Source organism: Pontibacter virosus (assembly GCF_003096355.1).
GTDB classification, from domain to species: domain Bacteria; phylum Bacteroidota; class Bacteroidia; order Cytophagales; family Hymenobacteraceae; genus Pontibacter; species Pontibacter virosus.
Map to the genome: position 1 here is coordinate 115,344 of NZ_QEKI01000006.1, position 57,671 is coordinate 173,014.

Annotated in this window: 46 protein-coding genes and 1 tRNA gene (2 of these 47 cut by a window edge); 10 read left to right on the top strand and 37 right to left on the bottom strand. The window is 49.8% G+C overall.

The genetic code is table 11. The features are described from left to right. The 5 genes in view from C8E01_RS11055 to mnmA are tightly spaced (at most 57 nt apart) and all read right to left on the bottom strand, a layout consistent with a single transcriptional unit that may run on beyond the window. Nucleotides 1-1,566, bottom strand: the 5' portion of a protein-coding gene (locus C8E01_RS11055; RefSeq protein WP_116543504.1) for a TonB-dependent receptor. It extends 864 nt beyond the left edge of the window; the window shows 1,566 of its 2,430 coding nt (coding positions 1-1,566); the start codon lies at nt 1,564-1,566; its stop codon lies beyond the left edge, outside the window. Nucleotides 1,567-1,587: 21 nt separating this feature from the next. Beyond that, nucleotides 1,588-2,241 carry a ribulose-phosphate 3-epimerase gene (gene rpe / locus C8E01_RS11060; protein WP_116543505.1) on the bottom strand — a complete coding sequence of 218 codons (654 nt, stop codon included), beginning with the start codon at nt 2,239-2,241 and terminating at the stop codon, nt 1,588-1,590. A gap of 57 nt (nt 2,242-2,298) precedes the next feature. Continuing rightward, nucleotides 2,299-3,939, bottom strand: a complete 1,641-nt coding sequence (locus tag C8E01_RS11065) for a S8 family serine peptidase (RefSeq protein WP_116543506.1) — start codon at nt 3,937-3,939, stop codon at nt 2,299-2,301. A gap of 5 nt (nt 3,940-3,944) precedes the next feature. Then, complete coding sequence (locus tag C8E01_RS11070) at nt 3,945-4,679, bottom strand: hypothetical protein (RefSeq protein ID WP_116543507.1); 735 nt, start codon at nt 4,677-4,679, stop codon at nt 3,945-3,947. Continuing rightward, nucleotides 4,679-5,806, bottom strand: coding sequence for a tRNA 2-thiouridine(34) synthase MnmA (mnmA, locus tag C8E01_RS11075; RefSeq protein ID WP_116543508.1), 1,128 nt, complete (start codon nt 5,804-5,806; stop codon nt 4,679-4,681). Before mnmA ends, C8E01_RS11070 begins: the two co-directional genes overlap by 1 nt. Nucleotides 5,807-6,032: 226 nt before the next feature. Between mnmA and trpF the strand changes: the two genes are divergently transcribed. Then, nucleotides 6,033-6,656: a phosphoribosylanthranilate isomerase gene (gene trpF, locus C8E01_RS11080; RefSeq protein WP_116543509.1), complete on the top strand. Its 624-nt coding sequence runs from the start codon at nt 6,033-6,035 to the stop codon at nt 6,654-6,656. A 441-nt stretch (nt 6,657-7,097) separates the two neighbouring features. Here the strand turns inward: trpF and trmB are convergent, their stop codons facing one another. The 9 genes from trmB to holA all read right to left on the bottom strand — a co-directional run bounded on the left by trmB (nt 7,098) and on the right by holA (nt 18,273). Beyond that, nucleotides 7,098-7,751 carry a tRNA (guanosine(46)-N7)-methyltransferase TrmB gene (gene trmB, locus C8E01_RS11085; RefSeq protein WP_116543510.1) on the bottom strand — a complete coding sequence of 218 codons (654 nt, stop codon included), beginning with the start codon at nt 7,749-7,751 and terminating at the stop codon, nt 7,098-7,100. Between the two features lie 3 nt (nt 7,752-7,754). Next, the gene (locus C8E01_RS11090; protein ID WP_116543511.1) at nt 7,755-9,047 is read right to left on the bottom strand and encodes a bifunctional folylpolyglutamate synthase/dihydrofolate synthase; all 1,293 of its coding nucleotides are present in this window, start codon (nt 9,045-9,047) and stop codon (nt 7,755-7,757) included. 14 nt (nt 9,048-9,061) lie between these two features. Continuing rightward, entirely contained in the window at nt 9,062-9,982 is a 921-nt protein-coding gene (locus C8E01_RS11095; RefSeq protein WP_116543512.1) for a hypothetical protein, read from the bottom strand. A 12-nt stretch (nt 9,983-9,994) separates the two neighbouring features. After that, nucleotides 9,995-10,390: an ExbD/TolR family protein gene (locus C8E01_RS11100; protein WP_116543513.1), complete on the bottom strand. Its 396-nt coding sequence runs from the start codon at nt 10,388-10,390 to the stop codon at nt 9,995-9,997. A 2-nt stretch (nt 10,391-10,392) separates the two neighbouring features. After that, nucleotides 10,393-11,046: a MotA/TolQ/ExbB proton channel family protein gene (locus C8E01_RS11105; RefSeq protein WP_116543514.1), complete on the bottom strand. Its 654-nt coding sequence runs from the start codon at nt 11,044-11,046 to the stop codon at nt 10,393-10,395. A 52-nt stretch (nt 11,047-11,098) separates the two neighbouring features. After that, a complete protein-coding gene (locus C8E01_RS11110) occupies nt 11,099-12,223 on the bottom strand; it encodes an HU domain-containing protein (protein ID WP_165820617.1) in 1,125 nt (374 codons plus the stop codon). A 6-nt stretch (nt 12,224-12,229) separates the two neighbouring features. Further along, nucleotides 12,230-13,921, bottom strand: coding sequence for a TonB-dependent receptor (locus tag C8E01_RS11115; protein WP_243409537.1), 1,692 nt, complete (start codon nt 13,919-13,921; stop codon nt 12,230-12,232). A gap of 24 nt (nt 13,922-13,945) precedes the next feature. Further along, on the bottom strand, nt 13,946-16,993 hold the full coding sequence (locus tag C8E01_RS11120; protein ID WP_116543517.1) for a tetratricopeptide repeat protein: 3,048 nt from the start codon (nt 16,991-16,993) through the stop codon (nt 13,946-13,948). Nucleotides 16,994-17,223: 230 nt separating this feature from the next. Then, a complete protein-coding gene (holA, locus tag C8E01_RS11125) occupies nt 17,224-18,273 on the bottom strand; it encodes a DNA polymerase III subunit delta (RefSeq protein WP_116543518.1) in 1,050 nt (349 codons plus the stop codon). A 150-nt stretch (nt 18,274-18,423) separates the two neighbouring features. On the opposite strand from holA, the gene C8E01_RS11130 reads away from it, so the two are divergent. From C8E01_RS11130 to tyrS, 4 genes are all read left to right on the top strand, one after another. After that, nucleotides 18,424-19,143, top strand: a complete 720-nt coding sequence (locus C8E01_RS11130; RefSeq protein ID WP_133242756.1) for a 3'-5' exonuclease — start codon at nt 18,424-18,426, stop codon at nt 19,141-19,143. After that, nucleotides 19,140-21,044: a DUF294 nucleotidyltransferase-like domain-containing protein gene (locus tag C8E01_RS11135; RefSeq protein WP_116543520.1), complete on the top strand. Its 1,905-nt coding sequence runs from the start codon at nt 19,140-19,142 to the stop codon at nt 21,042-21,044. Before C8E01_RS11130 ends, C8E01_RS11135 begins: the two co-directional genes overlap by 4 nt. 26 nt (nt 21,045-21,070) lie before the next feature. Beyond that, nucleotides 21,071-23,647: a cellulase family glycosylhydrolase gene (locus C8E01_RS11140; protein ID WP_116543521.1), complete on the top strand. Its 2,577-nt coding sequence runs from the start codon at nt 21,071-21,073 to the stop codon at nt 23,645-23,647. Nucleotides 23,648-23,717: 70 nt separating this feature from the next. Next, complete coding sequence (gene tyrS, locus C8E01_RS11145) at nt 23,718-25,022, top strand: tyrosine--tRNA ligase (RefSeq protein ID WP_116543522.1); 1,305 nt, start codon at nt 23,718-23,720, stop codon at nt 25,020-25,022. A gap of 78 nt (nt 25,023-25,100) precedes the next feature. On the opposite strand, the gene C8E01_RS11150 is transcribed toward tyrS, so the two are convergent. Both C8E01_RS11150 and C8E01_RS11155 read right to left on the bottom strand, forming a co-directional pair. After that, nucleotides 25,101-25,292, bottom strand: coding sequence for a histone H1 (locus C8E01_RS11150; protein ID WP_116543523.1), 192 nt, complete (start codon nt 25,290-25,292; stop codon nt 25,101-25,103). A gap of 106 nt (nt 25,293-25,398) precedes the next feature. Then, complete coding sequence (locus tag C8E01_RS11155; RefSeq protein ID WP_116543524.1) at nt 25,399-26,637, bottom strand: aminotransferase class I/II-fold pyridoxal phosphate-dependent enzyme; 1,239 nt, start codon at nt 26,635-26,637, stop codon at nt 25,399-25,401. Between the two features lie 208 nt (nt 26,638-26,845). On the opposite strand from C8E01_RS11155, the gene accC reads away from it, so the two are divergent. Further along, nucleotides 26,846-28,348 (top strand): acetyl-CoA carboxylase biotin carboxylase subunit, encoded by a 1,503-nt coding sequence (gene accC, locus C8E01_RS11160; protein ID WP_116543525.1) that lies wholly within the window; start codon nt 26,846-26,848, stop codon nt 28,346-28,348. A 74-nt stretch (nt 28,349-28,422) separates the two neighbouring features. Here the strand turns inward: accC and bshB1 are convergent, their stop codons facing one another. From bshB1 to C8E01_RS11200, 8 genes are all read right to left on the bottom strand, one after another. Beyond that, complete coding sequence (gene bshB1 / locus C8E01_RS11165; RefSeq protein ID WP_116543526.1) at nt 28,423-29,142, bottom strand: bacillithiol biosynthesis deacetylase BshB1; 720 nt, start codon at nt 29,140-29,142, stop codon at nt 28,423-28,425. Between the two features lie 14 nt (nt 29,143-29,156). Next, the gene (locus C8E01_RS11170) at nt 29,157-30,203 is read right to left on the bottom strand and encodes a M23 family metallopeptidase (protein ID WP_116543527.1); all 1,047 of its coding nucleotides are present in this window, start codon (nt 30,201-30,203) and stop codon (nt 29,157-29,159) included. Between the two features lie 135 nt (nt 30,204-30,338). Next, the gene (gene trxB, locus C8E01_RS11175; protein ID WP_116543528.1) at nt 30,339-31,277 is read right to left on the bottom strand and encodes a thioredoxin-disulfide reductase; all 939 of its coding nucleotides are present in this window, start codon (nt 31,275-31,277) and stop codon (nt 30,339-30,341) included. Between the two features lie 171 nt (nt 31,278-31,448). Next, complete coding sequence (locus C8E01_RS11180) at nt 31,449-32,312, bottom strand: sigma-70 family RNA polymerase sigma factor (protein WP_007656436.1); 864 nt, start codon at nt 32,310-32,312, stop codon at nt 31,449-31,451. Between the two features lie 192 nt (nt 32,313-32,504). Then, nucleotides 32,505-34,643, bottom strand: coding sequence for a polyribonucleotide nucleotidyltransferase (gene pnp / locus C8E01_RS11185; RefSeq protein ID WP_116543529.1), 2,139 nt, complete (start codon nt 34,641-34,643; stop codon nt 32,505-32,507). 145 nt (nt 34,644-34,788) lie between these two features. Then, nucleotides 34,789-35,064 (bottom strand): 30S ribosomal protein S15, encoded by a 276-nt coding sequence (gene rpsO, locus C8E01_RS11190; protein ID WP_116543530.1) that lies wholly within the window; start codon nt 35,062-35,064, stop codon nt 34,789-34,791. A gap of 117 nt (nt 35,065-35,181) precedes the next feature. Beyond that, nucleotides 35,182-36,609 carry an LptF/LptG family permease gene (locus C8E01_RS11195; RefSeq protein WP_116543683.1) on the bottom strand — a complete coding sequence of 476 codons (1,428 nt, stop codon included), beginning with the start codon at nt 36,607-36,609 and terminating at the stop codon, nt 35,182-35,184. A 100-nt stretch (nt 36,610-36,709) separates the two neighbouring features. Next, nucleotides 36,710-37,111, bottom strand: a complete 402-nt coding sequence (locus C8E01_RS11200) for an START-like domain-containing protein (RefSeq protein ID WP_116543531.1) — start codon at nt 37,109-37,111, stop codon at nt 36,710-36,712. A gap of 135 nt (nt 37,112-37,246) precedes the next feature. Between C8E01_RS11200 and C8E01_RS11205 the strand changes: the two genes are divergently transcribed. Continuing rightward, a tRNA-Met gene (locus C8E01_RS11205) sits at nt 37,247-37,320 on the top strand. Nucleotides 37,321-37,362: 42 nt separating this feature from the next. On the opposite strand, the gene C8E01_RS11210 is transcribed toward C8E01_RS11205, so the two are convergent. The 9 genes from C8E01_RS11210 to C8E01_RS11250 all read right to left on the bottom strand — a co-directional run bounded on the left by C8E01_RS11210 (nt 37,363) and on the right by C8E01_RS11250 (nt 48,806). Then, nucleotides 37,363-38,634: an alginate export family protein gene (locus C8E01_RS11210; RefSeq protein WP_116543532.1), complete on the bottom strand. Its 1,272-nt coding sequence runs from the start codon at nt 38,632-38,634 to the stop codon at nt 37,363-37,365. 228 nt (nt 38,635-38,862) lie between these two features. Further along, nucleotides 38,863-39,207, bottom strand: coding sequence for a 50S ribosomal protein L20 (gene rplT / locus C8E01_RS11215; protein ID WP_007656428.1), 345 nt, complete (start codon nt 39,205-39,207; stop codon nt 38,863-38,865). Nucleotides 39,208-39,304: 97 nt separating this feature from the next. Beyond that, nucleotides 39,305-39,499, bottom strand: coding sequence for a 50S ribosomal protein L35 (gene rpmI / locus C8E01_RS11220; protein ID WP_076666337.1), 195 nt, complete (start codon nt 39,497-39,499; stop codon nt 39,305-39,307). Nucleotides 39,500-39,522: 23 nt separating this feature from the next. Continuing rightward, nucleotides 39,523-40,047, bottom strand: coding sequence for a translation initiation factor IF-3 (infC, locus tag C8E01_RS11225; protein WP_116543533.1), 525 nt, complete (start codon nt 40,045-40,047; stop codon nt 39,523-39,525). Nucleotides 40,048-40,165: 118 nt separating this feature from the next. Continuing rightward, complete coding sequence (thrS, locus tag C8E01_RS11230) at nt 40,166-42,106, bottom strand: threonine--tRNA ligase (RefSeq protein ID WP_116543534.1); 1,941 nt, start codon at nt 42,104-42,106, stop codon at nt 40,166-40,168. Between the two features lie 19 nt (nt 42,107-42,125). Then, nucleotides 42,126-43,202 carry a tetratricopeptide repeat protein gene (locus C8E01_RS11235; RefSeq protein ID WP_116543535.1) on the bottom strand — a complete coding sequence of 359 codons (1,077 nt, stop codon included), beginning with the start codon at nt 43,200-43,202 and terminating at the stop codon, nt 42,126-42,128. 148 nt (nt 43,203-43,350) lie between these two features. Continuing rightward, nucleotides 43,351-44,142, bottom strand: coding sequence for a tetratricopeptide repeat protein (locus tag C8E01_RS11240; protein WP_116543536.1), 792 nt, complete (start codon nt 44,140-44,142; stop codon nt 43,351-43,353). Nucleotides 44,143-44,203: 61 nt separating this feature from the next. Further along, the gene (locus tag C8E01_RS11245) at nt 44,204-46,951 is read right to left on the bottom strand and encodes a DNA gyrase/topoisomerase IV subunit A (protein WP_116543537.1); all 2,748 of its coding nucleotides are present in this window, start codon (nt 46,949-46,951) and stop codon (nt 44,204-44,206) included. Then, a complete protein-coding gene (locus C8E01_RS11250; protein WP_116543538.1) occupies nt 46,944-48,806 on the bottom strand; it encodes a DNA topoisomerase IV subunit B in 1,863 nt (620 codons plus the stop codon). Before C8E01_RS11250 ends, C8E01_RS11245 begins: the two co-directional genes overlap by 8 nt. 349 nt (nt 48,807-49,155) lie before the next feature. Here C8E01_RS11250 and C8E01_RS11255 point away from each other — a divergent pair, with 349 nt between their 5' ends. The 3 genes from C8E01_RS11255 (at nt 49,156) to fbaA (ending at nt 53,026) form a co-directional block, all read left to right on the top strand. Then, complete coding sequence (locus C8E01_RS11255) at nt 49,156-50,304, top strand: AI-2E family transporter (RefSeq protein WP_116543539.1); 1,149 nt, start codon at nt 49,156-49,158, stop codon at nt 50,302-50,304. A 137-nt stretch (nt 50,305-50,441) separates the two neighbouring features. Continuing rightward, nucleotides 50,442-51,851 carry an exonuclease domain-containing protein gene (locus C8E01_RS11260; RefSeq protein WP_116543540.1) on the top strand — a complete coding sequence of 470 codons (1,410 nt, stop codon included), beginning with the start codon at nt 50,442-50,444 and terminating at the stop codon, nt 51,849-51,851. A 104-nt stretch (nt 51,852-51,955) separates the two neighbouring features. Next, nucleotides 51,956-53,026, top strand: a complete 1,071-nt coding sequence (fbaA, locus tag C8E01_RS11265; RefSeq protein WP_116543541.1) for a class II fructose-bisphosphate aldolase — start codon at nt 51,956-51,958, stop codon at nt 53,024-53,026. A gap of 60 nt (nt 53,027-53,086) precedes the next feature. Here the strand turns inward: fbaA and C8E01_RS11270 are convergent, their stop codons facing one another. The 4 genes from C8E01_RS11270 to C8E01_RS11285 form a co-directional block, all read right to left on the bottom strand. Continuing rightward, nucleotides 53,087-54,025 carry a 1-phosphofructokinase family hexose kinase gene (locus tag C8E01_RS11270; protein ID WP_116543542.1) on the bottom strand — a complete coding sequence of 313 codons (939 nt, stop codon included), beginning with the start codon at nt 54,023-54,025 and terminating at the stop codon, nt 53,087-53,089. A 70-nt stretch (nt 54,026-54,095) separates the two neighbouring features. Beyond that, the gene (locus tag C8E01_RS11275; protein WP_116543543.1) at nt 54,096-56,498 is read right to left on the bottom strand and encodes a glycoside hydrolase family 65 protein; all 2,403 of its coding nucleotides are present in this window, start codon (nt 56,496-56,498) and stop codon (nt 54,096-54,098) included. Then, nucleotides 56,491-57,312, bottom strand: a complete 822-nt coding sequence (gene otsB, locus C8E01_RS11280) for a trehalose-phosphatase (protein ID WP_116543544.1) — start codon at nt 57,310-57,312, stop codon at nt 56,491-56,493. The genes C8E01_RS11275 and otsB overlap by 8 nt, the downstream gene beginning before the upstream one ends. A 32-nt stretch (nt 57,313-57,344) precedes the next feature. After that, nucleotides 57,345-57,671: the 3' portion of an HAD family hydrolase gene (locus C8E01_RS11285; RefSeq protein ID WP_116543545.1), read on the bottom strand. 420 nt of this gene lie beyond the right edge of the window; 327 of the gene's 747 nt are visible here — the last part of the coding sequence; its start codon lies off the right edge, out of view; it ends in the stop codon at nt 57,345-57,347.

Sequence of the window (57,671 nt, forward strand, 5' to 3'; positions counted from 1 at the left end):
TGTGATGGTTAGTTCGTTGTTATAGCTCCAATAGCTGGCCCGGATGCCATAGGTGATTGTCCTGAGTGAATCCAGTTCGTAGGTATGCTGCACATAGCCGTTATAGCGCTGGGTATGTAGATTCAATTCCGAATCAAGCTGATAGGCCATGGTCACGTAATCCGAAGAATCCACGAAGCCGTACTCCGCCAGGCGGTCGTTGATACGCTCCAGGCTGGCCTTGGCTCCGGCCAGCACGGTGCTGCGGGCACTAAGGCGCCAGGTGTTGCGGCTCTCAGCAGCCAGTACCAGCGCTTTCAAGGCATTGCGGGCGTGGTCAAACTGACTGCCGATGCCCCGGTCACGCAGGCATTCGCCCTTGTCGTTGCGACCAAGCGTATTCACGTCGCAGAGTCGGTATAATGCCTCTATATCCCGAAACTCTCGCTCTAGTGAATGTACGCCTGAGATTATAAATTCTGTCAATAAATCTTCCGACACCTGATGACTGAGATTGGCTCCGACCTGATACGTATCGTATTCCATGTTTTCTTGACCATCGTACTCGACCAGCAACCGAAGAGGAGCCTGTCGGGTGCCGAAGGTCGTTGTGCGGGTCTGTGGCTCTACCCGGAAATTGTTACGGGCATAGCTACCCAGCAATCCCAGCGTTGTTCGCTCCGGGTCTTTGCCTAAGTCAAAACTAAGGTATACCTGTCCGTCAGTAAAAGTAGGCCGGTACTCCCCGTCTACCTGCAGTCCCTGTAGCATGTACCTGCTATTCTTGTGGCGCAGACCCATCAGGTATGAAATCCGCTTGTTCTTGGAGGCCTCTTCCAGGTGAATCGCACCGCCGGTAAGGCTACCGGTCACAGAGCCGGCAAAGTCTGTTGGTCGCTTATATTGGATATTCAACACGGACGACAACTTATCGCCATACTTGGGCTGCCAGCCCCCGGAGGAGAACTCGACATTGGCCACCAGATCCGGATTTACGAAACTGAGCCCCTCCTGCTGCGCAGCTGAGATGAGAAAGGGACGGTAAATCTCTATGCCATTGACGTAAACCAGGTTTTCGTCGTAGTTGCCACCGCGCACGGAGTAGGTAGAGGAAAGTTCGTTGTTGCTGGTGACACCGGGCAACGTGGCCAGTATCATGTTGAAATCGCCGAAAGCGGACGGAAGGGTTTTAGTAAGCGTTGGGTCAAGACGGGTGACACTAACCTGTTCGCGGGTATCGTCTTCTCTTTTGCCCCGCACATCCACCTGCCGCAATTGCTGCGGGTCGGCTTCCAACACAAATTCGAGTACCAGTTCCTGCCCTGTCTCGAGGCGCACACGCCGCTCCTGTTGCTTGTAGCCGAGAAAACGCACCACTAGTATGAGGTCTTCAGCAACAGGTACTTTCAGACTATACCTTCCCTGGGCGTTGGTTTGAATGCCAAGGGTACGGCCCTGCACCCCAACCGTCGCCATCTCGAGTGGCTGTCGGTTTTGGTCTAGAACCGTACCCTTTATTAACCCCTGCTGTGCATAGACAACTGCTGGCAGCAGCATCAAGAGCCATACCGCAAGATATCGGTGCATAAGGGGCGTTTAGGTTTTAAATTAAGCCTGGTTTTTCAGATTGGCGATGGTCTGCAAAGGATCAGTTGAATTAAACACGAAGCTACCGGCCACCAAGGCGTCAGCACCTTTCTCAAGCAGCAAAGGTGCATTCTGCTGATTCACGCCTCCGTCAATCTCAATCAGTGCCTTGGAATTGCGGGCGATGATCAGGTTTTTCAGGGCTTCGATCTTACGGTAGGTGTTTTCGATAAATTTCTGTCCGCCAAAACCTGGGTTAACCGACATCAGACATACCAGATCCACGTCAGCGATCACATCGTCGAGCAGTTGTACGGAAGTGTGCGGGTTGAGGGCTATACCTGCCTTGGCTCCTGTTGTTTTTATCTGCTGGATTGTGCGGTGCAGGTGGTTACAGGCTTCCAGGTGCACAGAAATGATCTCGGCTCCCGCCTCTCTGAACTGCTCAATGTAAAGCTCCGGCTCCACGATCATCAGGTGCACATCCAATGGCTTTTTGGCATGCCGCTGGATGGCCTGCAGTACAGGAAATCCGAATGAAATATTCGGCACGAAGCGGCCGTCCATGATATCGATGTGGAGCCAGTCGGCCTGGCTTTCGTTCAGCATTTCTACTTCGGTTTGCAAATTGGCAAAATCAGAAGCGAGTACAGAGGGAGCAATAATTGGTTTCATGAAGCAAATATAGAAATTAAGATAGAATCCTGCGTGTGAAAAACAAAACGTGCGGCATCAGAGTCTGACAAAGCGCAGGGTAACGTTTCTGCTACTGGAGCTCACCTGGCAAAGGTATATGCCTTTTTTGAGCCGTGAAGGTCTGATGCTGAGCGTATGTACCGCTTGGTTTGCAGGCAACAACTGGGTAAGTAACAATTTACCGGAGGCATCATAGAGCCTCGCTAGGGTGTTTTCCTGCTGCCAAGTCTTGTCCATCCGCAGCACAATAGGTTCCTCCGAAACCGGATTGGTAATGCTGATGCCAGCCGCCAGTTCGTCAGCTAAGCCTGTAACGAGTCGGGTATAATTTGGAATGCCGTAGCCGATGGTGTTATTGGGGTTGTTGTAGTTGCTTCCTAGCTGACGCAACAGTTCCAGCAATTCCATGTTGGTGAGCTTAGGGCGAGCCTGCCAGATGCAGGCGACCATACCTGCCATAATCGGACCCGAGAAAGAAGTACCGCTGGAACGGCCTAAATTACCTGAAGAAGACAGCACGTATACCTGCTGTCCCATCGCCACCACATCAGGCTTTAATCTCTGGTCGGCAGTTGGCCCCACTGAACTGAAGATCGCATGTACTGACAGCGAATCGACAGCCCCGACGGTGAGCACAGAGTCGGCATCGGCGGGTGCAGAAATATAGCGCCAGGCTTTGTTGCCCTCGTTGCCAGCACTCGTTACAACCAGCATACCGGCAGCGGCAGCCAGGTCGGCGGCGCGGGTTATGATGGTTGTATTGCCATTGAGTTCGCTGTAGGAATAGCTGTAAGAAGGTGCATCGAACAAGGTATAGCCGAGCGAAGAATTGATCACGTCCACGCCTGCACTGTCAGCATATTCAGCGGCCAGCAGCCAGTTCACCTCCTCAATGTTATGCTCCGTGGCGGCGTCTTCCGTTCGGAAAAGGTAATAGTCGGCTTTGGGGGCCGTACCTACGATGCGGCCCGGTTCATAGGCAGCCATAGTAGATAGCACCGAAGTGCCATGCTGGCTGTGTCCATACACATCTGTCTTGTTGCCTACAAAATCGTAAGTGCCCTTCATTTGCCCATTCTGGAATAGATGAGAGAAAGCGCTGACACTATTCACACCAGGAAAGCCAGCGTCGAAAACGGCAATGGTGATCCCTTCGCCTTGGTAGCCAGCCGCATGCAGCTCAGGTATACCCAGCATGCTGGACTGGTGGAAGGACGGACCGAAATAAGAGGCGTCGAAAGAAGCCTTTGCAAGCTTTAAGCTGTCGTTCGACTGGGTGCCTTTTTTTCCGGATGCTGGAGCAGGCAAACGGTTGAGTTGCTGGGTCCCTTTAATGAAAGCTAGTTTTTGTAGCTCGGCCAGCTTCCCAGGTGAGCATTGCACGACTGCGGCATTGAACCAGCGAGAGGTATAGAGCACCTTTGCACCGGTGGCTTTTAGGCTACTCACATAGGATGGATTAACCGGCAGGTCACGAACCGAAAGCGCTATACCCTGCTTGCTCCGGCGTTCGATGGCCTTGGCAGAAAGGTATAGCGCTGGTTGTGCTACTGTAAAGGGAGAATTGCTCTTGTCAGTGAAGTAGATCAGGTGCTTCTGCTCTGTGTCGCCACTCCCCTGCGCCTTTGCAAAAGGCGCTAACACTAGGAGGTAGACAAACAGGGACAGAAATCGCATAAGACCTAGAGTTTACCGTGCTCGATTAAGATTTCGTGGCGTTCATGGCCGCTATCTCTCCAATCTACATACTTGGGGCACTCTTTATTATTAGACAATTCGCAATAAGTTACCTTATTATAGATGCGATACACAAGCCCAACATTTTTCGAGTATACTTCACGGCGATCATCTAATCTGCCTGCTACAAATGGTACTTCTGGTTTAACTGTAACAGTATTAGGAAACTCAGTACCATTAATAACGAAAGGCTCACCAACACTGTCGTAAACATACTGTTGCTTAATTACATAGAGCCTAGCAATTGAATCAACTACAACTCTACTGTTAAAAGCATCCATTTCCCATTTCTTACTTCCATTAACTGGAAAGACCATTTTCACATATTTTGTATTATCTTTTGTAGTCAATACCATCCGTTCCGTCTTATTGACGATCATAACAGAATCATCCAACCATTCGCTTCTGTCGTTTGGTCTAATGGAGCGAATAACTTTATAGACAAGCTGTCCTGTTTGGTCGTGAAAACTAGTATCTACTCGCTCGCGCAATTGAAAACGGATTGTGTCACCTATGTTACTAGAAAACCGGATATCCATGACATTATACACCCGGTACTGCCCTATTTCTAACGGATAATAGTCGTAGCCCATCGCTTGCGGGTCGGGGTCTTTGTATTTACTTTCGCAGCCAGCTACAAAAGCGGACAGCACAACCAAAAGCAGATGGGCTCTTCTCATTATTGCAACACGTTCAGGTTAAAGTCTGAGTTAAAGTTCGTCTCAATCCAGCCGCCGCCTACCACGTCGTTGCCTTCGTAGAATACAGCAGCCTGACCAGGAGCGATTGCATGCACACCTCTCAGGAAGTGTACCTTCATTTTATCGCCTTCCTGTTCAATAATGGCCTCCGTACCCGGGTCGTTATACCTTACCTTTGTGATGGAAGGTATAGGCTGACCGATCAGGTTTTCGTACTTCACCATGTTCAGTTTGCCTACGGTCATGGCGTTTTTTGCCAGGTCTTCATAGTTACCCAACACAACGCGGTTTGCGTCTTTTTCGATTCGCGTTACGTAGGCCGGGAAACCAAGAGCTATACCCAGGCCTTTGCGCTGGCCAATCGTATAGAAAGGGTATCCTTCGTGCTTGCCCACAACAGTACCATCTTCGAGCACAAACTCTCCTCCGGCTACCTGCTCTTCCAGCCCTTCTACACGACGCTTCAGGAAGCTGCGGTAGTCGTTGTCAGGTATAAAGCAGATCTCGTAAGACTCCGGTTTGTTTACTAGTTCAGTAAAGCCACGGTCCATGGCCATCTGGCGAATCTCAGTCTTGCGCAGACCTCCCAATGGGAATATCGTGCGGGCCAGGCTCTTTTGAGAGATACCCCACAGTGCGTAAGACTGATCCTTGCTTTCGTCCAGACCTTTAGAGATCACATAACGACCGTTTTCTTCACGGATGTTGGCATAATGCCCGGTAGCGATAAAATCGCAGCCCAACTGGTCGGCACGACGCAGCAGAGCATCCCACTTGATGTGGGTGTTACACAGCACGCATGGGTTAGGCGTACGACCGGCAATGTATTCATCCGTGAAATGGTTGATCACAAAATCACCGAACTCTTCGCGTATGTCTATAATATAGTGCGGGAAGCCAAGCTGCACCGCTATGTTACGGGCATCGTTGATCGAGTCAAGGCTGCAGCAACCGGTTTCCTTCTTGCTGGCACCACTCGATGCGTAGTCCCAGGTTTTCATGGTCATACCCACCACTTCATAACCCTGCTCATGCAACATCACAGCCGCCACGGAGCTGTCTATGCCGCCGCTCATGGCCACCAATACCCTTCCTAACTTACTCATTTATCTTTAGAATTGTAATTCGAATTGCTTTAATTTTACTACAAAGATAGTAACATCAGGGCACTAATAAAGATTCAGCCAGGCAAATATTGTAGCTACAACTGTTTGAGAAGTGATGGCGCGTTAAAAAAAACTTGAAAAAAATGGCATCGTACCCGTTTTGGGACTTACTTTGGTATTCAATTAGACAAACAGAACCGACATGGTTCTAAAAAGATAAATTGCTATGGGCTTACGGACCTCTGTAATAGTAAATGGTATTAACAATTTGAGCGATGCTCGCTACTGCGCCGGTATGGGCGTTGATATTATCAGCTTTAACCTGAAACTGGACGATAAGGAGCGCATGTCTTCTGAAACTCTGAAGGAGATTGTAGGCTGGGTATCTGGCGTGAAGCTGGCTGGCGAGTTCGAGCGTGCCAAGCCGGATATCATCAACCAGTATGCCGACGACTTTGGTCTTGACTATATTCAGTTAGATACGCCCTACCTGATCGACGAGATAGAAGAGATCAACCGCCCGGTTATTCAAAAAGTATTCATCAACAAAGACACCGTAGAAAGCGAGCTGCTAGAAATGATGGAGCTTTATAGTCCGTCTGTTGATAGCTTCCTAATCTATTCATCTGATTTTGATAACATTGACGAAACCAATACCAAGTTCCTCAAGAACCTGGCCAAGCGATTCCAGGTATACCTGGGCTTTGGGGTTCACCGCCATAATATCAACACCATATTGAAAGAGATCAAGCCTGCCGGCGTCGGCCTGCGCGGCGGTCACGAAATCAAGCCTGGCCTAAAGGATTTTGACGAACTGCAGGAGATCTTCGAAGAAATAGAAGAAAACTAGGAAGTTTAGGAGTTAGAGAGTTTAGGAGATAAAATGTAACGACGTCACAGTGTAACGTCGTTCACAGTCATATATCAATCTGAACATTCCCAATCCAGAAACCCTGAATGCTCTTTCGGATATCCATGTCCGGAAGTATTCCTGCCGGGGACATCCTTGTCCCCGTATACCTACAAAACCTACACACGGGGATTTATCAATCCCCAACAGTTTGATTCGGGATTGATAAATCCCGAAGAGCAATTTCAAAACGTAACCACCTGTAGGGACAGGTCGCGACCTGTCCGAATCATGCACCAGGCCAGAGAGGGTTTTATTCATACAAGACCGGCTATACCTTAACTTCTAACAAATATCCCTACCAAAAAATAAAGACGGTCCGCATTACCCAGGTATAGCGGACCGTCTCGTCTTGAAATGTAAGCAACTATACCTGAAGGCTTATACCTTAAACTGCAGGTATTTGATGGTAATGCCCTCGGCCAGGTAGCGTTTTTCGTAAGTGGTGTAAATGCCCATGGTATGTTCTTGCAGATCGGACTGATAGAGGTTATCGGTAAAAAGCAGGTCCTTCGGATTGCGCTCCTGCAACACTTCCAGGGTATATTCGAAAAGCATCTGGTTGTCGGTCTTTAAATGCAAAATCCCACCAGGCTTTAGAATCTTTGCATAGAGATCGAGGAAACGTGGCGAGGTAAGGCGACGCTTAATATCGCGGTCTTTCGGTCTTGGATCTGGAAAGGTAACCCAGATTTCATCCACTTCTCCTTCAGCAAAGTTATCTTCCAGGTTCTCAATAAAGGTGCGCAGGAAAGCGACATTGTGCAGATCTTCCTCTTCCGCCAGAGAACTGCCCTTCCAAATACGAGCTCCTTTGATGTCTAGCCCCAGGAAATTTTTGTCCGGGTAAAGACGGGCCATACCTACGGTATACTCGCCACGGCCACAACCGATTTCCAGGATCAGGGGATTATCATTCTCGAAAAACTCGTCCCGCCATCTGCCTTTCAGTTGGCCATAGAGTTCTCCTTCTGGTTCAATTACATTCTCACGCTCCGCTATGGCGGCAAACTTTGCTAATTTACTTCTTCCCATTTCTTATAGTTCGTCAATCTCTGCGACCACAAAGGTACTACCTCCAATAAAAATTATCTCATCCGGCTTTGCATTTCCCTTTGCCGCCGCAATAGCTTCGCTCACGGTCGCATAAGCTTCACCTCGCAATCCTATTTGCCCGGCTTTTTCCTTGAGTTCCGCTATAGGCAATGCCCGCGGTATCTGCGCCTGACAGAAATAATAGGTATAATCCATTGGCAAAAGCTGCATTATGGTCGTCACATCTTTGTCATTCACAGCCCCAAACACCATGTGTACGTGCTTTGGTTTAATGGCATGCAGTTGGGCAAGTATTTGTTTAATGCCGTCCACATTGTGACCTGTATCACAAATAGTTAAAGGGTGTGTACCTAATACCTGCCACCGACCTTTCAGCCCGGTGATGGATTTAGTGTTAGCTATACCTTGGCGAATAGAATCGTCTGTGATAGTAAAGCCTCGTTCACGGAGCAACAACAGCGATTTAAGCACACCGGGTAGGTTATACTGCTGATAAACCCCTGCCAGATCGGACTGGAGTGAAGGCAGCCACAGTTTGTTATCCAGATATACATCGTATACCTGCCCCTCCAAATGCTGATCAAGCACCTGCACACGAATGCTATCGGTGGCAAAATACAGTGGCGCCTGTTCAGCAGCGGCCTTTTGCTCGAATACCGGCATGATCTCAGCTTGCTTGGTACTGATCACGGCAGGTATATGGGACTTGACAATGCCGACCTTCTCTCCTGCTATTTCGGGCAGCGTATCGCCCAATAGTGCCTGGTGGTCTAAACCAATATTAGTGATTAGGGAAAGTTCAGGCGAAATGATGTTCGTCGAGTCTAGTCGGCCACCCAGGCCTACTTCGATCACGGCAACATCTACCTGCTCGTCCGCAAAGTACTGGAAGGCCAGCGCAACCGTCATTTCAAAAAAGGATGGCTTAACCTGTTCGAACAGGTCCTTGTGTTGCTCCACAAAAGAAACCAGGTAGTCCTGTGGCAATTCGGCACCGTCTACACGCACCCTTTCGGTAAAAGACTTTAGATGCGGAGAGGTATAGAGGCCTGTCTTATAACCTGCGCTCTGTAGCACGGCAGCCAGCATGTGAGAACTGCTGCCTTTGCCGTTAGTGCCGGCCACGTGCACCGTCTTGAATTTGTGCTGGGGTTGGCCCAGCGCATCGCAAAGGGCTATAATGTTGTCAAGGCTCTTCTTAAAAGCAACATTGCCGATGCGTTGGAACATCGGCAATTGCTGGTATAGGTAATCAAGACACTCTTGATAAGTCATGAAATCAATCGGAATTAGCGTGATCGGATCACAAAAGTAACAGTACCAGTAGCGCCTGTGGTACTTCTGCCTCCACCCGTACGGCTAAAGGTTGTTTTCTGAAGTTGCTCACGGTACCACTTCTCTACGTGCGGCGACACAGTACTTTCCAGTCGGTCGATGCCGATCAGGTTACCGTCAGCGTCGATGCGGATGCGGAACTTCACGAAACCTGTTTCATTTTCGTAAGGGTCACGCTTCGGAGAGATGTCGTAGCGCCAGCCGGCCATATCCAGACCGTCGCCCCCGCCTCCACCGCCAGGCGTACCTTCGTAGTTCTTGGCAGTCATTTGGCCACGTGGGTCACCTTTGTCACCAACTTTGTTGGCATCATCACCATTGTTGTTGCCAGTAGCCTCGCTTGACGTTCCAGCTTTTCCTGTGCCTGTGCTTTCGGTAGGCTTGCCAGGGTATAGCGTGCGTGGCTTCTCAGGTTCTGGCTTTTTAACTTCTTCCTTAGGCTGCTCAACCGGTTTTTTAACCTCTTCCACTTTTGGCTGCGGCTTCGGCTGTGGTTTTACTTCCTCTTTCACCGACACCGGCGATTCTACAGGTGCGGCCACTACTTTTGGCGTTTCTACAGGAGTAGGCGGTGTAGGAGTAGCAGCTGCAACGGGCTTAGGCTCCGGAAGAGGTTCCGGCTGCGTTGGGGCAGGCTTGCTATCCTGCACGTTCTTCGACTCGTTTGGAGTAGCCTTCGACTGCACATCGCCGCTGCCCATGGCGTCAGTGCCATAGTTTATCTCAATCCCGATCTCCTCGTCTTTTTCGCCAGGGGCGCCATTCCAGGCCAGCAGAAAAAAGAGCAGCAATAGAATGATGATGTGCAGGGTAATACTCACCCCTGCAGCTATCTTCTTATTCTTTTCCTCTTCCTGTGATAGTGCTATCTCCATGTGTAATCAATGCTACTTAGTAGGCTCAGTGGCCAGTGTTACTTTCGCTTTCAAACTGGCAGCTATACCTGCCACCTTGGCCAGGTATTCTACCGGCACAGTCTTGTCTACGTTCAACACCACCACGCCTTCTTCTGTTCCCTGCAAAAGTGCTGCCAATTGCGACTCCAGCTGTGACTCATCAATTTGCTTGCCGTTCAGGAAATACTGTAGGTCTTTCGTGATTGTGATGTTCACCTTTTCCATCACGATGTTAGACACCTTGCTGGAGGGTAAGCTAACTGGCAGGCCTGTAGGCGTCACAAAGTTTGAGGTAAGCATGAAGAAAATAAGCAACAGGAAGATGATGTCCGTCATAGAGGACATGTTGAAATCGGGGTTGATCCTGTTTTTAGAGCGTAAATTCATGCTTAAAGTTGTGGTTCTTGTAACAGATCAATGAATTCAATGGAAGAGTACTCCATGGCGTGTACGATGTTATCGATCTTCGACACCAGGTAGTTGTACCCTACATAAGCTGGCAGACCAATCATCAGACCGGCAGCCGTTGTTACCATCGCCTGGTAAATACCAGCTGAAAGCAACTGCGGGCTTACAGAACCCTCAGCCTGTGCAATCGCGATGAAGGCCTGAATCATACCTGTAACCGTACCCAGGAAGCCCAGCATTGGCGCCGCACCTGCAATAGTTGCCAGGGCTGCCAGGTTGCGCTCCAGACGGCTGATCTCGATCTTGCCCACGTTCTCAATAGAAGTTTCAATGTTCTTAAGCGGGTTACCGATACGGCTTACACCTTTGCCCAGCATTCTGGCTACTGGTGTGTTGGTTTGAGCGCACAGCATACGGGCACCGTTTATGTCGCCGGCCAATACCATACTCTTAATGCGGTCACTGAATCCGTCAGGGTTTTTAGCGGCCTTCTTCAGCGTCAGATAGCGCTCGAAGAAGATGTAAACGGCAGCAAGCGACAAAAGCAGCAGTGGAATCATAGCCCAGCCACCTGCCATCGCCAGGTCTAGTAGGGATACCGAGCTTTCCGCTGTTTCTGCCCCATCCATCATCATTGATGCTGTGTCAGCAGGAGTTGTTGTAATTTGTAAGAAGAGAGATGTCATGTTAATTATTATAAACCCAAATATTTTCTCCGAATGATTTTCTGTAAGTGTTCATGGCAGCCTGCGCCTCTTCTGCCGTGGCAAAGTCAGCCACAGATACCTTAAAGAGCCGGCTTCCTTTACCAGGCTCCAAAACCTTAGCTTCGTGGCCGAATTCCGCTATCTCCTGACGGCTGAATTCTGCGTTCAGCATGCGGGCATAGCCTCCTGTAATAATATAATAGCGACCATCTTTATCGCTTACTGTGGTAGTAACAGGAGCTGGCGCAGCTGCTTCCTCAACTGCCTCGCCCTTCTCATTAACGAATTCATCTGCAGCATATTGGCCTTCCGAACCAGAAGTAGTGCTGGAAGTTACGTCCCAGGCTTCTGTTCCTTCCACCATGCTTGCTTCCGAAACTTCCATTACATCCGCGGCAGCGGCTTGCCCTAAGGTAGTTTCGTGCTGAACAGGTATAGAAGCAGTGACAGTATTATCATCCGCCACCTGCTTATCGCCGCTTATAAGCGAAATCGGGTTCAGGCTGCTCAGGTTATAATCTGTTTGAAGGGAGAGCATGTATAATGCCGTTCCGACCAAGCCTGTCAGCGCCAGTCCTGCCGCAACGTGGTAAGCGCGCTTCAGGCGAACTTTGAAGGGCTTCCGCACAGGTGCAGGCTCAGCTGCCTGACGCTCTTTGATCAAAGTACGCAGCACGGCCGGCTCTTCATGTCGGATTGGCCTAACAACGATCTCGGGCAAACCGAAACTTGCCTCCAACAGGTTGTCACCCTCAGTGTACTCAAATACCAACCGCTGCTCGTGGTTGTACTTGAACACACCAATGTCAGTCAGTTCAAAGCGCTGCTCGCTCTCCAAGCGGTTGCGTACCTCATGCACAAAAGAGACGACCAGTTGTCTGGCCTCCTCTTTCGAGCTGTTATTGGCATAAGCGATAGTGCTGATGAGCAGCCCATCGTTGAGAACCAGCTTTTCATTGAAAGCAATTTTTTTGGACGGCGGCACCAGCGTATGCTTTACCGGATTGATCCGGGCAGGCACATAGCGCGTGATCAACCCGCCAAAATCAGGTATGATCACGCAGTCGTGATTATAGAGCAGGTGCTTGATGTGCTTTTCTACCATAGGCACTTAGAATGAATAAGAGACGCCTCCTATCAGGTTGATACTTTTGTTCGGGTAATTTACAAACCTTTCGTACTTCTGCGCAAACAAATTATTCACCATCAGGAAAGTTGTGAATCTGTTGGAGAATCTGTAGTCCGCCTTCAGGTTCAAGTCCACGATCGTATCTGTTTCCCGTAGCCCAAATGTGCCGTCAGGACGGGTAATGCGCCCGAAAGAACTCCCAATATAGTAAAGTTCTGAATTAAAGAGAATCTTATCATAGAAGTTGTAGGTGGCAAAAACGCTTGCCATCAGCTCCGGACGGTGAAATGCCTGCTCTAAGGTAGCTGTGCTATATTTGTTATAATCAGCCTTTAATCCAATCCGCAGTTCGTCTGAATAATTAAAAGTAGCCTCTCCATAAATATTCAAAACATTTGTTACACCGTCGTCATACAACAGGTCAAACTTGGTAGAGTCGCTTGCCGAGTTGTTGTAGAAGTACATGTTGCGGAAGTTTTGGTAGGCCACACGACCTGTCAGGTGCACAAAGTTGGCAATGTTGGCCTGCATACCGCCGTATACCTCCAGCCCTTTGTTTTGATCAGCCACTCTGACATTCGGTGCCAGATATGGATTCTCCTGTGTCAACTGATATAAAGTAACCCTTTGCAGATCACCGCCTATACCTGCATAAATCAGCAGGTTATCCTTAATAGGCTCTACTCCTACACGTACCGTTGGGTATACATTAAACTTACGGGCATCATTTACGGTGTCACCTGTATAAGCAACATTAGCACCGATCGAAAGTCTGATCGCATTTAGCTGTCGCTCATACTGCGGATGCAGTTTAAACAAGGTACGGCTAACCGAAGCAGAGTCTTTATGTGACACCAATGAGAGGTCTGCGTCAACCTTGAAGGCCGATACGTCATCCAGACCATATTCGGTGTTCAGTTTGGCTGCAATGTTGGTTTCCCGCATGTCGTAGCGGTCGTTCAGGTAGTTCACGTTCAAACCTGCCTTGAACAGAAGCGGCATACCTGCGCCATGGTTATGCATATACCCTTCGGCATTCACCCGGTTGAATACCTGGCTGATCGTGTCGCGGTCAACAGTGGTTTCTTGCACAGGGCTATACCCGTAAAAGTGGTATTTGTCGCGTCCGTAGCCTAATTTACCTCCTAAGGTAAGGCCCTGCATGTAGGCTTCGCCGTTCAGATTGATGGCGGAATTGGTTACAGCAGAATTGCGGCCGTCCACCGGTCCTCTGGCGGAGGTGATATGGCTGACATCCGCGCCGTATGACGCCACATTGCTGCGTTTGTTATGGAAGTAGCCTTTCAGGTATAGCGTACCGTAGTTGCCTATACCTGCCTTTACATAGTTGCCGTACAGCTTGCTCAGTTCGTCCTGCTTGATGGTGAGTACGCGCATCTGTAGGTCCACATCCTGGTCTTCGAGGCGATAATCGTTGAAACGGTAGCGTACATTGCGCTCGCCCGGCTCCGGGGTTACCACCGCAAATTTCTGGAAATTACGCGAAGCTCTCGGCAATTCTATCTTGCGATCCTTCTCCACCACTACTTCAGAATCCTGCAGTTTGGCACCTTCGCCCCAGCCAGTTGTCTGCGCCTGGGCGCTATTCAGAAAGCTATACCCGGCACACAGTACAATTGCTGCTAAGGAAGCTCTTTTCAATCTATTCTTCATGTTGCTATTTCTCTTCATGATGCATTATCTTCTTCCCTTCACTGTGTCAGCCGGGGCCGTGTTCGGTGCACCACCCAATTTGGCCAGCTTTTGTTTGGCTTCCGCAACTATTTCCGGCACCGGTGAGTGCTCAATAATGGAGTTGAGAGTTGAAGTGGCCTGGAAGGTTTCGTTCTGCGCCACATAGTTGTCAGCGATGATGAGGAAAGACTTGCCCAGCCAGAAATCATAGCTGGAGAACTTCGTGTTGAAGTCAAAGGCAACATCGATCGACTCGGCGTATTTTTTCTGCTTGTACAGAATCTCTGCCACCAGGTAATGCGCTTCCGCTCCATTTTCATCTGTTGCGGATGCGGCTGCTTCACGCAGCTCTTTCATGGCCTGGTCCAGATTACCTTCGGCATAGGTTGCTTTGCCTTTGTACAATTGTGCTGTGTTAAAGACATAGAGCGCGGAATTGCCCTGGCTGATCAGCTCGTTGGCGATGCGCTTCGATGCAGCGTAGTCGTTGGACAGTAAGTGACTCTTCATCAGACCAGTCAGTGCCGTTTGCTGCTCCCGACGGTTTGTAGCCGTATCGCGCAGACGGCTGTAGTACTTGATCGCCTCCGCGTAGTTCTTGTTCTCAAACTCGGCATCAGCTACTTTCTGGATCGCACGGTTCACGTACTCACTCTTGTTCTCCTCTACCACAGCTTTCATGAGCGGCAAACCCTTATCCGTTTGCTTCACACGTATGTAAGAATCCGCCAGAAAGTAATTGGCATCGCTCACATATGGGCTGTTTGGATAAGCTTTCAGGTAGTTCTCGAGTTTGATGACTGCCTGATCGTATTTCTCATTGAAATAAAGCGTTTTAGATGCTTCAAATTCAATGCTTTCTAAAGCGTTGCTTTCAGGGTTGGCTGTTCTGAATTTCTCTGCATAAGTGTCAAATTCAGCGCTGCGGTTCTGGGTAGCCAGCACTTCTTGCAGGCTATAGAGTGAACCACTGGCAGAACGGGAGTTAGGGAATTCGTCGAGCACGCGCTTGTAGTCAGCGGCAGCCTCCGCATTTCGACCCAGGTTCGCATAGGCTATACCTCGTTTCTCCAGTGCATTCGGCACCAGGCGGCTTTGCGGTCTACCCTGAATCAGTGCCGTGAAGCCAGAAACAGCTGACTGGTAGTTGCCTGACTCAAATTCGATGATGGCACGCTGGTACATGGCAGGTTCCACATAGCGTGACTTCTGATACTGGCTGTAAACGGTCTGCAGGTTCTGCTTGGCCGCTTCTTTGTTGCCCATCAGACTCAGCACGATACCTTTCTGGAAGTATACATAGTCTTTGTCATTGGAATTAGAAGCCAGCACTTTGTCATATAGAGCGAGGGCAGATGCATACTGCTTGTTCACGTAGTGCAGGTCAGCCAGTCGCATCATGGCATCGAAGTGGTTTGGGTCGCTTGTGCTTGTCCCATCCACGTACGCCTTGAAGTGCGGCATCGCTTTGTCGTACTCCTTGTTGTTGTAGTAAGCGTATCCGATACCGTAGCGCGACTTCATGTAATACTCTGACTTGCGTGCCTCGCTGTTGCGGAACACGGCGGCATAGCTATTTTGCGCATCCACGTAGCGCTGTCCCATCGAGTAGGCTTCCCCTTTCACAAAGTGGCTGGCCGCTGTGATCTCCTTATCGTACGGGTACTGCAGCGATTTGTCCAGCATCGACACGGCTGTCGGGAATTTGCCTTCGTTGTATAAGTTCACGCCGTACAAGTGCGTCATGCGCTGGTAGGTCTCCAGCATGCGATAGCTCTTGTTGGGCATATTCTCGATGTGGCGAATCGCCTCCGAGTAGTTGTTGGAGTTAAAGTACGCCTCTGTCAGCAGGTTGTCGACCTCCGTGGCATGCTCTGACTTCGGATACACCTCGTTGAAGTTCTGCAATGAGTTGAATACATCGCGGAAATTGCCCAATTCGTAGCTCACCTGTGCAAACTTCACAATAGAAGCCTGGGTGATCGCCTGATCCTTATCATTTTTGCGGGCCTGGTCAAAGGCGGTGAGAGCATACTGCTTGTTATCTTCACGGAGATAGCTCATGCCTAGATAGTAAGCCGCATTCTGTCCGAGCGCGTCTTTTTTGCTGGCTACTTCCTTAAAGTTGGCAATCGCGTTTTTATAGTTTCCGTTCTTGTAATCGGTATAGGCAATCTTATATTGGATAACTGGATCCAGCTTGCGTTTACCCTGGGCATACTGGCTAAAGTACTCTTCTGCTTTCTTGTATTCGGCACGCTGGTAATAAGCGTCTCCCACCAACAGGGCAATTTCTTCCGCCTGCTGTACTTTAGGGGTTTTGGCCAGGGCCGCCTCTCCGTAACTGATCACTTCGAAAATATCCCCCTCTTTATAAAGGATCTCCGTGATCATGTAAGGCACAATCTGGGCATAAGCTTCATTCTTCTCAGCAATCAGCAGGTCAGCCTTTGCTGCGTCGTAGTCACCTTCGCGGTAGGAAATATAGCCTGCGTAGTAGTTAGAGGCATAGGCGAAACGGTGCTCGTCTTCTCTGAAACCAGCCGTTTTGTTTTTGTCAAACCAGATCTTGGCGTTTTTGAAATCCTTGTTGGCGAAATAAGAATAGCCCAGTTTAAACTCCAGCTCTTTGTTCTGCTTGATACTCAGCAGATGCGTCGGGGCGCTCTCCAACTTCTCTACTGCTTTTTTGTAGTCCTTGTTCTCGAAATAGTAAAGGCCCAACTCGTAGTTTGCCAGGGTAGTCTTTGGGTGAGTCGGGAACTTACGGGTGAAGTTGAGAATTAGCTGCTCGGCGTCGGGGTGTAGCAGATACAGGCCACTCAGGGCATAGTAATACTGCGCGTCCGCTGTTTTGGCATCGTCACCAATCAGGTTAATGTACTTACGGAAAGCCTCCTGTGCTGCTCCGTACTTGGCGCGGTCAAACAGCTCCACCCCTTCATGGTAGTGCTTGTCTTTTGCGGTGAACACCTGGGTGTGCTGGGCTACCGCTATGTGGCTTCCCCCAGCCAAAACCGACGCCAGCGCTACTTTATAGGCTATCTTCATATGTATCTTACTGCTCACTTATGAGCTATTCTTATGGCTTATTCTTAGAAAACAGGTATAAGCGCCCGCAAGCGCCATGCCCGAAAGGCAAACTCAAAGTTAATTAAAAATCGATAACCGCACGAACCCTGGGCGATAAACATCCGGCTGCTTATCGCCGGAAAACACCTCACACCTCTATACAATGCCGCAGTAGCAGCAAATATTGTGCTGATCGCGGGAAATTGTGCTTAATGAAAGGCTAATGTTCTTGGAACAGGGTGCAAAATCTTGAATACCAGTTCCTTTAAAATTTCTGATTCACTCATATCGCCACCACTTATGCCCTTCACCTGCAGGTCGGCCACCCGGATATGATGAATGATATCCACCACGCGCATAAGCGGAAACACCCGTAGCGCCAGCATGTACTCCTTTACCAGGAAGCCCCGGTTGCCCAGGCTCTTTCTGACCCCGGACTCTGACTTATCAGCGGACTGGTGCAGAGTTAAAAGTTTGGTGAAAAACGTAAAGAGCAGACTCAGGTTAGGTATAAGCGGATTATTTTTTGGATTCGCCTCAAAATACTGGATGATCCGGTTAGCTTTGAGCGCATCCTGTGCGATAAGAGCCGACTGTAGTTCAAAAATATTGTACTCCTTGCTGATGCCCACATTTTCCTGCACCACGCGCTCGTCTATTGCCTGGCCGGGTTGTAGGTTAATCAGCAGTTTGTCGATCTCATTGGACTGGCGCGATAGGTCCGCTCCGATAAACTCGCTGAGCAGCAGCACGGCTTTGGGGCTGATCTGCACGCCTTTGCTTTTCACATAACTCGTAATCCACGCAGGAATCTGGTTGTCATACAGCTTCTTGGTGGTCAGCAGCACAGCATGTTTCTGAACCACTTTGCCCAGCGACTTTCGCCCGTCGAGGCTCTTGTGCTTGTGACAAAACACCAGTATGGTAGAGGGCAGCGGGTTTTGCAAGTAGGTCTCCAACTGTCTGACCCCTTCTTCACGCTCCAAATCCGCAATGCTTTGGGCCTCCTTCACGATCACGACCTGCCTTTCGGACATCATCGGGAAACGTTTGGCCTGCAGCAGCACCGTGGCCACATCCACATCCTTGCCATACACCACTACCTGATTAAAGCCTTTTTCGTGCTCCTGCAGCGCGTTTGCCTCGATAAAGTCAGCGATCTGGTCAATGTAAAAAGGCTCCTCCCCCTGCAGAAAATACACAGGGGCAAACTGCCTTTTCTTTAATTGCTCCATTATGCCCTCTGGGGTGTGCGACATGGCGTTGCTCAGGTATAAATAGGTGATCGGTCAGGTATACAGACATCAAATATACAGGTATCTGCGTTTCAAATGAAAGGCAGATTGGCCAAAAAAAGAATAAACTTCCAATATGTTCGGACCATCCTGAATATTGTCTAATTTAGTAAAGTGAACGCCTATCTCCTGTTTGTTGATACCGAAACGTCCGGTTTGCCCAAGGATTGGAGCATGCCCTACTCGGCACGCGACAACTGGCCACATATTGTACAGGTTGCCTGGGAAATCTATACCCGCCAGGGCGAGCTGGTTAAGTCTCGTAACTTCTATATAAAGCCTTCCGATTACGAAATGAGCTCTGTTTCAGAGCGCATTCATGGCATCAGCCTGGCGTTTCTGGAAGAGAACGGGGCCGGTCGCTTCGACGCCCTTCACACCTTGCAGCAGGATCTTACTCACTTTCAGCCACTGGTCGTGGGCCATTTTATGCAACTGGATTATAAAATGCTCGGCCTTGGTTTCTACAGGGCGGGTCTCGACAATCCCCTTGAACAATTGCCTACTTTCTGCACCATGCTCGCTTCCAAACACTTTGTGCGAGAGGCACGGCACCGCCACCTGCGTCTGGGCGAACTGTATATGCGCCTTTTCGGAGAGCCTTTACAGCATGAGCACAATGCACTCATAGATGCCCAAGCCACAGCCCGTTGCTTTTTTGAACTGTGGCACAAAGGTGATATTGATGAGCACAGCATACGTCTACAGCAGGAACCACCTCCTCCACTGCCGCTCCGCCGAAGGCCGCGCAGTTACCGCCGAAAGTTACTTTATCTGGCGGGATTCCTGCTAGTTTTTTGTCTCCTATACCTGATCGCTCTGTTAATGCTATGACCCCGAAATACGAATTTCTGAAAACTGTAAAACCTTTTGACCTGTTGCCGGACGAGGTGCTGCAGGGAGTTGCCGAATTGCTGCAGGAGGTGCATTACCCGAAAGACCACCTCCTATACCTGCAGGATGAAACGAAGCTGCGGGGAGTCGACCTGATCATGCGGGGTGAATATGAGGTCTTTTTTTATGACAGTGAGCAGAACAAAAGGCTTGTAACCCATTATGGAAACGGCTCCTGCTTCGGGGGTGCCTCGATCCTGCTCAACCGACGCCGCTCGTTCCGAACGGTCATTGCAAAGAAAGGCACCGTCATCTACACCCTGCACCGCAAAGAGTTTTTAGCGCTGTGCCAGGCCTACGAAGCATTTTTCCATCATTTCACGACAGCGTACGGACGCCGTATGCTTGACGAGGAGTACGCCCATTTCATCAGACCATCACGCATACAACCCGAAAACAGTATAGCTGCTGATCAGCTTTACTCCCGCAAGCTGGAAACCATCGAACCCCGTGCCATCATCGCCTGTACCGGCAGCACAACTATTGCGGAGGCTGCCCAATTGATGGTGAACCAAAAAGTAAGCTGCCTGTTTGTGCAAGACGGCCAAGGTCTGATCAAAGGCTACATCACGGACCTGACCCTGCGCAACAATGTGGTGGCCCGGCAAGTGCCTTATTCCCAGGCCGTGCAAGAGATCATGGATCAACCCATTGTCTCGATCGGAGCGCAAGCCTATATCTATGAAGCGGTGCTGCTCATGTTTCAGACCCGGGCCCGCTATTTATTGATAGCAGACGAAACTGGCTATACTGGCTTTATTAGCCGAAATAAATTGCTCAGCAGCCTGGCACAGTCACCTTTCATGTTCATTCAGTCCGTCAAACTGGCCAGGAGTATGCCTGAACTAAAGCAGCGCTGGCAAAAAGTGCCCGAACTGGTGTACCAATTGCTCAACCGGGGCGTGAAGTCTGAGATCGTGAACCAGGTGATCACCACCGTAGCCGATACGATTGCCATTAACGTCATTGAGGGTGTGATCGCGGAAATGGGGCAACCACCTGCCAGGTTTGTGTTCATGGTTCTGGGTAGCGAGGGCCGAAAGGAGCAAACGTTGCGCACCGACCAGGACAATGCCATCATCTATGAAGACAAGGCCAACGAGCAGCGCGAGCTCGTGCGGGAATACTTCCTAGCCTTTGCCTCCACCGTGTCGGAACGGCTGGATCATATTGGCTTTAGCTTTTGCGAGGGTGGCTTTATGGCGAAGAACTCAAAATGGACCCACTCCCTTTCCCACTGGAAGCGCAACTACAGCAACTGGCTGCAGGAGTCCGATCCTGAGGCGGTACTGAAAATTGCTACCTTCTTCGACTGCCGCTTCTTATATGGCGAAAAGGCCATTATGGACGAACTGAAAGCTTTTCTGCATGAGGAGTTGGAGAACCCAAAGTATATCTTCCTGCATCACATGGCCCAGAATGCTCTCCAGTACGTGCCTCCGCTTACGTTCTTCAACACCATCAGGACGTTCAGCAAAGGCAGTCAGCAGGTATTCAACCTCAAAAAGACCATGACCCCAATTGTAGACCTGGTCAGGGCCTATGCACTGCGTAATCGCATTTTCCTAACCAACACCGGTGAGCGACTGGAGGCACTTTCCCAAATGGGCATTTTCACAGAAAAAGAACACCAGGTGCTGTTGCAGGCCTATTATTACCTGATGGGCATGCGACTCAAAAAGCAGGCGATCCAGATCATTGATGATCGCAAGGAGCCTGACAACCTGCTCGACCCTAAAACCCTAACTAAGATAGAGCAGGTTACGCTGAAAGAGATATTTAAGGTCATCAGTGATTTCCAGACCAAAATAAGAGTCGGTTTTATGGAAACACTTTATTAGGATACACAGCAACAAGAAAGAAGCACATGCAATTTAGCCCACGGTCAGGTATAGCCCTGTTATTTTTGATCCTGTTAGGTGCCAGCCTGTCGGCATATGGACAAGCTACTAATCCAGTTTATGTTGACAAGCAAGGTGTACTGCGTTGGCAGAAAGGAAACGCCGAGGCTAATTTTTTTGGGGTAAACTATACCGTCCCCTTTGCCTACGGCTACCGTTCACACAAAGCTTTAGGTATAGATCCTGAACAGGCTATAGACCAAGATGTTTACCACATGGCTCGGCTCGGTTTTAACGCCTTCCGGGTGCATGTGTGGGACACCGAGATCAGTGATTCATTGGGTAATTTGCTGGAGAACGAACACCTGCGACTCTTTGACTACCTGATCCACAAACTGAAGGAGCGGAACATCAAAATCCTAATCACCCCGATCGCCTTCTGGGGTCCTGGCTATCCCGAACCTGATTACAAGACCGGAGGTTTTTCAAGCATTTACAACAAGCAGCAGGCCGTCACAGAAGAGGCTGCCTTTCAGGCGCAGGAACGCTTCCTGGCCCAGTTCTTTCAGCATGTCAACCCCTACACTAAGGTCACCTACCAAAACGACCCGGACGTGATCGCGACCGAGGTAAACAACGAGCCGCATCATACCGGCCCGAAAGAGCGGGCAACCGAATACGTGAACCGTATGGTGAAAGCCATGCGTGGCACAGGCTGGACCAAGCCGATTTACTACAACATCAGCGAATCGCCGCGCTATGCTGATGCGGTTTCCAAAGCTAACATCGACGGGGTGAGTTTTCAGTGGTACCCAACGGGGCTGGTTGCAAACCGAACCCTGCAGGGCAATTACCTGCCCCACGTGGACAGGTATAACATCCCCTTTGACACCATACCTTCCTTTGCGAACAAAACGCGCATGGTCTACGAGTTTGACGCAGGTGATATCGCCTCGCCCACCATGTATCCTGCGATGGCCCGGAGTTTCCGGGAAGCAGGCTTTCAGTGGGCCACGCAGTTCGCCTACGACCCCATGGCTACAGCCTATGCCAACACCGAATACCAAACCCACTACGTCAACCTGGCCTATACTCCTGAAAAAGCCATCAGTCTGCTCATCGCCTCAAAGGCATTCCAGAAATTACCCCGACTGAAAAACTATGGCGCATACCCTGCCGACAGCTTGTTCGATGTATTTCGTGTGAGCCACCGGCAGCAGTTGAGCGAAATGAACAGCCCGCGGGAGTTCTATTATGCTAATACAACATACACTAAACCCGTCAAGCCGAACAAACTTCAGCGGCTAGCCGGCGTGGGAAATTCTCCGGTTGTGCAATACGGTGGCCGGGGAGCCTATTTTTTGGACAAGCTGGAAAGCGGCGTATGGCGGCTCGAAGTAATGCCCGATGCTATACCTGTCGGCGACCCCTTTGCGAAAGCTTCGCCACAGAAAGAGGTAGTGCGCATTCAGTGGCGAGCCCATACCATGCAGGTGCAGCTCCATGATTTGGGTGATGCTTTTGTCATTGAGGCTTTGAATAAAAACAACAGGTATAGCACCAAAGCCAGCAATGGCAGCTTTAAGATACAGCCTGGTACCTACCTGCTTGTTAGGGATGGCAAAAGGTATAAGCGCAGCCAAAGCAGTATCCATCACCTACAGTTCCATGAGTTTGTAGCCCCTCAGCCACGGTCTACTAATCCAACTGTCTATCATCAACCAAAGCAGGAAGTAACAGCTAACAAACCCCTGTACATCAGTGCTGTAGTAACAGGTATAGAACCGGGTGACAAGGTGACGCTATTGATGAACAACTTCTCAGGGGTATGGAAAACTGTTGATATGCAGGAGAAAGCAGCTTATGCCTGGCAGGCCGAAGTACCAGCTGACATCCTGACGCCCGGCCTGGTGCAGTACCGAATCCTGGTGCAGAAAGGTGACGATGATCTTACCACCTTCCCGGGTGGCCACAAGGGCGATCCACACGCCTGGGATTATCACGAGCAGGACTACTGGCAAATGAGAGTAGCCGCAGAAAACAGCGCGTTGGAGCTATTCAATGCTGCCCAAGACCGCAATTTGATAGTATACCATAATCTCTGGCGCCCCGAAGAGCGGCAGTTAATCACCACCGGCACTCCAGGCCAAATGGCAATTAAACTAAGTCGACCGAGCCTGAGCGAAGAAGAACCAATTATTGCCTGGCAGCACTTCGTTGGCCACCAGCTGCAAAACAGACAAACTGAGCTGTCGGGTTACAAGCGCCTTGTTGTGAAAGCACGAACAGAAAACAGTGCGCCCTTACAAATGAAAGTCACTTTCATCACAAAAGACGCCACTGCCTTTTCGGCTACTGTGGAGCTTGAGCAGCAGCTACAGGATATCGAAATTCCCCTGGATTCCTTCTCACCGGATAATTTCATACTGCTACCAAGGCCTTACCCTGGTTTCCATCCTTTTCGGTTCCAGTCCGGCACGGCAGGTAAACTTAACCTGAGCCACGTTGAAAAAATAGAAGTTTCTATCGGCCAAGGTATAGCTCCTGCTGCTTACGGCAAGCCCTATACCTTTGAGGTATCCTCGGTGTGGCTTACGCCATAGGCAATTACAGTCCGCTAATCTGCCAACTCTTTCCTATATTTGCCCCTGAACTGACGATTTTTACGCTTACATGAATCTGATAGAAGAATTAAGATGGAGAGGCATGCTCCACGATTTCATGCCTGGTACAGAAGAGCAACTGGCATCCGGTATGACTACTGGTTATATCGGTTTTGACCCAACGGCATCCTCGCTGCACATTGGCAACCTGGCTACGATCATGCTGCTGGTGCATCTGCAGCGTGCTGGTCACAAGCCCATCGCACTGGTAGGTGGCGCCACCGGCATGATCGGCGACCCATCCGGCAAATCGGCCGAGCGGAACCTGCTCGACGAAGCAACCCTTCAGGCTAACCTGGCAGGTATAAGAAAGCAGTTAGAGAAGTTCCTGGACTTCAATTGCGGTAATAACGCTGCTGAGATCGTGAACAATTACGACTGGTTCAAAGATTTCAGCTTCCTGGGTTTTCTGCGTGAGGTGGGCAAACACCTTACGGTGAATTACATGATGGCCAAAGACTCCGTGAAGAAGCGCATCAGTGCCGACGAAGAAGGTAACCGTGCCGAAGGCCTTTCATTCACTGAGTTCTCTTACCAACTGATTCAGGGTTACGATTTCTACCATCTTTACAAGAATAAGAACGTGCGTCTGCAGATGGGTGCTTCGGACCAGTGGGGCAATATCACGACGGGCACCGAACTGATCCGCCGCATCGACGATGGCAAAGCCTTCGCTCTGGTGGGTAAACTGGTGACGAAATCAGATGGTACTAAATTTGGCAAGTCCGAGGGTGGCAACGTGTGGCTCGATCCGGCTTACACCTCCCCTTACAAGTTCTACCAGTTCTGGCTCAACTTGTCGGATGAAGAGGCCGAAAAGCTGATCAAGGTATATACATTGTTGCCACAGGACGAGATTGCGCGCTTAACCGAAGAGCACAAACAAGCCCCGCATTTGCGTGTTTTGCAAAAAGCCCTGGCTAAAGATGTTACAATTCGTGTGCATTCTGAAGAAGATTACAAATCAGCTGTCGATGCATCTGAAATTTTATTTGGAAAAGGCGATTTAGAGACCTTAAAAGGCCTAAAAGAGGACGTTTTGCTGTCTGTGTTTGAGGGTGTGCCGCAAATAGAAGTAAGCAAAAGCAACTACGTAGGGGCAGCCACAGTAAGCGATCTGCTTTCTGACGTAACAGAGGGCAAGATTTTCGAATCGAAAGGAGAAGCCAAGCGAATGATCAAGAATGGCGGCGTGAGTATCAACCGCCAGAAGATACAAGGCACGGAAGAGCCTGTAAATTACGAACTGCTGCAGGAGAAATACCTGGTGGTGCAGAAAGGAAAGAAAAACTACTTCCTTATTTCCGTTAACTAACTCACTAACAAGTAGATACCAACAAAAAAGGTGGTCTTTTCAGACCACCTTTTTTGTTGGTATTGTGCTTTAAGAAGCTTATTTCTTCTCAGGAGTGCTGTTTTTCATGTCCTGAACTTCCTTACGGATGTCCTGCGCCATGTTTTTCAGGTCTTGCATACCTTTACGTACACGTGTACCAGCTGCTGCATTGTTCTTGTCATAGAATTTTTCGAAGTCAGCTTCAAGTGACATTACAAGGTCCTTGAGTTTGCTAAAGTTGTTGTTCATTTGAGGTGTTTATTATAGTGAAACATTTGTTTTTACTGCTCCAATATACACATTAAATGATAACATGCAAAGATTAGCAAACTTTAATATATGCCTCTAAAGCAAATTAAACAGATACTGTTGACTTAGAGTATAGGCCTTTATCTAGTTTTTGTGCAATCTTTTCAAAAGCGTCGATTGTCTCTTTCACATCGTCCAAGGTATGCACAGCTGTTGGGATAAGGCGCAGCATGATCACATCTTTCGGGACAACCGGATACACCACGATAGAGCAGAAAATGTTGTAGTTCTCACGCAGATCGAGAGTCAATTGAGTGGCATCCGGAATCTGGCCGTTCAGGAATACTGGTGTAACTGGTGACTCTGTTGTACCGATGTTGAAGCCTTTTTCGCGCAGACCTGTCTGCAGGGCGTTTACCACTTCCCACAGTTTGTCTTTCAGTTCAGGCTTGGTGCGCAGCAGTTCCAATCGCTTGATAGCACCCACCGTTAGTGGCATTGGCAGTGACTTGGCAAAGATCTGGGAACGCATGTTGTACCGAAGGTACTCTACCACCTGCTCGTCGGCGGCCACAAAGGCACCGATGCTGGCCATAGACTTGGCGAAAGTCGAGAAGTAAACGTCGATCCCGTCCTGGCAATCCAGGTGTTCACCTGTACCGGCACCGGTCTTACCCATGGTACCGAATCCGTGTGCGTCGTCAACAAATAGTCTGAACTGGAATTTCTTCTTCAGCTCCACCACTTCTTTCAGCTTGCCCAGGTTACCTGACATACCGAACACACCTTCCGTGATCACCAGAATGGCGCCACCTGTGTTTTCGGCCCAGCGTGTAGCGCGCTCCAGCTGTTTCTCAAGGCTGGCCATGTCGTTGTGCGAGTACACAAACCGTTTGCCCTGGTGCAGGCGCACACCGTCAATGATACAGGCATGCGATTCAGCGTCGTACACAATCACGTCATGGCGATCTACCAGCGCATCGATGATGGACACTACTCCCTGATAACCGAAGTTAAGCAACAGGGCGTCGGGCTTCTGCACAAACTCAGCCAGTTCCGACTCCAGTTTCTCGTGCAGGTTAGAATTCCCAGACATAATACGGGCACCCATTGGATAGGCCATACCCCACTCAGCAGCGGCATCAGCGTCAGCTTTGCGCACTTCCGGGTGATTAGCCAGACCCAGGTAGTTGTTAAGGCTCCAGGTAAGTACTTCCTTGCCCCTAAACTTCATGCGCGGAGCGATCTCCCCTTCAAGCTTTGGAAACGTGAAATAGCCATGCGCATAATGTGAGTGGCTGCCTAACGGACCTCTGTTGGTCAACAACTTTTCAAATAAATCCACCTTGTGTTTAATTAAGTTTCGGGATAATTTAAGGTTATGATATAGTAAGTTATACTATATTTTCAGTTCTGAGTATAATGCCTGCAAATTTATGATTTTATAGATTCATAAACAATTTCTAATACTCCTCCCTTCCCTTTTTCGGCAGCTCATTTTTAAGTTTGCCTGTTATACTGTTTCTTTGAAGAAAATAAAGCTTAGCTGCAGCATGAGAAAAATCAACAAGATACTGGTGGCCAACCGTGGTGAAATCGCCCTGCGCGTGATGCGCTCCGCCAAAGAAATGGGTATCAGCACGGTAGCCGTCTACAGCGAGGCCGACCGTAACGCTCTGCATGTGCGCTACGCCGACGAGGCCGTTTGCGTAGGTGGTCCCAAGTCAAATGAATCCTACCTGCGGGGCGATGTGATCATAGATGTCTGCAAGCGACTGCAGGTTGATGCGATCCACCCAGGCTACGGTTTTCTGTCTGAGAACGCTAATTTCGCCCGCCAGGTGCAGGAAGCCGGCCTGATCTTTATTGGTCCCTCACCAGAAGCCATCGAGCTGATGGGCAGCAAACTGGCTGCCAAGGCTGCTGTAGCCAAGTATAAAATACCCATGGTGCCAGGTACGGAAGAAGCCATAACAGACGTGGAAGAGGCGAAAGAGATCGCCTCAAACGTTGGTTTCCCGATCCTGATCAAAGCGAGTGCCGGTGGTGGAGGCAAGGGGATGCGCGTGGTAGAAAGCGTTGACGTGTTTGAAGAGCAAATGAAGCTGGCTGTCAGCGAGGCGACTTCCGCTTTTGGCGACGGCTCGGTTTTCATCGAAAAATACATTAGCTCTCCCCGCCACATCGAAATACAGGTGCTGGGCGACACGCATGGCAACATTGTGCATCTGTTTGAGCGTGAGTGCTCCATCCAGCGCCGCCACCAGAAAGTGATCGAGGAAGCACCTTCTGCCGTCCTCACACCTGAACTTCGGGATGAAATGGGCCGCTGTGCAGTAGATGTGGCTAAAGCCTGCGACTATGTGGGTGCCGGCACCGTAGAATTTCTGGTAGATGAGAATCTGAACTTCTATTTCCTTGAGATGAACACGCGTCTGCAGGTAGAGCACCCTGTGACTGAGCAGATTACGGGCCTGGACCTGGTGAAAGAGCAAATTCTGATCGCCGAGGGCAACCCACTAAGCTTCCGTCAGGAAGACCTGCAGATAAACGGTCATGCACTGGAACTGCGTGTGTATGCTGAGGATCCGGCCAATAACTTTTTGCCTGATATCGGACGCTTGGAAACCTACGTTCGCCCACAGGGACTTGGTGTACGCGTAGACGATGGCTTCGAACAAGGTATGGATATTCCCATCTATTACGATCCGATGATCGCCAAACTGGTAACATTTGGGAAAGACCGTCAGGAAGCCATCGAGAAAATGCTCCGGGCCATTGATGAGTACAAGATCACAGGTATAGAAACCACGCTTCCTTTTGGCACATTCGTACTGCAACACGAAGCATTTGTTTCCGGCAACTTCGATACCAAATTCATCGAGCGCTACTTTACCCCTAGCGTACTGGAGCCAAAGCCGACTGAAGACGCAGAGGAAATAGCTGCTGTGCTGGCAGCCATGTTATTAGGAAACAACAAACCCAAAGTAAGCGCTACGAGTACCGGTGCACAGAGCGGCACGGTTTCTAACTGGCGCAAAAACAGAGTAAAATAAGGTATAGCCTTTTTAAAATACAGAAGGGGCCGATCGAATGACCGGCCCCTTCTGCTTATATAATGGATATAATTCTAGATCAGGTCAAAGAGGTTGCGGACCCCTACCTGCTTGGCCGAGGTAAAACCCTCCCCAAAGGTCACCCCGATCGCATGCCCATATTCGCGCGCTCTGGCTTCAATGAAATCCAGAAACTCGGGCGATGAGATGTAGGTATTAGGAGAACTGTCATCTGGGTTGTAAAACTGTGTCCGGAATGCCCGGATAGTTTCCAGCTTCTTCTCCCAATAAGGTGTTACATCCATCACAAAGTCAGGTTTTATGTAACGGTCCTGTATGAAATTGTAGGTTGCCTTCGGGCGCCATGCCTGTTGTTCCAGGCCATCTTCCCCCAGGGTCTTGATCATTTTGAGTCCTGCCAGGAAACAGGCCTCTGCCACTACTGCCGCGCCGCGTCCATGGTCCGGATGACGGTCATGCAGGGCATTCATCAGCACGATGTCAGGCTGGTACTGGCGCACTTTGCGTACGATCTGCAACTGATGCTCCTTGTCATTGGTAAAAAATCCATCGGCAAAGCCCAGGTTGTCACGCACGGAAAGTCCCATGATCCTGGCCGCCTCCTCTGCTTCTGTCACGCGCTCCGCGGGAGTGCCCCGCGTACCGAGTTCACCTCGTGTCAGGTCTACCACCCCGGCTTTTCTACCGGAAGCGATATGCGCTATAAGTGTACCGGCACAGCCAAGCTCCACATCATCCGGGTGTGAGGCAAAGGCAAGTATATCTAGCTTCATCATCAATTGCTTACTTATCTAACTCGGAGCGAGCGTCCAACCTTCAGGGTAGTACGGGTGCTAATACCGTTCAGTTTAGTGATCTGGCTAACAGAAACACCGTAGCGCTTTGCTATACCTGACAGCGTGTCGCCGCTCCGCACCTTATGATAGGTTGATTTGCGGGAACCGCTGCTACTGCCCTTTGATTTATTATAGTAGTTGAATAATGCTGATGTAATGACAAAGCTTTGTCCTTTGAGTAAATAGTCAGGAAAGTCATACATCAACTCCGGATCGAGCGGGTTGCCCTGGTAACGCACCTCATAGTGCAGGTGTGGTCCGGAACTACGGCCGGTGCTACCGCCTAAACCAATTACTTCGCCTGCCTTTACAAACTGCCCGGTCTCAGCGATGGTCCTACTCATGTGACCGTAAAGCGTTTCTAAGCCGTTGTAATGACGTAAAACGATGTAGTTGCCGTAGCCTCCGCCATCCCACTTATTGATGCGTACTACCCCGTCAAAAGCGGCATAAATAGAGTCGCCGGTGTTCAGGTCAATGTCAGTGCCATAGTGCCAGCGATAGCCCCTGTGTCCGAAGCGGCTTGTCACAGGTGTCTTCTCCAAAGGCATTTTGTAGTCGCGTTTGACTCTGGGATCGTAGAGCGTTATATCCACTGTGTCCTTTAACTGACGGCCATCCATACGGTATGGGTTAATGTTCCGCGTGTCCCAAATGGCGTAGTAGCCTGCAATCTTGATCCAGGTAGAGTCGATCAGTACTTCCTCTGACACTTCTACGATGTGCTGCTCCCCTAAGTCAAGTTCTGACGTATCTTCACTGACGATCGAGAGCTCCTTTTTGGGGTTAAAGAAAATAGACTTGCCAGCGTCCGAATCATCCTCCGGAAACTCCTCATACTTAATCAGGATCGTGGTATCAGGCCGTACATAGTCTATTTTAGGTGATTTTACCTTAAATAGGTCTTTGACCTTACCCTGAGCAAAGGCACTGCCTGTCCCGGAAACGAGACAGAGCAAAAAGAGTGCAATCGTAAGGGGTGCTTTATACTTTAGCATTATATTGAATATTAGGCGGAGCTGATTTAAAAAGCTCAATGTCGCAAAATTAACTACAGCAACGCCATTTTATTGTGGTCATACCCTGTCCGGTCTAAAAAGAATGTGGTGGACGGGTTTGACCTATCGTAATATTTAGTGCAAATCCTGTGCAGCCAGATAGCGCTCGGCATCAAGCGCGGCCATGCAACCTGTGCCGGCTGCCGTCACAGCCTGGCGGTACGTAAAGTCCTGTACATCGCCGCAGGCAAACACGCCGTCGATATTGGTTTTGCTCGTCCCCGGAATGGTGCGGATATAACCGTTTTCATCCAGGTTCAGGTAGTCAGCAAAAATACCCGAGTTAGGCTGGTGGCCGATCGCCACGAAAAAGCCACTTACAGGAATTTCGCGCAGTTCATCTGTCAGCACATTGCGCACACGCACTGCATCTACTACTTCTTCACCCAGGATCTCGTCAGTCACTGAGTTCCATAGAATTTCAATGTTTTTGGTTTTCTTCACGCGCTCCTGCATGATCGTAGAAGCACGCATCTCATCCCGGCGTACGATCATGTACACCTTCTTGCAGATGTTGGCAAGATAGGTTGCCTCTTCAGCCGCCGTATCGCCGGCACCTACAACCGCTACATCCTGTCCACGATAGAAGAAACCATCGCAAACGGCACAGGCACTAACCCCATTGCCATTCAGACGGGCTTCTGACTCCATACCCAGCCATTTGGCTGATGCACCTGTGGAAATGATCACAGCATGCGCCTCAATTACCTTCTGGTCGTCAATCGTAACTTTGTGCGGCTGCGAAGAGAAATCTACAGCTGTGGCGATGCCATACCTAACATCGGTTCCAAAACGCTCGGCCTGGCGCTTAAAGTCCTCCATCATCTGCGGGCCGTTAATGCCATCCGGGTAGCCCGGATAATTTTCTACATCATTGGTTATGGTAAGCTGTCCGCCGGGCTGTAAACCTTGGTACAGCACGGGGTTAAGTCCGGCACGGGAGGCATAGATAGCTGCTGTATATCCAGCGGGGCCTGAGCCGATGATCAGGCATTTTACTTTTTCTATTTCCATTATATGTAAGGCTTATTCGAAATTGGTTGCAAGTATACAAAAAATATGATGCTCTGCCTGCATACTTCCTGTGTTAATTAGCATATACTCGGTAGACAACAAGCAGCAACAGCCAGAAATACAAAGAGCCCTGACCTTACGGACAGGGCTCTTTACAGTGTTTTTATTAGCCTAACCTAAATAAGGCTTCAATGCTTTGCTTCTGGAGGTATGACGTAGTCTTCGGATCGCTTTCTCCTTGATCTGACGCACACGCTCGCGGGTCAGGTTAAACTTCTCCCCGATTTCTTCCAGCGTGAGTGAATGCTCGCCGTTCAGACCGAAGTAAAGCGTGATTACATCAGCCTCACGTTTGGTAAGGGTAGACAAAGCACGCTGCACTTCCTTACGGAGCGAGTCGTTCATCAGACCTGTGTCAGGTGACTCTTCGTCTTCGTTTTCAAGCACATCCAACAGGCGGTTTTCCTCTCCCTGCACAAACGGAGCATCTACTGACACGTGACGGCCAGAGATTTTGAGTGTGTCAACAACTTCAGCAGTTGTCAATTCAAGCACCTCTGCGATCTCTTCCGGAGAAGGCTCGCGCTCAAATTTCTGCTCTAGTTCAGAGAAAGACTTAGATATCTTGTTAAGAGAACCAACACGGTTCAGCGGAAGACGCACGATACGAGACTGCTCGGCCAATGCCTGCAGAATAGACTGACGGATCCACCAAACTGCATAAGAGATGAACTTGAAACCTCTTGTTTCATCAAAACGCTTGGCAGCTTTGATCAGACCCAGGTTACCCTCGTTAATAAGGTCGCCTAGCGAAAGGCCCTGGTTCTGGTACTGCTTTGCTACTGACACAACGAAACGCAGGTTGGCTTTGGTCAACTTCTCAAGTGCAAACTGATCTCCCTCTTTGATTCTCTGAGCAAGCGATACCTCCTCATCCGGCGTAAGCAAATCGACTTTACCAATCTCCTGCAGGTATTTATCAAGCGACTGGCTTTCGCGGTTGGTGATCTGTTTGCTTATCTTGAGTTGTCTCATCAGAGTATATTGTTATTACAAAAAATGTGAAAATCTTAATTCTGGGCTCGTTGGGGTAACATCAGAAAATCGCGCAAAGTTCTTACATTTTAAGAATAAAATCAAGAAGCATTTACGCGACGTCAAAACATAATACTCCTGACGCCACTCCGCCTTATACGGAACGGGCATCAGGAGTATAAGATTTAATGATTATTGTTGCGCTTCAGCGCCCGGCTTTGGTAGTATAGCCTTACGTGACAGCTTGAACTTACCCGTCTTCTTATCAACGTCGATCAGCTTCACCTTCACTTCTTCACCAATTTCCAGCACGCCGTCCATTGTCTCGAGGCGCTCATGCTTAATCTCTGAAATGTGCAGCAAACCGTCTTTACCTGGCATGAACTCTACAAAGGCACCATAAGGCTGGATAGATTTCACTTTACCAATGTAAATCTCTCCAATCTCAGGCTGCGAAACAATTGCCTTGATTTTGGCTACCGCACTGTTCATAGAGTCCTGATCAGTAGCAAAGATGTTCACATGGCCTTTCTCGTTCTTCTCTTCGATAAGAATAGTAGCACCCGTGTCTTTTTGGATCTGCTGAATTACTTTACCACCTGGTCCGATCACGGCGCCGATAAACTCCTTGTCAATCACGATGTTGAATGAACGAGGCGTATGTGGCTTGTAATCAGGGTTAGGAGAAGAAATGGTCTTGTTCATCTCGTTGAGAATGTGCAGACGACCTTCTCTTGCCTGAGCAAGTGCCTGGCTCAATACATCGTGAGACAAGCCCTGTACTTTAATGTCCATCTGGCAGGCAGTAATACCTTTGCTGGTACCAGCTACTTTAAAGTCCATATCACCTAAGTGGTCTTCATCACCCAGGATGTCAGAAAGAACGGCAAAGTTGCCTGTGCTCTCGTCTGTGATCAAGCCCATGGCTATACCTGAAACGCCGTCCTTTACAGGAACGCCTGCGTCCATTAGGGCAAGCGAACCAGCACATACCGTGGCCATAGAAGAAGAACCGTTAGACTCCAGGATGTCAGACACGATACGGATCGTGTATGGGTTCTCAGAATCAGCAGGAAGCACTTTCTTAAGGGCTCTGAGTGCCAGGTTACCGTGACCGATCTCACGACGGCCAGGACCTCTGTTTGGCTTCACCTCACCTGTTGAGAAGGCAGGGAAGTTATAGTGCAGCAAAAACTTATTGTAACCGGATACCATCGCACTGTCGATCATCTGCTCGTCCAGTTTGGTACCCAATGTAACTGTAGTCAGGGATTGTGTCTCACCTCGTGTGAATACGGCTGAACCGTGCGTAGCTGGCAGGTAGTTGATCTCTGACCAGATAGGACGGATCTCATTCAACTGACGGCCATCCAGACGCACACGGTCATTGAGGATCATCTTACGAACGGCATCCTTCTCAACATCGTGGTAGTAGGTCTTGATCAGGCCCATGTCATAGCCATGCTCCTCACCCAGCGACTCAACGAACTCGTTCAGTACGGCGGCAAATCCTTCTTTGCGCTCAGCTTTGTTGGCACGGCCACGCTTGGCTACTTCATAAGCCTTGTCGTAAGTGGCCGCATATACCTTCTGGCGAAGCTCGTCATCATGTGTTTCATGGGAATACTCACGCTTCTGCAGTTTGCCTACCATTTCGGCAAGCTCCATCTGCGCTTGGCACTGTACTTTGATCGCTTCGTGTGCGAAGGCGATTGCCTCCAGCATTTCCTCTTCAGACACCTCGTTCATCTCACCCTCTACCATCGCCACGCTGTCGATTGAGCCACCTACGATCATGTCGATGTCTGCGTTCTTAAGGTCAGAAACTTTCGGGTTGATCACAAACTGACCGTCGATGCGCGCTACGCGCACTTCGGAGATAGGACCGTTGAAAGGAATGTCAGAAACAGCGAGGGCTGCAGAAGCTGCCAGTGCCGCCAGGGCATCCGGCATGATCTCTGCGTCTGCCGAGATCATATGTATAGTCATCTGGGTTTCGGCATGGTAGTCACCCGGGAACATAGGGCGCAGAATGCGGTCAACCAGACGTGATATCAAAATTTCGTAGTCAGAAAGGCGTGCCTCTCTTTTGAGGAAACCTCCCGGGATTTTACCAGATGAAGCAAACTTCTCCTGATAGTCCACTGAAAGGGGTAGAAAGTCAACTCCCTCGCGGGCTTCTTTATTAGAAACGACAGCTGCCAGTAGCATGGTGGTGCCCATTTTTACTACTACAGAACCGTCAGCCTGCTTGGCTAATTTACCAGTTTCGATAGTGATCTCCCGGCCATCCGGAAGAAAGATTGTTTTTGTGATCGCGTTTTGTGACATCTTCAATTATTATTTTTTAGCATCAAATAAACAGGGCTACCGTTTGCAGCCGCTGCTGGGGTACTGGCAAAGAGGAAGGGGGATTATAAAAGGGGCAGAAAAAAATAGGGAATCCCTGTCAGAAATTCCCTAATTTTCTATAAGCTTATTTACGGATACCAAGCTCGGCGATGATCGCTCTGTATCTTTCAATGTCATTTTTCTGCAGGTAGTTCAGAAGTCTTCTTCTTTTACCTACCAGCTTAAGAAGACCAAGACGAGTGCCGAAGTCTTTCTTATGAACCTTCAGGTGCTCTGTCAGATCAGCAATGCGCGTAGTGAACAGCGCGATCTGGCCTTCTGCAGAACCCGTGTCTGTCTTAGACTTGCTCAGGCTGTGCTTCTCAAAAATTTCTTGTTTCGCTTCAGTAGTTAATTTCATTGCGTATAAAAAATATCAATCTGTTATATTCAGTGGATAGTATCCCGTATAAGCCGCAAAGTTAAATAAAATATCTATATTAAAAAACTATTTGCAGCGAGTTATTTTGGTGCAGTTCTATATTTTGCTGCGCTTTAAACGGGTCATCAGCTTGCGCCAGAAGTCTACTTCCAGCAGGCTCGAGTCGTTCTGCGCCTGGTACAGAAAGAACAAGCCAATCGGCAGCAGGATGGCGTTCGCGCCCCACATCCCTGCCTCCACCGAAATCAGGCCTTCCCTCGCCCACTTCTCACCTAATATGCCCAGCACGTACATCACAATGAAAAACATAATGGAAATGATCACTGGCACGCCCAAACCACCCTTCTTAATGATGGCTCCCAGCGGCGCACCGATCAGAAACATGATCAGGATGGCAAATGACTGGGTGTACTTGCGCCAGATTTCAATTTCATAGTTGTTGGCATCTCGGCCAAGCGTAGCCACACGCTCTTTATAGCTCGACGTAAAACTCTTTACATTGCGGGCTTTATTGGCTGCAGCCAGCATGACGTCCGCCGTGATGGGTGACAAAGCCTTTTGCTCGTGCACAGAGTCCGGCAATACTTTGGTGAGTGGAAGGCCATTCTTCACCTGCCCTGTATCCGCTTTAAAATACATGTAAAAGGGATCCACGTTAGGAGCATACATCCGCTGCTCCCGGACACCCGAGCGACGCAATGAATCTGTTACCGCCGTCAGCTGCCCGATGTCTTTCATCATTTTGTTATCCGAGAAAAGCTCTTCGCGGGTACGGTCCAGCTCAAAAGAGGCCAGGCTGAAAATGATCTTGGTGGCGTCAAACTTTTCGCGCACAAACTGCTCCGATGAATTTCGGAATCCCCCGTTGTTCTGATCAACGTAGGTATTACCGCGGAACAATTCCAGAATCAGGTAATTGTCATCGTATTCGGTATACATCTGCCCCGAGTCGGCCAGTATCACCGTCGTATTGTTGCCACCTTTGGAGTGGTCGTAGATCATGATGTCCCGCAGGGAGCGCCCGTCATTCAGCTTCTCATTTATTTTAATGCTATAGCCGGGCAAGCCGTTGTAAAAGGCGCCTTCCTTGAAGTTCATGGCCGGCTTTTTCTGCCTGATATCCCACAACAGACTATAGGCTTTGAGGTTTGCCTTCGGAACAACGTAGTTATTAAAGAAAAAGGCTCCGATGGAGAGCGCAATTACAAAAAAGGCTACGGGGCGCAAAATACGCGGCAAGGCTACACCAGACGTCTTGATGGCGGTAAGTTCGTGGTGCTCTCCCAGGGTACCGAAGGTCATCAATGCGGAAAGCAGTACCGCAAGTGGAAGGGCGACAGGCGCCATGTTGATGCTGAAATAGAACAGCAGCTCTGCAAAAACGTCGTACCCCAGGTCTTTTCCCACCAGTTCATCGAGGTATTTAAGCATATACTGCGTGAGCAGAATAAACTCCACGATGGCAAACGTGAGCAAGAAAGGGCCGGCAAAGGATTTAAGTATTAGCTTATCTAGTTTCTTCATGTTGGCCAATTGGCATGCGGGCGTCAGAAAACCCGGTTATTTTCTTAAACACCGGTCTTCCAAAAATCGTGCAAAGATAAGCCTTTGGTGATAAGATGTGCTACCCTCCTACTATTTCACGTAGTTTCTGCATCAAATGCTCCCACAGCTCCTCCAACTCTTCCTCGTCATCTTCCTCTGAGTAGTCTACCACTTTCAGATACTGCTCCTGCGTCAGTTCGCTTGATTCGATCGAAAAATCGATATAAGATGGATCTGAAGTGTGTGTTTTGTCATCGTTGAGGAAAAGAAAGCGAACAGAACGATTCGTACGGTGGCTCGTCATCTCAGCGTAATGGTTGCGTCCATCCCAGAAGAAGTTGTAAACCTTGTCCTCGTTTATGGAAACGTCGTCACAAAACCACTGCGAAAGACCACTTAGGGTGCTCAGGTATGGGTACAGCAAACGGGCAGATGCATTTATAGGATACTCACGCACAAATTTCGTCTTTGTAGCTTTCATTATCTGTTGTTGTAAGTGACTGAGTAAGTATAGTATTAATTTCTGATTTGCTAAATATACAGAAAATAAAATATTTTTTTGTGCATCGATTGTTGCTTTTTTTAAAACTAACCGCTTATATTTGCACCACAATTCGGCGGGGTAGCTCAGATGGTTAGAGCGCAGGATTCATAACCCTGAGGTCGGCAGTTCGATTCTGCTCCCCGCTACAGAGCCCTGGATGCAAGTCCGGGGCTTTTTTTATGCCCTTCTCACTCTTTATCAAATGATTTCAGCAGGATCCGCGGCTGAATGCTGACCATCACCCATCCCCAGTCGGCGTAACTTGAAGCATTGCCGGGCTTAATTGCTTCCATAGTATTGCCTGCAAACAGACTGCTGTACCCCAGGAAAAACTGTATCTGATCGGAGTGCTTGTATTGGAGTACGGCATCAATCTCAGAGCCCAGGTAGCGATTGCTTGTCGCCGGGAGTCTTTCAGTGGCACTCAGGTTCTTAGCCAGCGCAAAGTAGTGGTAGTCCACGGAAAAGCTATACCTGGCTTTTGGGGTGTAGCCGATCTTGAGGTAGTTGTTGTGCAGACCGCCCTGCCGTGTATCGGCCGGAACGTTTATAAAGTAGTCCATGAAGCCGTAGAACTTATGGTTCGTGGCGTACAGCGTGTTAAAAGTATGCACCTTACGCTCGTGTCCGGCCATACCTGACAAATAAGTGGTCCCTACCGTAAACCGGAAAGGCTGGAAGGTATAGGCCGCCTCTGCTACCGCCAGGTAGGCCGCTATCTTTTTCCCGCTGCTGTGTTCGCCTGACTGCCTGTACAGCGAGCCGTTGAGTTGCACACGTTCCTGCAGGTAGTTGAGGTCCAGGCCATACGTATGCCGGAAGTATACGCCTCCCACCGTGTCAGGTCTTTGAAAACCGTCGCTGATGTGCATGGCCGAAACAGACAACTGATCATTTAACTTTTTATGCGCCCATAAAAATCCCAATACTTTGTAATTGTTCAGCCGGTAGTGCGTGTCGAACAGAGTTTCTTTCTCCTGGTTAAAGGCACCACCGGCATCCACGCTTATACCTTCCCACCTGGCTTTCAGCAGCAGACCGTCATGGCTGCGGGCTTGCTGCACCCAGTCCACATTACCCAGCAGGCGGTCGTTGTTGTAAACGAACTCCTGACGACCCAACTTTACGGAGAACCTATCTGATAAGGCAAACTCACCCCAGGCTTCATGCATGGCTGTGGAAGGAGTGTCCTTTAAGTGCGGCTCGTCACCCCAGACCCTGACGTCCTGCAAGCTAAACCGCATCTGTACTTTGTCCTGCTTGTAGTCGAGTGTAAGCCTGGAGCGCTGGTTTACAAAGAAGGCCCCGTTTTGTCCATCAGGCAAGCTTTGGTAGCCATTTCGCCACTCCGCTCTGGGCCTGACCTGCGGTGTCAGGTATAGCTGCGCCCAGGCTGCTTCCAGTGGGTACAATACTAGCAGCAATAGCAGCAACATTTTCGGTGTAAAACTCACTTTCATATTTGCAACGTTTTAATGGTGAGAACTGCCACTGAATGCGTGTTGACCATGCCGAACTTGCCAGCATGCGTACGCGCGACCGTAACGATGCGAAGTAGCGCAACTTACCCGCCCCAAGCGATGACTGCTATCATGCGCAAAGATGACTTTGATTAGTTTGCAATGGGTATAAACGCAAAAAGGGCCTGACTTGCGTCAGGCCCTTTTTGGTCATATAGCGAAAGTAAATTACTTTACTTTGTCAACGATGCTCTTGAAAGCTTCCGGATGGTTCATCGCCAGGTCAGCAAGTACTTTACGGTTCAGGTCGATGTTCGCTTTTTTCAAAGCGCCCATTAGCTGAGAGTAAGACATGCCATGCTCACGTGCACCTGCGTTGATACGCTGGATCCAAAGGGCGCGGAAATCTCTCTTTTTCGCTTTTCTGTCACGGTAAGCATAAAGCAAACCTTTTTCAATTGCGTTTTTCGCAACTGTCCAGACATTCTTGCGACGGCCAAAGTAACCTTTGGCCATTTTCATCATTTTTTTTCTTCTGTGTCGCGCTGCGACAACGTTTACCGATCTAGGCATTTCTAAAAAGTTTTGGCGGCTGGTGATTAAGCTTTAATCTTCAAAAGACCAGGCACCGGGTTCGTACTGAAAAATTAACCGTTCTAACTCCGGGGAATTAGATTTGAAGCATGAGTTTCACTCTGTCCATATCAGCTGTGCTAACAAGGCCAGTGTGTGTCAAGTTACGCTTCTGCTTCGTCGTCTTCTTGGTCAGGATGTGGCTCTTGTAAGCGTGCTTACGCTTAATTTTGCCAGTACCTGTCAAAGAAAAACGCTTCTTTGCACCAGATTTTGTTTTAACTTTTGGCATGTGTATATAATTAATTAAACAAATTACTTTTTAACGGGAGGTGCTACTTTCGGTGAAAGGATCAGGAACATTCTCTTTCCTTCCAGCTTTGGCAATTGCTCCACCTTCGCAATGTCTTCCAGCGCCTGGGCAAACTTCAGCAGCAGGATCTCGCCTCTTTCCTTGAACACGATCGTACGACCGACAAAGTGCACATAAGACTTGATCTTAAACCCACTCTCCAGGAAAGCTTTCGCATGTTTCAGCTTAAACTCAAAGTCGTGGTCATCTGTGTTAGGGCCGAAACGGATCTCCTTGATGACTACCTTCTGAGCTTTGGCTTTCATCTCACGGGTTTTCTTCTTCTGCTCGTACTTGAATTTCGAGTAGTCGATGATACGGCAAACCGGTGGATTAGCAGTTGGCGAAATCTCAACCAGGTCAAGATTCTGCTCGTTCGCTATTTTCTGAGCATCTCTGGTTGAGAACACTCCCTGCTCTACATTGTCACCAACTAACCGGACTTCTCTGGCAGTTATTTTATCATTGACTTTGTATGGCTCCTCCACTTTTCCGCGTGGGATGTAGCGCTTGTTTGGCGTAGCTATAGTTTTACCTCCTTAAATTAAGTTTATAAATCAGGGTGCGAATATCGCACATTTTATATCAAGAAAAAAATATCTCTTGCTAATTGTTCAGCATCTCAGCAATTTTTGACTGAAAAGTAGCGATGAACTCATCCACAGTCATCGTGCCCAGATCGCCTTCTCCGTGCTTGCGCACCGACACGACGCCGTTTTCCTGCTCCTTCTCCCCGACGATCAGCATGTAAGGCACCTTGCTCACTTCTGCATCGCGGATCTTCCGTCCGATCTTCTCATCCCGGTTGTCTACAAAACCCCGGATATCGTTCTGCTGCAGCTGGTCGTATACCTGTTGTGCAAAGTCCTGGTACTTCTCAGATATAGGCAGAATGGCAAATTGCTCCGGGCTAAGCCACAGCGGGAAATTTCCGCCGCAGTGCTCGATCAGCACAGCCACAAAGCGCTCCAAGGAGCCAAATGGCGCACGGTGGATCATCACAGGGCGATGTTTGGCATTGTCAGCGCCGATGTATTCGAGCTGGAACCTTTCTGGTAAGTTATAATCCACCTGAATAGTTCCCAACTGCCACTTGCGGCCCAGCGCATCGCGCACCATAAAGTCAAGCTTTGGACCGTAAAACGCGGCTTCGCCCAGTTCGGTTACAGTGGTGAGCCCCTTTTCCGCGGCAGCCTCGATAATGGCGCTTTCGGCTTTCTCCCAGTTCTCGTCTGAACCGATGTATTTGGCTTTGTTCTCCGGATCACGCAGGGAAACCTGGGCGGTATAGTCTTCAAAACCAAGCGCCTTGAACACGTACAGCACTAAGTCAATTACCTTGATGAACTCTTCCTTCACCTGGTCCGGACGGCAGAAAATGTGCGCATCGTCCTGAGTAAAGCCACGCACGCGGGTCAGACCGTGCAGCTCGCCGCTTTGCTCGTAGCGGTACACGGTACCAAACTCAGCAAAACGTACCGGCAGCTCTTTGTAAGAGCGCGGACGGGTTTTGTAGATCTCGCAGTGGTGCGGGCAGTTCATCGGCTTTAGCAGGAACTCCTCGTTCTCGTTCGGCGTCTTGATCGGTTGGAATGAGTCAGCGCCATACTTCTCGTAGTGACCGGAAGTAACGTATAGCTCCTTGCTGCCGATGTGTGGCGTTACCACAGGCTGGTAGCCTGCTTTCACCTGGGCCTTGCGCATAAACTGCTCGAGTCGCTCGCGCAGCAACGTGCCTTTCGGCAACCACAGTGGCAAGCCCATACCTACCTTCTCAGAAAAGGCGAACAGTTCCAGTTCTTTGCCCAGTTTGCGGTGGTCGCGTTTTTTGGCTTCTTCCAGGCGCTCCAGGTATTCTGTCAGCTCCTTCTGTTTCGGGAAGGTGATGGCATAGATACGTGTTAGCTGCTTGCTTTTCTCGTCGCCTCTCCAATAGGCACCGGCCACGTTCATCAGCTTGGCGGCCTTGATGAAGCCCGTGTTCGGGATATGTGGTCCGCGGCAAAGGTCCACGAAGTTGCCCTGGGTATAAAAGGTAATAGTTCCTTCTTCCAGGTCCTGGAGCAAGTCAAGCTTATATTGATCGCCTTTTTCGGTGAAATATTGGATGGCATCGGCCTTTGAAACCTCCTGACGCTTATACTCATTTTTTGCGCGTGCCAACTCCAGCATTTTCTGCTCTACTTTGGCAAAGTCATCCTGCGAAAAGGTTTTGCCCTCGCCCAGGTCCACGTCATAGTAAAAGCCATTCTCAACAGGCGGTCCGATGCCGAATTTTATACCTGGGTATAGCTCTTCCAGCGCTTCAGCCAATAAGTGGGCCGAGGAGTGCCAGAATGTATTTTTGCCCAGATCGTCGTTCCAGGTGAGCAGTTGCACGCTGGCATCTTCTTCTATAGGGCGAGACAGATCCCAAACGGAACCGTTCACCTTTACGGCCAAAACATTGCGGGCAAGTCCCTCGCTAATGCTGGTGGCGATCTCGAGGCCAGTTACGCCTTTCGGATACTGGCGTACAGAGCCGTCTGGCAAAGTGATGTTGATCATGTTATTTCTTAGTATCGTTTTAAAAGCCCCGCTGCCTGACAGCCATACTGTCGAGCTGGGGTCTGGGTCTTTCTAATCTATATCGGAGCCGGGCAACACTTTGTCTGGCATAGGTATGTTTCGGCTCAATAGCCAGCATACGCTCGTAAGTGCGCATGGCTGCCAGGTTCTCCCCTGTTCGCTCCAGGCTACTTGCCCGCACAGACAGGTATTTGAGCTCTTTGCTATACCTCGGCGCATTCTCCAGGTGCTGCAAGGCCAGTTCATTCTCTCCCAGACCATGCCGCAGCTGCGCCAACTGAAAGTGGGCCGCCTGCATTGTGTCTGACAAAGCGAGCACCTTTTCGAAGCTGGCCAGGGCACTGTCTTTACGAGCTGACTGCAGTTGAAGCACCCCTTTGTAGTGCCACAACTCAGGATCTTCTGGCGAGAGTCGCAATCCGTGCTCCGTATGCTTTCTGGCCTGAGCCAAGTCCGGCTGCGCCAGGTATAGCCCCGCCAGTGAGCGATGTGTTTCCGCAAAGTCAGGCTTAAACTCAAGCGCCTGCTGGTAATGCCTGATTGCTACTACTGTATCACCGGTCACTTCCGAAACTCTACCCTTGTAGTAGACCGCATATGGATCGTCAGGTGACAGTTCTAGCGCTTGCTTTGCAAATCGGGACGCTTTCGCATACTCGCCCTTGTCCAGGTATAGCTCCGTCAAAAGCACGTAAAGCGATGAACTTTCAAACGAGTTCCTTTCTGCCTGCAGCGCCAGTGGCAAAGCCTCTTCACGCCTGCCCATCAGGTATAGCACCTGTGCTTTTACAAAGAAGTTGGCAGGCTCCTTAGACAGCCTGATGGCTTCGTTTACATCGCTTAATGCCTTGTCCAGTTCATCCTGCCGTAGCAGCACCATGGCTCTCCTGGCGTACAGACTGCCGTCGCGTTTCGACCGCTCAATGGCTTCGCTTAGACTGACCAGCTGTTTTGCAGGATCCTCCACCGCCACTGCCTCCAGGTCTACCATCTGCTCCCGGGTACCTTCTTCTTTGCCGCAACCGGAAAGCATCCATACCACCACTACCCAACTTAAGACCCAACGAGACATCATGTGCTGCCTATTCTTACTATCTAGATTGCCGCTAAATTATAGATAATTTGCCTAAATAACGACAAATCACCCGCCTTATAGTTTTAAAGAAACACAAAGGGCCTGCCACCGGATGGAAGCAGGCCCTTTGTGTTGCAGTTATGTCTTATTACTTCTGATATGCTTGCAACATCATTTTACAGCGCCTGCTTAACTCCAGTTCCTCCTTCGTTTGTAGGTCAAGGTTCTGGGCCATGGCACGCTGCAGCGTATACACACAAGCATCTTTGTTTTTCATTTCCTGATAGATATTGGCCAGGTCAAAATAATAGCGCAGGTTATTAGGGTTATGCAAAATAGCCATTTCCATAGCGTAAATCGCGTCTTTGTTAGTAGCCGGTTTCTCTGCCATCCCACCCAGCATTACTTTGTAAGCTGTAATTTCTGCAAAATTGAGATTGGCCATTTTAAAGTACCAACGGCCCAGCAAATGCCATGCATCTGCATATTTATCATCAGCTGCAAGGGCTCCATCCAGGTATGCTTTTGTCTGGTTGATCATCGCTAACCGCTGCTTCGGGCCTGACACCATGGCCAAGGAAGCCAGAGAAAGCGCCATGGCATAATTAGAACGGGCATCCATAGAGTCCAACAAATAGGCACGGTGGGCGTAGTCTTTGGCGGTGCTAAAATGATTGAGCTTGCGGGTGTCGTCTGAGAATCGGTTACCCATCAGGCTGTGCAGGAGACTGGCTTGGCAAAGCGCTTCGTAATTCGACTCGTCCGCTACTATAATCTGCTCATACACGGCCAGTGCCTCTGTTTCCTTGTATTGCTCTTTCAGCTCATAAGCCTTCTTTAAAAGCACATCATGCCCGGAATCTCCCAGCGCGTCCATTGGACGAACAAGGAAACCGAGCATCATGAGTAAAACAGGTATAGCTTTAATAAGTATTCGCATAATATGTAATCAGCAACCTAATATATTGCTTTAAAACGACTTATGCAAAAAAGGATTTAATTTAGAACAAATCCAGCTGCTTCCTTTTCTTCAGAGCCTTTTTTGCACTGCCGTCTTCTGATAGTTCTTCTACGGCTTCAAGCGCATCAAGTTGAGCCCCACTGACTTTGGCTGCTTCCTCTGCTAGTTCCTTCAACTCGGAGGGCAATGTTACAGGTTCTCGTTTCGTGGTAACTTTCTTAGTTTTAGGCTTTTCTTCCTGCTCCACCTCCTCTAACTTAGGCACCTTCACGTCGTAAATCTTAAAGTAGCTGAGCTTGTTGCCCATGGCTTTCCAACCTTTCACGTCGATGAATTCGCTGAGCAACAGTTTCTCCGTCTCTTTCTCACCGCGCAGCGAACGCTTGAAACTAATTGTCGCCATCGGAACCGGATGCGTGGAAACGGCTTCCATCCTTGAGTTCTTGGTCTCTGAAATAAAGCTGAATTTCTTGCCGACCGTAGATGTCTCGATTCGGAAACGCTTCACGTAATAGGTTTTGTTCTCCCCTTCGTAATAAATAGTGGATACCACCAACTCCGGATCGAATTTCTGCAGCACTTTGATCTTCTCCACAGTGTAGTGGTTAGCCAGATCAAACGTGGTCTGCTCGTAGGTACCGTCTTCGTATACCACCAGAATCGTATCGTCGGTGTTGAATGAACCCAGGTAACGGCCACGGCCTTCGGTGTTCAGACGACCAATCACCTCGTCGTAGAAAATCTCGCGTCCGCCCAAGGTTGACTCGCCCAGACTCTTCTGCACCACCTTCTTGATTGGATACTTGGTTACGATATTACCGTTTGACCCTTTGCCCTTTATCATCAACTCGGCAAAGTCATAGTCGAAAGTTTTGATACGGGCCGTTGACTGTGGGGCAAGGGTGATATTCACCACCTCAGACTCTGAATTCGGGTTAGCTGTCAGGTAGTGCACCTTGGAGTTTTTGTTGCCCTTGGTCAGGTCGTACTCTTTGTCGCGGGTGATAGACTTTACGGAGAAACGCTTCGCAAAGGACACACCGGTTTTGCCGTCTACGTAGATCATGTTGTAGACCATGTGTTCGTCGTTCTTGTTGTAAACGCCGGCCATGATGATGTCTTTGCCCACAAAGGTTTTCTCTGCTACCTTGGTCACTGTGAACTTGCCGTCCTTGCGGAACACGATAATGTCGTCCATGTCAGAGCAGTCGCACACGAATTCGTCTTTGCGCAATCCTGTTCCGATGAAGCCGTCTTTGGCATTCATGTAAAGCTTTTGGTTGGCGATCGCAACTTTCTGTGCTGTAATCACATCGAAGGTCTTCACCTGCGTCTTGCGGTCACGTCCCTGTCCATACTTTTTCAGCAATCCTTCGAAATAGGCAATCGCATAGCGGATCAAGTTGGCCAGGTTGTCATCCACCTCAGCCATCTCTTCTTCCAGCTTATGGATGTACTCATCGGCTTTGAAAGAGTCAAATTTTGAAATACGCTTGATCTTGATCTCGGTCAGGCGGATGATATCATCCTGAGTTACTTCACGGCGCAACAGCTTCTTGAACGGATCAAGGCCTTTGTCAATTGCCTCGAGCACTGCTTCCCAGGTCTCGCACTCCTCGATGTCGCGGTAAATACGGTTCTCAATGAAGATCTTTTCCAATGACGAGTAGTGCCACTTGTCTTCCAGTTCACCTTTGCGGATCTCGAGCTCGCGCTTGAGCAGGTCTACTGTCTTAAAGGTAGAAATGCGCAGCAGCTCGTCCACACTCAGGAAGTGCGGCTTGTCGTCGATGATCACACAGGTATTAGGCGAAATAGACACTTCACAGTCCGTGAACGCGTAGAGTGCGTCCATGGTCAGGTCAGGCGACACGCCCGGCGGCAATTGTACCTGTATCTCCACATCGGCAGCCGTGTTGTCGACTACTTTCTTGATCTTGATCTTGTTGTTCTCACTCGCTTTCACGATCGACTCCATCAGCCCCGTAGTCGTGATGCCGTAAGGCACGTCACGGATGATGAGCATGGTCTTGTCTACCTTCTCAATCGTGGCACGTACCCGGATTCTGCCGCCGCGCATACCATGGTTGTAGTTGGTTACGTCTACCATACCGCCGTTCGGGAAGTCAGGCAGCAAGGTCGTCGTGCGGCCCTTCAGCACATCAATAGAGCCTTTGATCAACTCTTTGAAGTTGTGCGGCATGATCTTGGTCGAAAGCCCCACGGCTATACCTTCCACACCCTGCGCAAGCAGAAGCGGGAATTTTACCGGCAAAGTCACCGGCTCGTTCTTACGTCCGTCGTAACTCAGCTGCCAGATCGTCGTCTGCGGATTGAACACCACATCCAATGCAAACTTAGACAGGCGGGCCTCGATGTAACGCGGCGCAGCGGCGCTGTCACCTGTGCGCACATCGCCCCAGTTACCCTGCGTCTCGATCAAAAGGTCTTTCTGACCCAGGTTCACCATCGCATCGCCGATTGAGGCGTCACCGTGCGGATGGTACTGCATGGTCTGACCGATCACGTTGGCCACCTTGTTAAAGCGACCATCGTCCATTTCCTTCATCGCATGCAGGATGCGGCGCTGCACCGGCTTCAGACCGTCCTCGATGGCGGGTACGGCACGCTCTAATATTACATAAGAAGCATAGTCGAGGAACCAGTTCTCGTACAGACCAGAAACCGGGGTTACGTTATGGATTACCTCTTCCTCACCGTCTGTGAACGCGATCTCCAACTCGTCTTCTCTTTCTATACCTTCGTTGTTCAGTTCGTCGTTATGCATATACTTCCTCAACTATGTCTTTCTCAAACTTCAGATTCTCAATAATGAATTGCTGGCGCTCCGGCGTGTTCTTGCCCATGTAGTAGCTCAGCATTTTCTGGATCGTTGTATCCTTCTGCAGGAACACCGGCTTCAATTTGATATTATCGCCAATGAACTTGCCAAACTCATCTGGCGAGATCTCACCCAAACCCTTGAAGCGGGTGATCTCCGGACGTTTGCCCAGTTTCTCGATGGCAGCCTGTTTTTCGGTTTCGTTGTAGCAATAGATTGTCTCTTTCTTGTTGCGCACGCGGAAAAGCGGCGTTTCCAGAATGAACACGTGTCCGTTCTTGACAAGATCCGGGAAGAACTGCAGGAAGAACGTGAGCAGCAGCAGACGGATGTGCATCCCGTCCACGTCGGCGTCGGTGGCGATTACCACACGGTTATACCTGAGACCTTCCAGGCCTTCTTCAATGTTCAGGGCGTGTTGCAACAGGTTAAACTCCTCGTTCTCGTACACCACCTTTTTCTTCAAACCAAAGCAATTGAGTGGCTTACCTCTCAGACTGAAAACAGCCTCTGTGTCCACGTTGCGGGATTTGGTGATGGAACCACTCGCCGAGTCACCCTCCGTGATGAAGAGCGTGGAAAGCAGGGCATTCTCGTGTTTGTCCTCGTTGAAGTGCAGGCGGCAGTCGCGCAGCTTGCGGTTGTGCAGGTTGGCTTTCTTGGCGCGCTGGTTGGCCAGTTTCTTCACACCCGCCATGTCCTTGCGCTCACGCTCGCTTTGCTCAATACGCTTCTTCAACGCTTCAGCCGTCGCCTGATTGATGCGGAGATAGTTATCAAGGTGCTCCTTGATGAAGTCATTGATATACGAGTTCACAGCCGGGCCATCCGGACCCATGTCAATCGAGCCCAGTTTGGTCTTGGTCTGCGACTCAAACACGGGCTCCTGCACACGCAGCGAAATGGCACCCACAACGGAGCCGCGAATATCAGCAGCGTCGTAATCCTTTTTATAAAAGTCGCGGATCGTTTTAACAAGCGCCGTACGGAAAGCCGCCAGGTGCGTACCACCCATGGTCGTATACTGACCGTTCACGAAAGAATAGTACTCCTCACCGTAGTCGTTACCGTGTGTTATGGCCAGCTCAATGTCATTCCCTTTCAGGTGGATGATCGGGTAGCGCATGCTCTCCTCGTCGGCTTTGTTTCTCAAAAGATCGAGCAGGCCGTTCTCAGAGTAGAATTTCTTGCCGTTGAAGTTGATCGTCAGACCGGCGTTCAGGTACACGTAGTTCCATATCTGGTTCTCCAGATAATCCGGATTGTACTGGTAGTTCTTGAAGATGGTATCGTCCGGCGTGAAAACCGTGAGCGTACCGTTGCGCTGCGAGGTTGCCTCCAGTGGAAGATCGTTTGTCAGCACACCACGCTCAAACTCAGCAGCCTTCATCTGCCCGTCGCGCACCGACTGGATGCGGAACTGGCTTGAAAGGGCGTTTACCGCTTTCGTACCCACACCGTTTAGACCAACCGACTTCTGGAAAGCCTTACTGTCGTACTTACCACCGGTATTGATCTTGCTCACGCAGTCAATTACCTTGCCCAGCGGAATACCGCGGCCATAGTCGCGCACCTGTACCTTGTGGTCCGAAATCTTGATGTCGATGGTTTTGCCGAAACCCATCACGTGTTCGTCGATGGAGTTGTCGATCACCTCTTTCACCAAAATGTAAATACCATCATCGGCCGAAGAACCGTCTCCCAACTTGCCGATGTACATACCGGGGCGTAGCCTGATGTGTTCGCGGGGCTCCAGCGAGCGAATGCTGTCTTCGTTGTAATTATGCTCTAACTCTGCCATTCTGTAAGCGTAAGTGTATTTGATTTAGTGGAATCACTCGGAAATATAGAAAAATAAAAGAAATCAGACGCTACAAATAGTTCCGGCGCCTGACCGATTCGTTTACCAAAGCGGGATATTGCTAATATTTTTAGTTAGCAAATATAGCTAATTTTGTTGAATTCATCAACTACTTCTATACAACCATCGCAGATTACATACAGTTCACGAAAACTGAAGAAAAACATAGGTATTAATTAGCTAATTTCATTAGCATAAAAATATTTAGATTTAACTATACTTGCGCATTACATTTGCTTAACTCAATGCGGTCAAAAGCAGACCGTACACCTATACACAGACGCACCCTATGGAAATTAAATTACCCCGGTATTTTAAGTATGTCATCATTTTACTGGGACTTTTTCTCGCAATCTGGACCTTGCAAAGCTTCAAGTCAATTCTGATGCCGCTGGTCTTCGCACTGCTCTTTGCCTTACTCTTACTACCCCTCACCCGTGACCTTGAAAAATTTCGTTTCCCAAGGGCCCTGGCCATTCTGATTAGCATTGTGCTGGTAGTGATCGTATTGGGCTTGGTGATCTGGTTTCTGTCCATGCAGGTCATCAGTCTGACCTCGGAACTGGACACGATCGGCAAGAACTTCGATGCCCTGATCATGAAGGTGCAGGACTACCTTTACCACAATTTCGGTATACAGCCGGCTAACAAAAGTGAATTGTTCCGGAATGCGGTAGGTGGGCTGCGCGAGCTTTCTACTACTTTCGTTGGCAGCACGATCTCCCTGACCACCGGCGCGCTGACCATGATCACCATTGTGCCCATCTTCGTGTTCTGCTTCCTGTATTACCGCGATCACCTCGAACAGTTTATGTACAAGTTTGTGTCGAAAGAGCGCCGCGGCAGCCTGAACCATACCATCGACAACATACAATTGGTGGCACAAAGTTATATTTCGGGATTGATGATCGTGATCGTGATCGTCTCCCTGCTCAACTCGGCGGGTTTGCTTATCCTCGGTGTCAAGTATGCGATCTTCTTTGGCGTGTTTGCCTCTATCCTGACAATCATTCCTTATATCGGTATTCTGATTGGGGCCATGCTCCCTGCACTGTTCACGCTGGCCACAACAGGCAGTCTGTTTGAGGCGGTACTGGTAGTGCTGGTATTCATGTTTGTGCAGTTTCTGGAAGGCAACTTCATCACACCCTATGTCGTTGGTTCTAAAGTGAGTATCAACCCCTTTGCCGCCATCGTGGCTTTGTTGATTGGTGGCGAGATCTGGGGGGCGGCCGGCATGATCATTTCCATACCCATGATCGCGATCCTGAAAGTGATTTTCGATGCCTACGAACCCTTGCAGCCGTTTGGCTTTCTGCTGGCCGATATAGACGATGTGAAAGATAAGAAATCAGGGCGCTTCCGGAAGATGTTCGACAAGCTGCGTGAAAAGGCTAAAAAAGAGCGCTATGAAGATGACCGCGAGGCACAGCAGTAGCCCCCGTTTGCTAACTCTATTTGCATAAGGTATGGCCTAAGTGCGATTTGAAACGTATTGCTAAGAATATTGGTTTACAGGATAGCCCTTTGGGAAATGCCAAAGACAGCATCCAAAAAGCCTAAAAAAGAATCAGCTTGTACGCCATCATAGACATTGAGACGACGGGTAGCCAGCCTACACAGGACAGAATCACCGAGATTGCCATTTTCATTCACGATGGAAACGAAGTCGTGGATAAATACAGCACCCTGATCAACCCGGAGCGCCCCATACCTTATTTCATTTCTCAACTCACCGGCATTACCGACGACATGGTGCAGGACGCGCCCAAGTTTTACGAGGTGGCCAAAGACATTGTGCAGTTCACGGAAGGTAAGGTATTTGTGGCCCACAACGTGCGCTTCGACTACTCCTTTATCAAGAAAGAATTCGCTGATCTGGGCTTTACATTTCAGCGCAAAACGCTTTGCACCGTGCGCCTGAGCCGTTCGCTTATACCTGGTCTGCCTTCTTACTCACTAGGCAAACTCTGCAAAAGCATCGACATAGATTTACAGATGCGCCACCGAGCCATCGGCGACGCCGAAGCAACAGCAAAGCTTTTTGACAAGCTGATCAAGATCAACCGGCCGGTAATTGACGGAGCACAGCACATGGCTGATCAGGCCGAGCAACTCAAAAACGAGATCAAGGCCTCGCTCCTGCCTCCTGCCATCAGCAAGGAACAGGTAGACGCGTTGCCGACAGTGCCTGGTGTGTATTATTTTTACAACGAGGCAGGCGAGGTGATCTATGTAGGTAAGAGCATCAACATTAAAAAGCGCATTATCCAGCACTTCAATATCGACTACAAGAGCCGCAAGTCTATTGAGTTCAAAAACCAGATCGCTGATATTACCTACGAACTGATGGGAAATGAACTGGTAGCGCTATTGTTTGAGTCGGCGGAGATCAAGCGGATGAAGCCACACTACAACCGCCAGCAACGGCGCAGCGTGTTCAACACGGGAATATTTACCTACGAAGACGAAAATGGGTATAAACGCCTGACCTTCGGAAGCGTGAACAAGGCTGACAATGTGAACATGACACCGATCATTGCGCTATCGAATCAGTTCAAGGCGAAAGGTTTCCTGTTCCATAAAGTATCGAAGTATAACCTGTGCCAGAAGCTGTGTGACTTGTATAAAACACCTGGTGCTTGCTTTGATTATCAGGTGCACATCTGCAAAGGCGCCTGCATCGGTAATGAAACACCAGAGGAATACAATGCCCGTGTGGACGCCGCCATTGAGTCATTTACCTACGAGCACAATAGCTTTGTGATTGTGGGCAAAGGGCGCGAGATGGGCGAGAAGTCGATCGTCGTGGTGGAGCATGGTACCTACCTTGGCTTTGGATTTGTGGATGAGTATTTCTCAGCGAGCTCACTGGACGATTTCAAGTCGGAGATACAGCGCTACAACGATAACAAGGACATACAGCAAATCATACGCGGCCATATGCGCGGCAAGCACAAAGACAAGGTGTTGGTGTTTGATTAGGCCTTCCTGTAAGGTATAGCCTAATTTCTGTAGCTCCTATCATCAATTTTCGGTTAAGAAATTATTTATCCGTAATTTCAAATCGAAATAAAACTTAAACATTCATGGAAAAACGTTTCAGATCAGGGGTATTGTTCGGCGATGAAGTAACAGAGCTGTTCAAGTATGCCAATGAGAATAACTTTGCGCTGCCAGCCGTTAACGTGATTGGCACAAACTCTATCAACGCCGTGCTGGAAACAGCCAAGGCGCTTAACTCACCAGTTATCATTCAGTTCTCGCACGGTGGTGCGCAGTTTTTCGCTGGCAAAGGCCTTGAAAACGACAACCAGAAAGCCGCTGTTGCAGGTGCCGTTTCCGGTGCCCAGCACGTGCACCTGATGGCCGAAGCTTATGGTGTACCTGTGGTGCTGCATACCGACCACGCTGCCAAGAAACTGCTACCTTGGATAGACGGATTGCTGGACGCTGGCGAGAAATACTACGAGCAGCATGGTAAGCCGCTCTACAGCTCGCACATGCTCGATCTGTCAGAGGAAGAAATAAAAGAAAACATCGAGACCTGCTCCAGCTACCTGGAGCGCATGAACAGGATCGGAATGACCGTAGAGATCGAACTCGGCGTAACGGGTGGCGAGGAAGACGGCGTGGATAACACGGATGTAGACAGCTCAAGACTGTATACCCAGCCGGACGAGGTGGCGTATGCCTATGAAGAACTGAAGAAGGTGAGCGACCGCTTTACTATCGCAGCGGCTTTCGGCAACGTGCATGGTGTGTACAAGCCGGGTAACGTAGAACTGCGCCCAGAGATCCTGAAAAACTCACAGGACTTTATCAAAGAGAAATTCGGAACAGGCGACAACCCAGTGAACTTCGTATTTCACGGCGGTTCAGGTTCAGAGAAGGCCAAAATCACGGAAGCGATCGGTTACGGTGCCATCAAAATGAACATCGACACCGACATGCAGTGGGCCTTCTGGGACGGCGTGAAAAACTACTACGAGTCGAAACGCGATTATCTGCAAGGCCAGCTCGGCAATCCGGATGGCGCGGACTCTCCGAACAAGAAGTACTACGACCCACGCGTATGGCTGCGCAAAGGCGAGGAAAACTTCATTGCCAGACTGAAAGAGGCATTTGAAGATTTGAATTGTGTGAATCGCAATGCCTAGGATATAGTTTGATACTGATAAAAAGGGTGAGGCGAAAGCTTCACCCTTTTTAGTTAGCCCTTACCGATGCTCCATTAACCACTGATAGATCGCTTCCGTGTCCTCTTTGCGGCATAGCTCCGAACCCGGCGTCATGGTAGCGGCAGTACCGGCGGCAACACCGTAGCGCACCACTTCCTCGAGCGAACAACCTTTCAACAAGCTCATCACCATACCGGCTACCATACTGTCCCCGGCGCCGACGGCGCTCAGTTGCTTCACAGTAGGCGGTACCACATAGTGTATACCTGATTTTTTAGAAGCGAGCATGGCACCGCGTGGCCCCAGCGATACGACCAACACTTTGCATTTGCCTTCATCGAGCACCTGCATGGCAAACGCTTCCTGCTCCAAGGCTGAAATATGCTCTTTACCGGCCAACTTCGCCAACTCGCCTAAATTGGGCTTGATCAGGTATAGCCCCTCTCCTGCTGCTTTCAATAACGCCTCACCGGACGTATCCAGGATCAACTTAAAGTTGCGCTTATGTGCTATTACGGCCATCTGGAGGTAAAAGTCATCGGGCACGCCCGGAGAGAGACTGCCACTGGCTACCACGTATTCCGGCACCTGTTCCAATTTCTCGAGTTTGTCGAGCACCTGTTGCCACTCTGACTCTGCTATATGCGGGCCCGGCATGCCAAAGCGGAACTGGTCGCCGGTGCTGTCTTCCATTACCATCAGGTTTTCGCGGGTCCAGCTCCTGGTTTTGCCAGACCAATACTCCACCCCTTCTTTTTTAAGCAAATCGCAGAGCTTTTCTCCGGCTGGTCCTCCTGAAAGCAGCCAGGCGCAGGAGCTACCGCCTAGTTTGTGAATAGCGCGGGACACGTTAATGCCGCCACCTCCCGGCTCGAAAGTGGGCTCGTCGCAGCGGAGTTTCTTCTCGGGCAATACACGCTGCACATGGGTGCTTTTGTCTAGGGCAGGATTGATGGTGATGGTCAGGACCTTGTGCATGCTTCTTCAAGTATAATGGATTTCAAACAGGTACAGGTATATATAATCTGCTTTGAAAATAGTTTTTACCTCAGCGCTGAATATCAAACTCCTTCTTGTCACCGGTCCTGAAAGTATGGACTTCACCACAAACACCTATTTTCACTTCTTTGGACCAGCCTCTGTCAAACGTAATGATCAGTTTATGGCATGTGATGTTCAGTTCCAGCCAATGTCCGCGGTAGCGCAACTGCAGGTTGAGGCAGGGCATTTCTTCCGGAAGAACCGGGTTAAGCCACAACACATCATCACGTATCTCAAGGCCTGTATAGGCGCGTTGCACCAGATCTACTGTACCGGCCATGGCCCCTAAGTGTATGCCTTCGGCCGTGGTGCCTCCCTGTATATCTTTCAGATCACTCATCAGGGCCATCTCAAAATTGACCCATGATCGTTTCCGGTCCGAACGGGCCAACACCCACGCATGCACAATCTTGCTCAGCGTGGAGCCATGGGAGGTGCGCTGTTCATAGTAGGCTATATTCACCCGGATATTCTCAGGCTTAAAATCGTAGTCAAGCTGCTTGAAGATGGAGAGTAATTCTTCAGAGGAAAACAGGTAGAAAAGCATCAGGACATCGGCCTGCTTGCTGGCTTTGTACTTGTTCACGTTGTCTCCTTCACTCTCGAGGATGCGGTCGAGCCGCATGGCCTCGCCGTGCTTCGCTTTATACGTATCCCAGTCGAACTCCTGCAGTTGGTCATAGCCGTCGAATTGTGCCATGATTCGGGTATCTTCCAGAAAAGGCACATACATGCGCTTACTGATGTCTTCCCAGCGTGTCAGGTCGTCAGGTGTGATGTGCAGTTTGGTGAGTAGTTCCTCGTACCGGGAGTCATCTATCACCTCTTTGAGTTGCAGCGCCTTTTGGATGACCCAGACGGCCAGCACATTGGTGTAAGCGTTATTGTGAAGACCCACTTCCTCAGAATCGGGGTACTCGGTGTGGTACTCGTCAGGACCTACGACATGCAGTATCTCGTAGCGACCGGTTTCCTGGTTCAGGGTAGCGATAGTAGACCAGAACTGCGCGATGTCCATCATCAATTCAGCACCGTGGTAGCTCAGAAAATCTATGTCATCGGTGGCCTGATAGTAGTGCCAGACATTGTAGGCAACAGCCGAGCTGATGTGACGCTGCAGGAACGTGTTGTCAGGGAGCCAGCGGCCGGACTGCGGATTTAGGTGAATGACCTGGCTCTCTTCACGGCCATTGCTGCCACTTTGCCAAGGAAACATGGCGCCCTTGTATCCTGCCTCTTTTGCGGCACTGCGGGCCTCGTTCAAACGACGATAGCGGTACATCAGCAATTCCCGCGTAATGGCAGGTAGGTGCAGGTTAAGAAAAGGAAAGATGAACAGCTCATCCCAGAAAATGTGTCCCCGGTAAGCTTCTCCGTGCCAGCCACGGGCAGGTACGCCTACATCGAGGTCGACGGTATGACCGGAAACTGTTTGCAGCAAGTGGAACACGTGCAGACGAAGTACCCCTTGTACTTTGGCGTTGCAGGCTGTGTCGAGGTCACAGCGGTTCCAGAGTCGTTGCCATGCCCGCTTATGCTCCTCCAGCAACGCCTCAAAAGTGCCCTGCCGCTTGATGTTGACGCAGGCATCCTGTAGAGGCTCCGATGTGGCCCAGTCGCGAGAAGTGTAAATCAGTACACTCTTTTCAAGGCGCAAAGGCTGGCCTTTCGTCGCCTGCAACCTGAACAAGTGTTCTACATAACCTTCCTCAATTTTGGTCTGAGGCAACACACCACTGACCTGGTCATTCAGGTATACCTGCGTGCGGGCTACCTGTGCCATGCGGGTTTTCGACTGCACGGTCTGCACGACCAGGAACATGTTTTCCTCATCGTGCTGCCCCTGTTCCAACGTTTCGAGGTGCTTACTAGCCAATGTGCGGTAGCGGGCTACGCCACTGTTGATCACGCGTCCGTCCAGGGCAGACCGTATTTCTACCTCACCCGACCAGTTAAGCGGCGTGAGCTGCCACTCCAGCGCTGCAGAGTGTGGGTGGGCCATGCTAACAATGCGGCGGGTATTGAGCTTGGACTCGTGGCCTCTGCTATCGCGGAAATGCACATGGCGAAGCAACACACCGTGCTTCAGATCGAGCTCCTGCTTAAAATCCAGGACTTCGACGCTGCTCATATGGAACCACTCCTCGCCAGGATGCCGGAAAGAAACAGGGAGCCAGTTAGGCCAGTTTACAAGATCTTCGTTTTCGATTTGCTTACCGGCCACCTCGGAGGTAAGCCGGTTGTAGCCGCCAGCCAGGTAGGTGCCCGGGTAGTTTAGATCCGGTTCTGCTTTGGCTTCTTCAAATGCTCCCCGGGTGGCAATGTAACCGTTTCCTAAGGTACAGATTGCCTCACGCAGGGTTTGCTCTTTCGGAACCCATTGGTCATAGATGATGCTCCAATCAGCCATTGCTTTTCTGTTTGATGGTGTCGGTCAGGTCTTCCAGGAAAACACGCACATCATCCACACGCTCCAACCGGTAGGTAGCGGCCGTTTTTTCGTCGTGTTCACCTACCAGTACACCTATCCCTTTCCCCTGCAGCTCTGCAAAGGCATCTTCGTCGGTAATATCGTCCCCGATATAAAGCGGAATGTATTTGCTATCATCCAAGCCTAACTCTTCCATCAGCCACATCACCGCTTTGCCTTTGTGCCAGTCGATGTTCGGTTTGAGTTCGTAAATCTTTTTGCCGTGACCGATTTTCAGTTCCGGCATCGTGTCCAGTACTTCGTCCACGACCTTTCGCACCTGGACCACCTCATCGTCAGCTACGTTGCGGTAGTGCACGGCAATGGCATAACGCTTTCGCTCCACCAGGCTACCTTCCACCCCTTTAAGTTTTTCCTGTAAGACGTCTTCCGCTTTATCTAAGGCGGGCAGGGCGGCTTTGGCTCCTCCCGGCTCCGAGGCCATGCCACCCGGACCGGTGATATCAAATCCGTGTGATCCGGCAAAGTACAGGTTGTCAAGTTTTACCAGTTCTTCCACGTTCCGCCGGTCGCGTCCGCTTACCACAGCCACTTTGGTAACGGTAGCCAGATCTTGCAGGGCGCTCCGCATTTCGTCGGACAGGATCGCCATTTCGGGTCGCTGCACAATGGGGGTCAGGCAACCGTCGTAGTCGAGAAAAATGGCGGGAGTCTTGCCCTTGAATTGCTCTTTAAGTTCATCCAGTTGCTCGAGAGCCGACGGCAGTTCGAGGGCCTCACGTTTCTGTACCATAGTCTAGGTTTTGGGGTGTCGATGTTGTGGATTTATACTTTCGGGAATTCTTTGATAACCAGATCAGCTCCGACTTTTGTAAGGGCAGATTCATCGTGGGTACGGTCTATACCTACTACCAACCCAAAGCCACCAGCCTTGGCAGCCTGTACTCCTTTGCGGGCGTCTTCAAACACGGCGGCATCCTGGGGCGCAATACCCAGTCGGCGGGCTGCCTCCAGAAAAACATCCGGGGCGGGCTTGCCCTTCAGTCCCAGATGAGCCGCCTCGAGTCCGTCCACGTGTTCTTCAAACAGCTTTTCTATTCCTGCGGCATGCAGCACCTCCACACAGTTTTTGCTTGCCGAAATAACGGCCGT

Bases quoted from the DNA above. Each gene is read 5' to 3' on its own strand.
- C8E01_RS11275 (WP_116543543.1), bottom strand. From the start codon at position 56,498: ATGGCTGATTGGAGCATCATCTATGACCAATGGGTTCCGAAAGAGCAA.
- C8E01_RS11240 (WP_116543536.1), bottom strand. From the start codon at position 44,142: ATGCGAATACTTATTAAAGCTATACCTGTTTTACTCATGATGCTCGGT.
- C8E01_RS11120 (WP_116543517.1), bottom strand. From the start codon at position 16,993: ATGAAGATAGCCTATAAAGTAGCGCTGGCGTCGGTTTTGGCTGGGGGA.
- trxB (WP_116543528.1), bottom strand. From the start codon at position 31,277: ATGGAAATAGAAAAAGTAAAATGCCTGATCATCGGCTCAGGCCCCGCT.
- C8E01_RS11140 (WP_116543521.1), top strand. From the start codon at position 21,071: ATGCAATTTAGCCCACGGTCAGGTATAGCCCTGTTATTTTTGATCCTG.
- tyrS (WP_116543522.1), top strand. From the start codon at position 23,718: ATGAATCTGATAGAAGAATTAAGATGGAGAGGCATGCTCCACGATTTC.
- pnp (WP_116543529.1), bottom strand. From the start codon at position 34,643: ATGTCACAAAACGCGATCACAAAAACAATCTTTCTTCCGGATGGCCGG.
- C8E01_RS11065 (WP_116543506.1), bottom strand. From the start codon at position 3,939: ATGCGATTTCTGTCCCTGTTTGTCTACCTCCTAGTGTTAGCGCCTTTT.
- otsB (WP_116543544.1), bottom strand. From the start codon at position 57,312: ATGGTACAGAAACGTGAGGCCCTCGAACTGCCGTCGGCTCTCGAGCAA.
- C8E01_RS11115 (WP_243409537.1), bottom strand. From the start codon at position 13,921: ATGAAGAATAGATTGAAAAGAGCTTCCTTAGCAGCAATTGTACTGTGT.
- C8E01_RS11210 (WP_116543532.1), bottom strand. From the start codon at position 38,634: ATGAAAGTGAGTTTTACACCGAAAATGTTGCTGCTATTGCTGCTAGTA.
- C8E01_RS11245 (WP_116543537.1), bottom strand. From the start codon at position 46,951: ATGCATAACGACGAACTGAACAACGAAGGTATAGAAAGAGAAGACGAG.
- C8E01_RS11110 (WP_165820617.1), bottom strand. From the start codon at position 12,223: ATGGTAGAAAAGCACATCAAGCACCTGCTCTATAATCACGACTGCGTG.
- rpmI (WP_076666337.1), bottom strand. From the start codon at position 39,499: ATGCCAAAAGTTAAAACAAAATCTGGTGCAAAGAAGCGTTTTTCTTTG.
- C8E01_RS11180 (WP_007656436.1), bottom strand. From the start codon at position 32,312: ATGAGACAACTCAAGATAAGCAAACAGATCACCAACCGCGAAAGCCAG.
- C8E01_RS11250 (WP_116543538.1), bottom strand. From the start codon at position 48,806: ATGGCAGAGTTAGAGCATAATTACAACGAAGACAGCATTCGCTCGCTG.
- C8E01_RS11235 (WP_116543535.1), bottom strand. From the start codon at position 43,202: ATGATGTCTCGTTGGGTCTTAAGTTGGGTAGTGGTGGTATGGATGCTT.
- bshB1 (WP_116543526.1), bottom strand. From the start codon at position 29,142: ATGAAGCTAGATATACTTGCCTTTGCCTCACACCCGGATGATGTGGAG.
- fbaA (WP_116543541.1), top strand. From the start codon at position 51,956: ATGGAAAAACGTTTCAGATCAGGGGTATTGTTCGGCGATGAAGTAACA.
- rplT (WP_007656428.1), bottom strand. From the start codon at position 39,207: ATGCCTAGATCGGTAAACGTTGTCGCAGCGCGACACAGAAGAAAAAAA.
- mnmA (WP_116543508.1), bottom strand. From the start codon at position 5,806: ATGAGTAAGTTAGGAAGGGTATTGGTGGCCATGAGCGGCGGCATAGAC.
- holA (WP_116543518.1), bottom strand. From the start codon at position 18,273: ATGTCGCACACCCCAGAGGGCATAATGGAGCAATTAAAGAAAAGGCAG.
- rpsO (WP_116543530.1), bottom strand. From the start codon at position 35,064: ATGAAATTAACTACTGAAGCGAAACAAGAAATTTTTGAGAAGCACAGC.
- trpF (WP_116543509.1), top strand. From the start codon at position 6,033: ATGGGCTTACGGACCTCTGTAATAGTAAATGGTATTAACAATTTGAGC.
- thrS (WP_116543534.1), bottom strand. From the start codon at position 42,106: ATGATCAACATCACTTTGCCAGACGGCTCTGTACGCCAGTATCCGAAA.
- C8E01_RS11270 (WP_116543542.1), bottom strand. From the start codon at position 54,025: ATGCACAAGGTCCTGACCATCACCATCAATCCTGCCCTAGACAAAAGC.
- trmB (WP_116543510.1), bottom strand. From the start codon at position 7,751: ATGGGAAGAAGTAAATTAGCAAAGTTTGCCGCCATAGCGGAGCGTGAG.
- C8E01_RS11170 (WP_116543527.1), bottom strand. From the start codon at position 30,203: ATGCTAAAGTATAAAGCACCCCTTACGATTGCACTCTTTTTGCTCTGT.
- C8E01_RS11095 (WP_116543512.1), bottom strand. From the start codon at position 9,982: ATGGAGATAGCACTATCACAGGAAGAGGAAAAGAATAAGAAGATAGCT.
- C8E01_RS11135 (WP_116543520.1), top strand. From the start codon at position 19,140: ATGACCCCGAAATACGAATTTCTGAAAACTGTAAAACCTTTTGACCTG.
- C8E01_RS11255 (WP_116543539.1), top strand. From the start codon at position 49,156: ATGGAAATTAAATTACCCCGGTATTTTAAGTATGTCATCATTTTACTG.
- C8E01_RS11100 (WP_116543513.1), bottom strand. From the start codon at position 10,390: ATGAATTTACGCTCTAAAAACAGGATCAACCCCGATTTCAACATGTCC.
- rpe (WP_116543505.1), bottom strand. From the start codon at position 2,241: ATGAAACCAATTATTGCTCCCTCTGTACTCGCTTCTGATTTTGCCAAT.
- C8E01_RS11105 (WP_116543514.1), bottom strand. From the start codon at position 11,046: ATGATGATGGATGGGGCAGAAACAGCGGAAAGCTCGGTATCCCTACTA.
- C8E01_RS11195 (WP_116543683.1), bottom strand. From the start codon at position 36,609: ATGAAGAAACTAGATAAGCTAATACTTAAATCCTTTGCCGGCCCTTTC.
- accC (WP_116543525.1), top strand. From the start codon at position 26,846: ATGAGAAAAATCAACAAGATACTGGTGGCCAACCGTGGTGAAATCGCC.
- C8E01_RS11150 (WP_116543523.1), bottom strand. From the start codon at position 25,292: ATGAACAACAACTTTAGCAAACTCAAGGACCTTGTAATGTCACTTGAA.
- C8E01_RS11070 (WP_116543507.1), bottom strand. From the start codon at position 4,679: ATGAGAAGAGCCCATCTGCTTTTGGTTGTGCTGTCCGCTTTTGTAGCT.
- C8E01_RS11090 (WP_116543511.1), bottom strand. From the start codon at position 9,047: ATGACTTATCAAGAGTGTCTTGATTACCTATACCAGCAATTGCCGATG.
- C8E01_RS11200 (WP_116543531.1), bottom strand. From the start codon at position 37,111: ATGAAAGCTACAAAGACGAAATTTGTGCGTGAGTATCCTATAAATGCA.